Genomic DNA, 56,751 nt, shown 5'->3' on the forward strand with positions numbered 1-56,751 from the left:
ACCGATCATGTCGGCAACCTGGCCTGGCTGGACCGCGTGGTGTCGCCGGAGACGGTGCTTACCCCGGAGATCCGCCGGCTGGTCGATGCCGTCGCGGCCCGCTACGCCGGCACCCGCGCCGACGTGTTACGGCTGGCGGTGCCGCCGCGGCACGCCAAGGTGGAAGGCGAAAAACCAACGCCGCCGAAGCGTTTCGTGGTCGGCGAGGTCGACCGGGCGGGGTGGGAGGTCTACGCCAGCGGCGGGCAGTTCCTGACGGCGCTGGCCGAGACGCGCGCCGCGCGGGCGGTGTGGCAGGCGCTGCCCGGCGAGTCATGGGCCGACCGGTTCGCCGAGGCGGCCGCGCAGACCGTGCAGACCGGGCGCGCGGTGTTGACGATCGTGCCGGACCAGCGCGACGTGGACACGATGTGGCGGGCGGCGACGGCGTTGCTCGACGAGGCCGGGGTGGTCGCGCTGTCGGCGGGCCTGGGTCCGTCCGCGCGCTATCGGCGCTGGCTGGCCGCGCTGCGCGGCAATGCGCGGCTGGTGATCGGCACCCGCAGCGCGGTATTCGCGCCGCTGAGCGATCTGGGGCTGGTCATGGTGTGGGACGACGGCGACGACACGTTGGCTGAGCCGCGGGCGCCGTACCCGCATGCGCGCGAGGTGGCGATGCTGCGGGCACACCAAATGCGTTGCGCCGCGGTGATCGGGGGCTACGCGCGCACCGCCGAGGCGCAGGCGCTGGTGGGTAGCGGCTGGGCGCACGACGTGGGCGCGACGCGGCCGGTGGTACGCGCCCGAACCCCGCGGGTGGTGGCCCTCGACGACGGCGGGTACGCCGACGAGCGCGACCCGGCGGCGCGTACCGCACGGCTACCCTCGGTCGCGTTGCGCGCCGCCCGAACGGCGCTGCAGGCCGAGGCGCCGGTGCTGGTGCAGGTGCCGCGGCGGGGCTACGTTCCGTCGCTGGCGTGCGCGCGGTGCCGGGCGATCGCCCGCTGCCGGCATTGCACCGGCCCGCTGTCGCTGGACGATCGCGGTGGGACAGCGGTGTGCCGCTGGTGTAGCCGCGCCGATGCCGGATTACGATGCGGCGCTTGCGGATCGGATGCGGTGCGGGCCGCCGTGGTGGGTGCCCGGCGCACGGCCGAAGAGCTGGGGCGAGCGTTCCCGGGGGCGACGGTGATCACCTCGGCGGGCGAGGCGGTGGTGTCCGAGGTCGATGCGCGACCGGCGTTGGTGGTGGCCACACCCGGCGCCGAGCCGCGCGCGGTCGGCGGCTACGGGGCGGCGCTACTGCTGGACAGCTGGGCGCTGCTGGGCCGGCAGGACCTGCGCGCGGCCGAGGACACGCTGCGCCGGTGGATGGCCGCCGCGGCGCTGGTCCGGCCGCGCGGCGACGGCGGGGTGGTGGCCGTCGTCGCCGAAGCATCCGTGCCGACGGTGCAGGCGCTGATCCGGTGGGACCCGGTCGGGCACGCGGACGCCGAGTTGGCGGCCCGGACCGAGGTCGCGTTGCCGCCGAGTGTGCACATGGCCGCGCTGGACGGCACCGGCCCGGCGGTGGCGGCGTTGCTCGAGGAGGTCCGGCTGCCGGAAACCGCCGAACTGCTCGGCCCGGTGCCGCTGCCGCCGGGAGTGCGTCGACCGCCCGGTGTGTCGGCCGACGAGCCGGTGCGCCGGATGCTGGTGCGGGTGAACCGTGAGCACGGCCTGGCGTTGGCCGGGGAGTTGCGGCGCGGCGTTGCCGTGGTCAGCGCCCGCCAGACCAGCGAGCCGGTCCGGGTGCAGATCGACCCGCTGCACATCGGCTGAGTCTCGATCCGTGGACTCACGGCAGGAACGACGATTCGGCTCCAAGGGTCTCATCGAGCTGGATTCTCAGAATCAACGCCAGGCCGCGTTCCACCTGATGCATCGTCTCGGGTGCCAGGGCGCCCAGATAGCTCGCCGCGTTGCGGAGCGCGGTCGGTTTCGATTCTGCGGTCAGGGTCACGTCGGTGGTTCCGGCGAACGCATAGCCGCAGCAGGATCGGGGTACGCACCGGTCATGCCACTCAATGTCACTCACAAACTGATCGAGTCCCATCTGGAATCCGGCGAGATGACGCCGGGAGACGAGATTGCCATCCGCATCGATCAGACCCTGACCCAGGACGCGACGGGCACGCTGGTGATGCAGGAATTGGAGGCGCTCGGGCTCGACCGGACCCGCACCGAGGTGAGCGTGCAGTACGTCGACCACAACCTGCTGCAGACCGACGAGAAGAACGCCGAGGACCACGAATACCTGCGTACCGCCGCGCAGCGCTTCGGGCTGTGGTTTTCCAAGCCGGGCAACGGGGTCTCGCATCCGACGCACATGCAGCGGTTCGGGCGTCCCGGCAAGACCATGGTGGGCTCGGATTCACACACCCCGGCCGCCGGCTCGCTGGGCATGCTGGCGATCGGCGTGGGTGGCTTGGAGGTCGCGCTGGCGATCACCGGCCGGCCACTGCATATCCGGATGCCGGAGGTATGGGGCGTCAAGCTCGAAGGCGAACTGCCGCAATGGTGTTCGGCCAAAGATGTGATCCTGGAGATGCTGCGTCGGCACGACGTGAAGGGCGGGGTGAATCGGATCATCGAATACTATGGTCCCGGCTTGGACAACCTGACCGCGATGGATCGCCACGTCATCGCGAACATGGGCGCCGAACTCGGAGCCACCACAACGGTTTTCCCGAGCGACCAGACGGTCCGCGAGTTTCTGCGCGCCGAGGACCGCGAGGATGACTGGGTCGAATTGCTCGCCGACAAAGGCGCGGACTATGACATCGACGAAGAGATCGACCTGGCTCAGATCGAGCCGCTGATCGCCAAGCCGTCGTCGCCGGGCAACGTGGTACCGGTGCGCGAGGTTGCCGGCGAACAGATCGCGCAGGCGGTCATCGGGTCGAGCGCCAACCCCGGCTTGCGCGATTTCGCGATCGTCGCGGCGATGGTGGCCGGGCGGCAGACCTCGCCGGATGTCAGCTTCGATATCAACCCGACGTCGCGAGAGATCCTGACCGATCTGACAAAGATGGGTGCCACAACGGAATTGGTGATCGGCGGGGCCCGCATTCATCAGGCGGGCTGCATGGGCTGTATCGGGATGGGTCAGGCGCCGGCCACCGGACGCAACTCGCTGCGGACGATGCCGCGGAACTTTCCCGGCCGCTCCGGCACCAAAGAGGATGCGGTGTGGCTGTGCTCGCCGGAGACCGCCGCCGCGTCGGCGTTGACGGGCGTGATCACCGATCCGCGCGACTGGGCCCGCGACAACCACGTGGACTACCCCGAGCTGGAATTGCCGCATCAGTCCGCGGTGAACACCGCGATGCTGGTGCCTCCGCTGGACGCCGAGGCGGCGCAGCGCGTCGAGCCGGTCAAGGGGCCCAACATCTCCAGCCTGCCCGAGCTTGCGCCGCTGCCCGACGAGATCGAGGCGCCGGTGCTGCTCAAAGTCGGCGACAACATCTCCACCGACGAGATCTCACCGGCCGGCGCGCGGGCGCTCCCGTACCGATCCAACATTCCCAAGCTCGCCATGTTCAGCTTCACCCAGATCGACGAGTCGTATCCGGAACGGGCCAAGGACGCCGAGGGGACCGGTCACATCATCGTCGGCGGCGACAATTACGGCCAGGGTTCCTCGCGTGAGCACGCCGCGATCGCACCGCGGTATCTGGGTCTGCAGGTCGTGATCGCCAAATCGTTCGCGCGCATCCACTGGCAGAATCTTGCCAACTTCGGCGTTTTGGCGCTTGAGTTCGACGATCCCGACGACTACGACGGCATTGAGCAGGGCGACACACTACGCATCGCCGACGTCCGTGAAACACTCCCAGGCAACGACACCTTGCAGGTCGACAACGTCAGCAAAGACACGTCTTTGACGGTGCGGCATCGACTTTCGCCCCGGCAAGTCAAGGATGTGCTGGCCGGCGGGCTGATCCCGCGCCTGGCCGAGGACCAGAGGTAGCTACTCGTTCGCCCACACCGCCCGCGCGCCGGAGTCACCGATACGGACCACTTGGACGATGGACGCCACGCCGGCCACGATCGCGATGACGGCGACCGCCACGCGCAGGGCCAACCCCGGACCGGCAGCGCGAGCCGCACGCCGGTGGACCACAGCCAGTAGGACGGCGACGACGAGCAGCGCGACCGAGAAGTAGATCATCACGCTGCCGCGGTCGGCGTGGGTGTTCAATATCTCGCGATGATCGTGTTCCCGCTGGTAGAGCCACAAACCGGCATTCGCAGTGAGCGGCGTCACCCCAGCCGTCACCAGGGCGAACACGAGCACCAGCCACACCAGGTGCCGCCGCGCCGTCGGCCAGAGGGCGCAGATGATTTCCAGCACAGCCGTCAATGGCGCCAGCACGACCACGGCGTGCACTAGCAGCACGTGGGCCGGCAGCCCCGAGACGGTCGTCGGTGTCACCACGTACTCCCTGGTTCGGTGAGAGATTGCAGCCTATTCCTACACTGAGCCCCGTGCGTCTTGTCTTCGCCGGAACACCCGAGCCCGCGCTGCCCGCGCTGCGCAGTCTGATCGAATCGCCGCGCCACGAGGTGATCGCTGTGCTCACCCGGCCGGATGCCGCGTCGGGACGGCACGGCGCGCCGAAGCCGTCGCCGGTAGCCGACCTCGCGTTGGAACTGGGGATTCCGGTCTTGCGACCGGAACGGCCCAACGCAACGGAGTTCGTCGCCGAGCTGTCGGCGTTGCAGCCTGATTGCTGTCCGGTGGTGGCCTTCGGTGCGCTGCTGGGCGACGAATTGCTCGCAGTCCCGGCCCGCGGCTGGGTGAACCTGCACTTCTCCGTGCTACCGGCCTGGCGCGGCGCGGCTCCGGTGCAGGCGGCGATCGCCGCGGGCGACACCGTCACTGGCGCCACCACCTTCCAGATCGAGTCCGGCCTGGACTCCGGGCCGGTCTACGGGGTGGTCACCGAGTCGGTACGCCCGATCGACACCGCGGGGGATCTGCTCGAGCGGCTGGCGGTTTCGGGAGCCGCGCTGCTGTCTGCCACCCTGGACGGCATCACCGACGGCGCGCTCACACCTGTTCCGCAGCCCGCCGACGGCATCAGCATCGCGCCGAAGATCACCGTCGAACAGGCGCGGGTGCGCTGGGGCCTGCCGGCCGAAGTCGTCGAACGACGCATCCGTGCCGTCACGCCCAACCCGGGGGCGTGGACCATGGTCGGGGATCTGCGGGTCAAACTGGGGCCGGTGTACTTCGACACCGACGGTCAGGGTCTGCCAAACACATTGGCGCCCGGAGATATTCACGTCGACCGTCGCAGCGTGCGGGTCGGCACCGGGTCAGGGCCGGTGCGGCTCGGCCAGGTCCAGGCGCCGGGAAAGAAGCTGATGAATGCCGTCGACTGGGCCAGGGGAGCCCGTCTCGAACCGTCGGTGCGAGCGTCATGAGCCCGCAGCAGGGAAATCCACGCCGCGACCGGCCCGCCACACGAAGACCTCAACGGCCGAGGCGCAAGCCCTTGGATCCAGCGCGCCAGGCGGCATTCGATGTGCTGCGTGCCGTGCGAGAGCGCGACGCCTACCCAAACCTGTTGCTGCCAGTTCTGTTGCGGGAGAGGGCGATCAGCGGCCGCGATGCCGCCTTCGCCACCGAGCTGACCTATGGCAGCAGCCGCATCCGGGGCCTGCTGGACGCCGTCATCGGGGCCGCGGCCGACCGGTCCCCGGACACCATTGACCCGATCCTGCTCGACCTGCTGCGGCTGGGGACCTACCAACTGCTACGCACCCGCGTCGACGCGCACGCCGCCGTCTCGACCGCCGTCGAGCAGGCAGGCATCGAATTCGACACCGCACGAGCGGGTTTCGTCAACGGGGTACTGAGAACGATCAGCACCCGCGACGAGCAGTCCTGGCTCGACGAACTGGCGCCAGCCGAGTCCGTCGACCCGATTGGGAACGCCGCATTCCGGCACGCCCACCCGCGCTGGATCGCGCAGTCATTCGTCGACGCGTTGGGTGCTGCCGCCGGCGAACTCGGTCCGGCGCTGGCCGCCGACGACGCGCGGCCCCAGGTCCAGCTGGCCGCCCGGCCCGGCGTCCTGGCAGCCGAGGACCTGGCTGCGGCGGTCGAGGGCAGCGTGGGCCGATTCTCGCCGTACGCGGTGTACCTGCCCGCCGGCGATCCCGCCCAGGTGTCGGCGGTACGCGCCGGACAGGCGCTGGTTCAGGACGAAGGTAGCCAATTAGTGGCGCGCGCCATGACTTTGGCGCCGGTGGTCGACGACGCGGGCCGATGGCTGGACCTGTGCGCCGGCCCTGGGGGCAAAACCGCGTTGCTGGCTGCGCTGGCCGCCGAGTCGGGAGCCCGAGTCACCGCGGTAGAGCCGGCCGACCATCGCGCCGACCTGGTGGTGCAGAACACCCGCGGCCTGCCGGTCGAGGTGTTGCGGGTGGATGGACGCAGGAGCGGACTCGAACCGGGGTTCGACCGGGTCCTGGTCGACGTACCATGCACCGGTCTGGGTGCGCTGCGGCGTCGCCCGGACGCGCGCTGGCGACGCCAGCCCGCCGACGTGCCGGCGTTGACCAAGCTGCAACGGGAACTGCTGGCGGCCGCGATCGCGCTGACCCGCCCCGGCGGGGTCATCCTGTACGCGACCTGCTCGCCCCATCTGGCCGAGACGGTCGGTGTGGTTGGCGACGCGCTGCGCCGACACCCAGTGTCCGCGTTGGATACCCGGCCGCTGTTCGAGCCGGTGGCCGACCTGGGCGACGGTCCTTACGTCCAGCTGTGGCCGCACCGCCACGGCACCGACGCGATGTTCGCCGCGGCCCTGATCAAGCTGAATGATGCGGCTCCTGCACGCGCCGATCGGCGCGCATCGTCGCCGAATTAGAGTCCCAGTAAGGTGACCGTCATGTCAGGCAAGACCGACCGGCCGCTGATCGCACCGTCGATACTGGCGGCCGATTTCGCCCGACTGGCCGACGCGGCGGCCGACGTCGAAGGCGCGGACTGGTTGCATGTCGACGTGATGGACGCGCACTTCGTGCCGAACCTCACGCTCGGGCTACCAGTGGTGGAAAGCCTCTTGGCGGCCACCGACATTCCGATGGACTGCCACCTGATGATCGAGGATCCTGACCGGTGGGCACCCCCGTATGCCGAGGCCGGCGCGTATAACGTCACCTTCCATGCCGAGGCCACCGACAACCCGGTGAGGGTGGCCCGAGACATCCGCGCCGCCGGCGCCAGGGCGGGATTGAGCATCAAGCCCGGTACGCCGCTGAACCCCTACCTGGACATCCTCAAGGACTTCGACACCTTTCTGGTGATGTCCGTCGAGCCCGGCTTCGGCGGACAGCAGTTCATTCCGGAAGTGCTGAGCAAAGTGCGCGCGGTGCGCAAGCTCGTCGACTCCGGCGAGTTGACGATCCTGGTCGAGATCGACGGCGGCATCAACGCCGACACGATCGAACAGGCTGCCGAGGCCGGTGTCGACTGCTTCGTCGCCGGATCGGCCGTCTACGGCGCCAGTGACCCGGCTGCAGCCGTCGAGGCATTGCGGCGACAGGCCGGTGCCGTGTCACCGCATCTGCGCCGATGAGCAGACCGGCGGTCAATTACGACGCCGCCATGCAGTTGGCCATCGAGCAAGCCGATCTGGTCAAGGGCAACACATATCCGAACCCGCCGGTCGGCGCGGTCATCCTGGACCGCGACGGCAAGGTCGTCGGAGTCGGTGGCACACAGCGAACGGGTAGCGCCCATGCCGAGGTGATGGCGTTGCGTCGGGCGGGACGGCTGGCGGCCGGCGGAACCGCGGTCGTCACCCTGGAACCCTGTAACCACCACGGCAAAACCCCACCGTGCGTTGATGCGCTGATCGAGGCTGGCATCGCGGCGGTGATCTATGCGGTCGGCGACCCGAATCCGAAAGCCGCGGGCGGCGGGGCGCGGTTGGCCGCCGCCGGGATAGACGTCATCGGCGACGTGCAGGCCGATCTGGTCGCCGGCGGACCGCTGCGCGAATGGTTGCACAAGCAACGCACCGGGCTGCCGCACGTGACATGGAAATACGCCACCAGCATCGACGGCCGCAGCGCCGCCGCGGACGGCTCGAGTCAATGGATCACCAGCGAGGCAGCCCGCGCCGACGTGCATCGCCGCCGGGCAACGGTGGACGCGATCGTGGTGGGTACCGGCACTGTGCTTGCCGACAATCCGACGTTGACGGCCCGTCGGGCCGACGGCGGTCTTGCCGAGCGCCAGCCGATGCGCGTCGTCGTCGGAATGCGCGAGATACCTTCGGAGGCACAGGTTCTCAATGACGATTCGCGCACGATGGTGATTCGCACCCGGGAGCCCGCCGAGGTGCTCAAGGCGCTGTCCGACCGCACCGATGTGCTGCTCGAAGGAGGACCGACACTAGCCGGTGCCTTCCTGCGGGCGGGTGCGATCGACCGGATCCTGGCCTATGTCGCGCCGATTCTGCTCGGCGGACCGATCACCGCGGTCGACGACGTCGGGGTAGCGAGCATCGCCCGGGCCCTGCGCTGGCGCTACGACGGCGTCGAACGGGTGGGCCCGGACTTGGTGCTGAGCCTGGTGCCGCGGTAGGCGGCTACGCCCGGTTCGCGACGGGTTCGGCGTCCAACGCCTCGGGCTCGTCGGCGTGCACGCTGCGGCTGCCGATCAGCAGGCCCAACAGCGCGCCCACTACGCACACGACGACGGTGACTTTGAAGATCTCGCCATACATTCCGGCGAAGGCCTCGCGGTACAGGGTGGCCTGGTGCAGAACCCGCTCGGCGAGGCTGGCGTTCGCCGGAACCTGCGACGCCAGCTTGGCGACGAGTTGCGGCAACCGGTAGAAGCCCCACGCGCTGAGCGCGGCCACTCCGATCAGCATGCCCGTCATGCGGGCCACCACTACCGCCGCCGACGCGATGCCGTGCTGCGCCGACGGCACCACCCGCAGGCTGGCAGAGGTCAGCGGTGCGATTACCAAACCGAGCCCGATGCCCGCGATAGCCAAATCGGTATCCAGGGCCGGCAGCGACAAGCCGAAAAGGTGGTGGTGTGCTTCCAGCAGGTTGATCGACCACTTCGAGATCAGCCAGTAGCCGCCGGCGGCGATCAGTAGCCCGGCGAAGGCCACCGCCCGGTCACCGACCTTGGTTGCGATCGCTCCGCCCGCCAGCGCGCCGATCGGCAACGCCGCCAGGAACCACAGCAGCAGCAGTGCCGCTTCGTTTTGATCCTTGCCGAGCACGCCCTGGGCGAACAGTTCGACGTCGACCAGCGTCACCATCAATGCCGCGCCGGCGCACAGCGATGAGCCGAGCGCGGACAAGAACGGGCGGAAATGCACCCCGGTGGGCTCGATCAGCTTGGTACGGGAGAACCGCTCCCACCCGAAGAAAATCACCGCGAAGATTACTGCCGCGATAATCAGCGGGGGCCCGTAGCTGGGCAGCGCGTGCTTGCCGTCGGGATTGGCGTTGTACAGGCCGACGACCGCCAAACCGAGGGTGATCGCCAGCAGCAGCCCGCCGATCACGTCGACCTTTTCCGGCTCGGCGCTGCGGTCCCGTGACGGCAGGCTGAACTGGATCATCACCATCGCGGCCAGCGCCAGCGGCACGTTGATCCAGAACACGTCCTGCCAGCGACTGGTCAACCAGACGATGAAAATTCCGTAGAGCGGACCGAGTACGCTGCCCAGCTCCTGGGCGGCGCCGATCCCGCCGAGCACTCCGGCGCGGTTGCGCTGCGCCCAGAGGTCGGCGCCGAGTGCGAGTGTCACCGGCAGCAGGGCGCCGCTGGCCACGCCCTGAATGGTCCGGCCGACCACCAGCACATCCAGATCGGTGGACAGCGCGGTGACCACCGAACCGATCAGGAAGGTGGCCAGGCTGACCTGGAGCAGCAGCTTGCGGCCGAATCGGTCGGATGCCCGGCCCAGCAGCGGCATCGCGGCGATGTAGCCCAGCAGATACCAGGTGATGATCGGGGTGATGCGCTGCAGGCGGTTGACCGGGATCCCGATGGTGCCGATGATGTCGCGCATGATGGTGACCACGACATAGGTGTCGAGGGCGCCGAGCAAGACCGCCAGGCTGCCGGCGCTGATCGCGACGACGCGCCCCGCGTGGTGGGGCTGGGGCGCCGTCACTGGCCCGGGGCCACGGGCGGCTTGGTGACCTGGACCGGTACGTTCCAGTTCGACAGCGTCAGCTGAAGAGAGTTGCCGGGGCTCTGCTGCAGCGTGGTCTGCACCAGCTGATGGTCGCCGTTTTCTTCGATCCACACCGTCGTGGGCATCGGCTGCGTCGCCTTCAGTCGGGGCATGATCCCGTTCACGGCGTCCGCCGAGACGGTCCCGGTGATCTTGACGGTGGACTGTCCGCCGACGTTCTCCCGCGATTCGGACTTGGGGTTACTGAGGTTGGTCAGCACGTTGGCCAGGCCGACGTCGGGCTTGAGGATGGTGGACGGGTCGTACAGATCGGACGCCTTGCCGAAGCTGTCCCACTGGCCGGGGGTGAGCGCGCCGTACAGAGTGCCGTCGATCACCACGAACGGCGCGTCGATGTCGGAGCCGCCGAAGACGATGCTCGCGTTGCCCTGCGCCGCGGTCTGCGGCGTGGTGGTCAGGTCGCCGGTCAAAGACTTGACCGGAAGGCCTTTGATCTTTCCGTTGACGCTCAGGGCCAGGTGCACGCTCTTGACGTTTTTGGTGCTCTGAATGGACTCCTTGATCAAGGTGGCCGCATCGGGCAACGGGGCTCCGGATGGCTTGGACGACGAGCAGCTACTGATCAACGCGGCGGCGATCGAGAGAGAGGCGAGAACGGCGAGGATTGGGCCGAACGGCTTACGCGTCTGCATGACTTGCAGCGTAGCGGGTCGTGCAGCCCGCACCGAGACACCCAACGTGGCCGGGATGTCGCGCAGGGCGACAAGACTCATTAGCCTGAGGCGGTGTTCACCGGAATCGTCGAAGAGCTGGGTGCGGTCGTCGGCAAGGATGACCTCGGGGATTCCGCACGCTTCACGATTCAGGGTCCGGTAGTCACGGCCGATGCCGCCCACGGCGATTCGATCGCCGTCAACGGCGTGTGCCTGACCGTCGTCGAGGTGCTGGGCGACGGGCAATTCACCGCCGACGTGATGGGCGAGACGCTGAGCCGATCCAGTCTGGGTGAGTTGGCCGCGGGCAGCCCGGTCAATCTCGAGCGCGCCGCTGCCCTGAACAGCCGCCTGGGCGGTCACATCGTGCAGGGCCACGTCGACGGCACCGGGCAGATCCTGAACCGCTCGCCGGCGGAGAACTGGGAGGTGGTCCGGATCGGGCTGCCGGTCGAATTGGCCCGCTATGTGGTGGAAAAGGGATCGATCACCGTCGACGGTATTTCGCTGACGGTCTCCGCGCTCGGCGACGACTGGTTCGAGGTGTCGCTGATCCCGACCACCCGCGCACTGACCACGTTGGGCCCAGCGGCGGCCGGTACGCGGGTGAACCTCGAAGTGGACGTCATCGCCAAGTATGTTGAGCGGCTGCTAGCGCACGAGTAGTACTGGGGTTTTATCGCCGCAGATTCGGATCGCTGTCGATGTGGCGCCGGCGTGGCGGGGGTGTGGCCCGGGTGGGGGCCGGGTTCGCCGGTGCATCGGTGCTCGGAGCCGGTGGCGGTCCCGGCTCCTCGACTGCGGCGGTGCCATCGGTTGCGCAGACCGAAACCGGGGAGCCTCCCAGCGGTGCAGACCCGACGAGCAATGGGCCGACGAGGAATGCGCCGACGAGCGCCAGACCGGTGATCACGGCGCGCGTCAACCGCATCCAGGGCAACGTCGCCATTCACCCAGATTAACGCCGGCTAGCGGTGGTTTCGCCGAGATTCGCGGGCCGTCGCCGAAGCTGCATCGAGTGGTGGGTGAACCGTCGGTGGCCGCCCCCGGGTTCTTGAGGTGCGCTCGACGTGGTGGTTCATACTGGATATAAGGCCCGAGGGCTTCGGGTGGAATTTCTGACGAGGTGGCTGCGATGACGAGGTTGGACTCGGTCGAGCGCGCGATCGCCGACATCGCGGCCGGCAAGGCCGTCGTCGTCGTGGATGACGAGGACCGGGAAAACGAGGGCGACCTCATCTTCGCGGCCGAGAAGGCCACGCCGGAGTTGGTCGCGTTCATGGTGCGATACACCTCGGGATACCTGTGTGTGCCACTGGACAGCGGCGTCTGTGACCGTCTCGGTCTGTTGCCGATGTACGCGGTCAACCAGGACAAGCACGGTACCGCCTACACCGTCACGGTTGATGCCAAAATAGGTGTGGGAACTGGCATTTCGGCGTCGGACCGCGCTACGACCATGCGGTTGCTTGCCGACCCGGACAGTGTCGCCGAGGATTTCACCCGGCCCGGTCACGTAGTTCCGTTGCGTGCCAAGGACGGTGGCGTGCTGCGCCGCCCGGGGCACACCGAGGCCGCCGTCGACTTGGCCCGCATGGCCGGCCTGTCGCCGGCCGGCGCGATCTGCGAAATCGTCAGTCAGAAAGACGAAGGCGCGATGGCGCAGACCGACGAACTGCGGGTCTTCGCCGACGAGCACGGTCTGGCCTTGATCGCGATCGCCGACCTGATCGAATATCGCCGCAAGCACGAGAAGCACATCGAGCGGATCGCCGAGGCGCGAATCCCGACCCGGCACGGCGAATTTCGTGCAGTCGGATATAGCAGCATCTACGAGGACGTCGAGCACGTGGCATTGGTCCGCGGCGAGATCGCCGGACCCAACTTCGACGGTGACGACGTGTTGGTCCGCGTGCACTCCGAATGCCTGACCGGGGACGTGTTCGGTTCGCGCCGCTGCGATTGCGGCCCACAACTCGACGCGGCGATGGAGATGGTTGCGCGCGAAGACCGGGGCGTGGTGCTCTATATGCGCGGCCACGAGGGGCGAGGCATCGGGCTGATGCACAAGCTACAGGCTTACCAACTTCAGGACGCCGGCGACGACACCGTCGACGCGAACCTCAAGCTCGGGTTGCCAGCTGATGCAAGGGATTACGGCACCGGCGCGCAGATCCTGGTCGACCTCGGCGTCCGCTCGATGCGGTTGCTGACCAACAATCCCGCCAAGCGGGTCGGTCTGGACGGCTACGGACTGCATATCATCGAGCGGGTGCCGTTGCCGGTGCGGGCCAACGCGGAGAACATCCGCTATTTGACGACCAAACGCGACCGGATGGGTCACGACCTGGCAGGCCTGGACGACTATCACGAATCCATCCATCTCTCAGGCGAATTCGGCGGAGCTTTATGAGCGGTGCCGGGGTACCCGACATCGAGTCGCAGGACGCTTCCGCACTCAGCTTGGCAATTGTGGTCAGCACGTGGCACAGCACGATCTGCGACGCGCTGCTCGACGGTGCCCGGCGCATCGCCGATGAATGGGGCGTCAAAACCCCCACGGTCGTGCGGGTTCGCGGTGCGATCGAGATCCCAGTGGTCGCGCAGGCCGTTGCCCGCAACCACGACGCCGTCGTCGCGCTGGGTGTGGTGATCCGCGGCCAGACTCCGCACTTCGACTACGTCTGCGACGCGGTAACCCAAGGGCTGACCCGGGTTTCGCTGGACGAGTCCACCCCGGTGGCCAATGGCGTGTTGACCACCAACAACGAAGCGCAGGCGCTGGACCGCGCGGGACTGCCCGATTCCGCCGAGGACAACGGCGGCCAGGCGACGGCCGCGGCGCTGAGCACCGCGCTGACCCTGCGTGAACTGCGCGACAAGTCGTGACCGCCGAGCCCAGCCCGGACACCTGGGATGCCCAACTGCGGCCCCGCCTGACGCCGTATGTCGCCTACGCCGCCGCGGTTGTCCTCGTCGTCGCCCACGTGGTGATCGGTGTGCTGCTCAAGGCCGGGTCCACCGGCGTGATCTTTCAGACCTCAGACCAGATTGCGATGGTGATGCTGGGTGTCGTTCTGGCCGGTCTGGTGCTGCTGTTCGCCCGGCCGCGGTTGCGGGTCGGCCCCGCCGGGCTGTCGGTGCGAAATGTGCTCGGCGACCGGTTGGTGCCGTGGGATGACGTGGTGGGGGTGTCGTTTCCGGTCGGGGCGCGCTGGGCCCGAATCGATCTGCCCGACGACGAGTACGTCCCGCTGATGGCGATTCAGTCCGTCGACAAGGACCGCGCCGTGGCCGCGATGGACACCGTGCGGAGCCTGGTCGCGCGTTACCGGCCTGACCTGGCGTCCCACTGATGCGGGTAAGCGATGCTGGTGATATACCCTTTTTCCAAGAAAACCACTGGTCAACGTGTTGAGGTGCGGTCGGCGGTGATTTATGCGCGGATTTCGGCGGATGCGGATGGTACCGGGGTCGCGGACTTTGCACCGTCTGAAAAGGACCATTGGGCGCCTTTTCGGGTGCGGGTTGTGAGGCCGGAATTCGCTGGTGGATCGGCGTGTGCCTGCTGCCTCTGCTGGCCGTAGTGCTCGCTCCGACAGCCGCGGCGGCACTTCCACTGGGCGGTGGGGCGGGCATTATCGTTGACGGCACCTACTGCACCCTGACCACCATCGGCCACGACAAGGCCGGTGAGTTGGTTGGGTTCACCGCCGCGAGCTGTGGCGGACCGGACTCCCCAGTCGTTGCTGAGGGCTCCGAAGACCTCGGGCCGGTGGGTACCGTGGTGGCCGCTAACGGCGACCTAAATTAAGCGGTGATCCACTTCGACCCCGCCAGGATCACGCCGATCGCCAACTTCGTCGGATTCGTCATCAACGGCGTCGGCCCCGACCCGGAATGGCACCAACCCGAATGCCGACTCGGCGCCGCCACCGGTTACTTCTGCAGCCGCAACAGCTCCATCCCCGGTCCGGGCCCCCACATGTCCATGGGCGGGGGCGCCTATCAGCCCGGCGATAACGGCGGCCCGGTCACCTCCGATGGCCTGCTTCTCGGCATGGTCACCGGCGGCCTATTCGTCCCTGGCATCGCCCCTGGCGACGTTCCGAGTTCGCCCCCGCATCAATTCACACACATGACGAAATTCAGCGCGATCCTCGACGACGTGAACTCCAGTGACGTGCCCGGCTCCGGGTTCATCCCGATCTGAGCATGAGGTGAGCTGTCTGGGGCTACCTTCCTGCTTCCGGGCTGGGATTTCTCCCAGCACGGACCATGGGGGGTCGCCCGCCGTTGGGCCCTGTTCGGCACCACCACACCCACGCGCACGGCCATACCCGGCGGAACTGTAGCGCTATAACCGCTGGTCACCACGCCATCCTGGCCGGGCTGATCTCGGACCGTAAGGGGTAGTTTCCCGGCTTGTCACGTTGACCCGCGTATTGCCTGGTAGCAGGGTTCCTGGAAGCGGCGGGCAGGTTTGGATTATCTGAGGTGGCTCACTTTGGTTTGCCCTTCTGGGCCTTCGGCCGGCCCTTTTCCCAGGGCGATTGTGCCCAGGTCAGCGCCGAAGAAGGGGGACCGCCGCGCGAGCGACCGTCCGGGCATCCACGTCCACATGCCACCTGGGCCGAGCGGCAGATCCACGCAAGTAGTGACGGCAGATCCACGTGCTACCGTGCGGCAGAACCACGCGCTACCTTGCGGCAGAACCACGCGTAGCATGGCGGCAGATCCACACGTGACGAGTAATTCGACAGCGGGGAGCGCGGAATGCAGACCCTACTGGGCCCGGCCTTGCCGAGGCACGCCGAGGCCGCCGTGAACGCGGCACTAAAGGACACCCGGGTGGTGCTCGTCAACGGTGCGCGCCAAAGCGGCAAGAGCACTCTGGTTCGCCTCGTTGCAAAGGGCCGCGACGCTGAATGGCGTGATCTTGATATCGCCTTGACTCGCCATGCGGCTCTTGAGGATCCGGACGGCTTCGTCGACCTACCCCGGCCGATGGTTATCGACGAGGTCCAACGGGCACCCAATCTGCTGCTGTCGATCAAGGCGCGGGTGGATGCAGACCCGACGCCGGGGCGCTTCCTGCTGACTGGATCGGCGCGCGTGCTCGGCCTGCGATCCCTGCCTGACACTCTCGTGGGTCGAATGGAGACTATTGAACTCTGGCCTTTTTCTCAAGGCGAGATCGACAGGGCACCTGACGGATTCATCGACGCCGTCTTCACCCAGGGCGACCAGCTGCGCCACAGCTGCACGGTTTCACGGGCGGACTACGTCGAGCGGCTTGTCCGTGGCGGCTTTCCGGAGGCAGTCGCACGAACCAACGACCGCCGGCGGCGCAGCTTCTTCGATTCCTATGTCGGCGACCTCATCGCGCGCGACGTGCAGCAATTGTCGGAGATCGAGCGAACAACCGAGATGCGCGCACTGGTCCAGATGCTGGCCGCTCGATCTGGGCAGCTGCTGTCCATCGCCACGTTGGGCAACGAACTCGGACTTGGCGCCACGACGGTAAAGAAATATGTCGCACTGCTCGAAGAGGTCTTTATCGTCAAGCGGGTACCAGCGTGGTCCCGAAACATCAGTAGCCGAGCAACCACAGCTCCCAAGCTTGCGTTCGTCGACTCCGGTATCGCGGCACACCAAATCGGCGCGGACACTCGCAGCATCCTGCGGCCGACCGGTCAGTTCGGGCCGCTCCTTGAGGGATTCGTGTTGATGGAACTGGCACGCCAGCTGACCTGGTGCGAGGAAGAAGTCTCGCTCTTCCACTACCGGACCAGGGATCAAGTGGAGGTCGATGCCGTACTCGAAAACCGACGGGGCGACGTCGTGGGCATCGAGGTCAAAGCGGCATCCACCGTCGGGCCCGACGATTTCCGCGGACTACGACACCTCGCTCAGCGGGTCGGCGACGATTTCCGTGCCGGCATCGTCATGCACACCGGACAGCAAACCCTGTCCTTCGGACCAAAAATGCTCGCCATACCCGTGAGCGCCCTATGGCTGACATCCACGGCCTGACCCCGATGATCTGAACGAGGGGATGGGTACCGACTTGTAGCTAACGTCAGACGCCTTTGCCGGTGGCCACACGCCTATCGGTGATTCAGTAGGTGCGGCAGAGGTTTCGGCGTATCGGCTCTGGCCCGCTGCCGCGGACCGGGCTCAGACGGTCCGCCGCCGTCGATCGGGCGCCTCCGGCATCGAGTGTGCACTCAGGGATTTCAGTGTGCGTACAGGGCGGAGTTCCTCGGCGTGTCGTCGCCCTCGGCTCACACTCGGCGCGGAATGCCGCCATGGATGCACACTCGACGTCCAGGACCCCCAGTCGACCGTCACGCCACCCGTCGGACGTGGTTTTCAGCTGCCGCCAGCAAGGGGGTTGATTACCGGTTGCTTACAAATCTGAAGGCTTTCTGTCGAAAAAGCACTAGCTGAGAACTTTTCGAGGATGGCGAGACGAGTAGCCGCCCGACGGCACCGTCATATGGGTACTTACCGACGGGCGGACCTATGTGCCACGCCGGGCAGCGCAGTGCTGTTTCCAACGCTCTGCGCGCTAGCTGGCGGTCTGCTTCCGGTGTCGCCAGCCCCGGCCCGGCCGGCGTAGCAACCGCGAGATGCGGATGCCGACTCGGACGCGAACGCGCAGGCAAAGCCGCGCGCTGCGCATCGAGGCCGAACGGCGGCGCAATCGTCGGTCCCGCGACGCTGCCGATGCCACGCCCGCAATTGACACCGCGCCGCAACCGTTTTAGCGGCGACTAGCCTTAGACACCGTGGCTGATCCCGCGACCTACCGCCCCGCTACCGGGTCCATCCCGGTCGAGCCTGGCGTGTACCGGTTCAGCGATCAGCACGGACGGGTGATCTACGTCGGCAAGGCCAAGAGCCTGCGCAGCCGGCTGAACTCGTACTTCGCCGACATCGCCGGCCTGCATCCGCGCACCCGGCAGATGGTGACCACCGCCGCCAAAGTCGAGTGGACGGTGGTCAACACCGAGGTCGAGGCGCTGCAGCTGGAATACAACTGGATCAAGGAGTTCGACCCTCGATTCAATGTCCGCTACCGCGACGACAAGTCCTATCCGGTGCTCGCGGTCACCCTCAACGAGGAATTTCCCCGGTTGATGGTCTACCGCGGGCCGCGCCGGAAAGGTGTTCGCTACTTCGGGCCGTACTCGCACGCGTGGGCGATCCGCGAAACCCTGGATCTGCTGACCCGGGTATTCCCGGCGCGCACCTGCTCGGCGGGAGTGTTCAAGCGGCACAACCAAATCGACCGCCCATGTCTGCTCGGCTACATCGACAAGTGCTCGGCCCCGTGTGTCGGGCGGGTCAGCGCCGAACAGCATCGCCGGATTGTCGCGGACTTCTGCGACTTCCTGTCCGGCAAGACCGACAAGTTCGCCCGCGGCCTGGAACTGCAGATGCACGCAGCCGCGGAGGGCCTGGACTTCGAACGGGCGGCGCGTCTGCGCGACGACCTGGGTGCGCTCAAGCGCGCCCTGGAAAAGCAGGCGGTGGTCTTTGGCGACGGCACCGACGCCGACGTCGTGGCGTTCGCCGACGACGACTTGGAAGCCGCCGTTCAGGTGTTCCACGTCCGCGGCGGGCGGGTTCGCGGGCAGCGTGGCTGGATCGTCGAAAAGCCCGGCGATCCACGTGATTCCGGTGAGGCGCAGCTTGTCGAGCAATTCGTCACCCAGTTCTACGGCGACCAGGCCGAACTCGACGGAGCCGCCGACGAGTCCGCCAACCCGGTGCCTCGCGAGGTTCTGGTGCCATGCCTGCCGCCCAACGCCGAGGAGTTGGCGACCTGGCTGACCGGACTGCGTGGTTCGCGGGTCGCGTTGCGTGTTCCCCGTCGCGGAGACAAGCGGGCGCTGGCTGAAACCGTGCAGCGCAATGCCAAAGAAGCGCTGCAGCAACACAAGCTGAAGCGTGCCGGCGATTTCACCGCCAGATCCGCTGCGCTGCAGAACATTCAAGAGGCATTGGGTTTGGCCGACGCGCCACTTCGCATCGAATGCGTCGACATCAGCCACGTCCAGGGCACTGACGTGGTCGGGTCGCTGGTGGTGTTCGAAGACGGGCTACCGCGCAGGTCCGACTACCGCCACTTCGGGATCCGGGAGGCGGCCGGCGATGGCCGTTCCGATGACGTCGCGTCGATCGCCGAGGTCACCCGCCGCCGCTTCCTGCGGCACATTCAAGACTCGAACATTCTTTCGCCGGAGGGGAAATCGCGCCGATTCGCCTATCCGCCCAACCTGTACGTCGTCGATGGCGGCGCTCCGCAGGTCAACGCGGCCAGCGCGGTTCTCGAGGAACTCGGCGTCACCGATGTCGCGGTGATCGGTTTGGCCAAACGGCTCGAAGAGGTGTGGGTGCCCTCCGAACCGGACCCGATCATCCTGCCGCGCAACAGCGAGGGGCTCTACCTGCTGCAGCGGGTACGCGACGAGGCGCACCGGTTCGCGATCAACTATCACCGCAGCAAGCGGTCCAAGCGGATGACGGCGTCGGCGCTGGATTCGGTGCCCGGACTCGGCGAGCATCGTCGCAAAGCACTGGTTGCCCATTTCGGCTCGTTGGCCCGGCTCAGGGAGGCTACGGTCGACGAGATCACCTCCGTTCCGGGCATCGGGGTTGCGACGGCGTCGGCCGTGCTGGACGCGCTGCGCGGCGACCCCAGTGCGGGGCCGGACACAGCGGCTCGGGAACGGGCATCGGGATGACAGGCGAGGGGATGGACGGGCCAAAACTCGAAAACGCCGAAAATCACGCTGCCACAGGCGATTCCGGGATCGACGTGGTTCTGGTGACCGGTCTTTCGGGCGCCGGGCGGGGGACCGCGGCCAAGGTGCTCGAAGATCTCGGCTGGTATGTCGCGGACAATCTGCCGCCCCAGTTGATCACCCGGATGGTCGACCTCGGGTTGGATGCGGGATCGCGGATCACGCAGCTGGCGATCGTGATGGACGTGCGTTCGCGCGGATTCACCGGCGATCTGGACTGGGTCCGCAACGACCTGGCCACCCGTAACATCAACCCGCGGGTGGTGTTCATGGAGGCCTCCGATGACATGTTGGTCCGCCGCTACGAACAGAACCGCCGCAGCCACCCGCTGCAGGGTTCGCAGACGTTGGCCGAAGGCATCGCCGCCGAGCGCGAGATGCTCGCGCCGGTTCGGGCGACCGCCGATCTGGTCATCGACACCTCGACGCTGGCGGTGCGCGAACTGCGGGAAAGCATCGAACGGGCCTTCGGCGGCGAGACGGTCGCCCAAACCAGCGTCACCGTCGAGTCCTTCGGCTTCAAGTACGGCCTGCCGATGGACGCCGACACCGTGATGGACGTCCGGTTCCTGCCCAATCCGCACTGGGTCGACGAGTTGCGTCCGCTCACCGGCCAACATCCCGAGGTCCGTGACTACGTGCTCGGCCAGAACGGCGCGGCGGAGTTTCTGCAGACATACCATCGGTTGCTGTCTCTGATCGTGGACGGATACCGCAGGGAAGGGAAGCGCTATATGACCGTGGCGATCGGTTGCACCGGCGGCAAGCACCGCAGCGTCGCGATCGCCGAGGCGTTGGCGCGGCTGCTCGAGTCCGACAAGCAGTTGACGGTGCGGGTGTTGCACCGGGATCTGGGCCGCGAATGAGCCGGCGGATTGTCGCCCTGGGTGGAGGACACGGCCTGTATGCGACCCTCTCGGCTGCCCGGCGACTGACGCCGCATGTGACCGCCGTCGTCACCGTCGCCGACGACGGCGGATCGTCGGGTCGGTTGCGCAGCGAACTCGACGTGGTGCCGCCGGGCGACCTGCGAATGGCGTTGGCGGCGTTGGCTTCTGACAGTCCGCAGGGCCGCCTGTGGGCCACTATCATGCAACACCGGTTCGGTGGCAGCGGCGCACTGTCGGGACACCCGATCGGCAATCTGCTGCTGGCCGGCCTCAACGAGGTGCTCGCCGATCCGGTTGCTGCCCTCGACGAAGTCGGCCGGATCCTGGGCGTGCGGGGCCGGGTGCTGCCGATGTGCCCGATCGCGCTGCAGATCGAGGCCGACGTGTCCGGTCTGGAAACCGACCCGCGCATGTTCCGGGCGATCCGCGGGCAGGTGGCGATCGCCACCACACCGGGAAAGGTCCGCCGGGTGCGGCTGTCGCCCGGAGACCCGCCGGCCACCCGGCAGGCCGTCGACGCGATCCTGTCCGCGGATCTGGTGGTGTTGGGTCCGGGCTCGTGGTTCACCAGCGTGATTCCGCACGTGCTGGTGCCCGGGCTCGCCGCGGCGTTGCAGGCGACCTCGGCTCGCCGTGCCCTGGTGCTCAACCTGGTCGCCGAGCCGGGGGAGACGGCCGGGTTCTCGGTCGAACGTCATCTTCACGTACTTGCTCAGCACGCTCCGGGTTTCACCGTTCACGACGTGATCATCGATGCCGAGCGGGTGCCGGGCGAGCAGGAGCGCGAGCAGTTGCGCCGGACGGCGACGCTGCTGAATGCGCAGGTTCAATTCGCCGACGTGTCCAGGCCTGGTACACCTTTACATGACCCGGGCAAACTGGCCGCGGCGCTGGAAGGAGTCGGCGTGCGCGACACCGGTCGGCCGGCGCCGGGTCGCAACGGACCGAGGGGTGACGACGCGTGGCGATGACGGCCGAAGTCAAAGACGAGTTGAGCCGCCTGGCGGTAACTGTGGTGAGCGCGAGGCGCGCCGAGGTGACCTCGCTGCTGCGCTTCGCCGGCGGGCTGCACATCGTGGCCGGCCGCGTGGTCGTCGAAGCAGAGGTGGACCTGGGCAGCACAGCGCGACGGCTGCGCAAGGACATCTTCGATCTATACGGCTACACTGCGGTCGTACATGTGTTGTCCGCCAGCGGAATTCGCAAGACGACGCGTTATGTGTTACGCGTCGCCAACGACGGCGAGGCGCTGGCCCGACAGACCGGGTTGCTGGATATGCGTGGCCGGCCGGTGCGGGGATTGCCGGCCCAGGTCGTTGGCGGCAACGTCGGCGATGCCGAGGCGGCCTGGCGCGGTGCCTTCCTGGCGCACGGGTCGCTGACCGAGCCGGGTCGCTCCTCGGCGCTGGAGGTCAGCTGCCCCGGTCCCGAGGCCGCGCTGGCGCTGGTGGGTGCGGCGCGCCGGCTGGGCATCAGCGCCAAAGCACGCGAAGTCCGCGGCGCCGACCGGGTCGTCGTGCGCGACGGTGAAGCCATCGGCGCGTTGCTCACTCGGATGGGAGCCCAGGACACCCGGCTGGTGTGGGAGGAGCGGCGGATGCGCCGCGAAGTCCGCGCGACCGCGAACCGGTTGGCCAACTTCGACGACGCGAATTTGCGGCGGTCCGCGCGCGCCGCGGTCGCCGCCGCCGCCCGCGTCGAACGGGCGCTGCACATTCTCGGTGAGGGCGTACCCGACCATTTGGCCGCCGCGGGCAAGCTCCGCGTCGAACACCGGCAGGCGTCGTTGGAGGAGTTGGGCCGGCTGGCCGACCCGCCGATGACGAAAGATGCGGTGGCCGGCCGCATCCGGCGCCTGCTGTCGATGGCCGATCGCAAGGCGAAGGTCGACGGGATTGCCGACACCGAGTCCGCGGTGACTCCCGATCTGCTGGAAGATGCCTAAAGGCCGAGGCTGGTCAGGTCGGCTAGCAGCGTGAGCGTAGCTGCGGTGCCGTGGAGGTCGTTCACGATCCCCAAACCTTCTGCCAAGAAATTGGTGTTGTCTGCCGTGAGACCTGCTGGGCTGCCGTTCGCTAATTCCTCACCTAAGTTCGTGACAGCATTGCCCAGGGTTAATTCGTTGTTGTACAACGCGCTCAGGTCGGCAATGAGCAACGGATTCGTCTCGTCCGCAGCGGTGATCGTCGGGAGATCAGCGACGGCAGTGTTGATCTGTTCCTGAAAGGCCACGGCGTCGCCGATCACCGGTAATTCCTTGCCATCGGTAGCGGCAAACACGCTCGCGGGCTGGAAGTCTTTGAGGGCATCCAGTTGGGCGGTGATCGTAGTGCCTTCGGCCACTAGGGTGCTCAGGTCCTGCGACGCGGTTGTACCCGAAGAGAATGGTTCGCCGAAGCCGAGCCCGACGGCAGCCAGAAAGTTCTGCGAAAGATCGGCGTCGAAAACCAGGTCCTCGTACGCGCCGAAGGAGTTGCTGAACGCGGCGGCGTCGGTGTAGGGGGTTGCCAGATCGCCGTATGCGGCATCGGCCGCGTCGGCTTGCGCGAGCGGGCTTGCCAGCAGCGCCATCAAAGTGGCTCCGGCACCCGCTGCGAGCAGTCGAGCAGACGGACTGAGATTCATCATTGATGTTCCTTAACAGGTCCTAAAACGTCGTGAGTGGTCTACCGGCCGCGAACCGTCTACGTCAACGGGTGAGCGGCTACTCACAGCAGTCGTCACGACGATCTCAGCGTTCCCGCTAGATTGATCTCGCCAATGGTGGCAGACCTGAAACGAGGCCGTGATGGGATTCATCACCCCGGATCTTCCGGATGTCGACCCGCAGACCTGGCACACCCGCTCGGCGGCCGACCGGATGCAGGTGGTGACCCGACACTGGGTCGAACACGGTTTCGGCACTCCGTCGGCGATCTATCTGCTGTACCTGGTCAAGATGGCCGCCTATGCGGCCGGCGCCGCGGCGGTCATTGCGCTGACTCCGGGCCTGGGTGGACTCGGCCACATCGAGGCGTGGTGGACCCAGCCGATCGTCTACCAGAAGCTCGTCATCTACACGTTGCTGTTCGAAGTGCTGGGCCTGGGCTGCGGGTCGGGTCCGCTCACGGCGCGGTTCATGCCACCGATCGGTGGATTCCTGTACTGGTTGCGGCCCAAGACAATTCGGCTTCCGCCGTGGCCGAACGATGTTCCGTTCACGCGCGGCGACAGCCGCACCCTCGTTGATGTAGCGCTCTACGTGGTGGTCCTGGCGTCCGGTGTCTGGGCGCTGCTGGCGCCCGGTCACGGCGGGTCGGTCACCGCGGGCGGCGATGTCGGGTTGATCGACCCGCTGCTGGTGCTGCCGACGATCGTTGCCCTGGCGCTGCTGGGCCTGCGTGACAAGACGATCTTTCTGGCCGCGCGCGGTGAGCATTACTGGTTGAAGCTGGTGATCTTCTTCTTTCCGTTCACCGATCAGATCGCCGCGTTCAAGATCGTTATGCTCGGATTATGGTGGGGCGCAGCTACTTCCAAGCTCAACCACCACTTCCCTTACGTCGTCGCCGCGATGACGAGCAACAATGCGCTGCTGCGCGGCAAGCCGTTCAACTGGTTGAAGCGCCGGCTCTATCGCGACCCGGTCAACGACATCCGGCCCACCTGGATTCCGAAGGTGATGGCCCACGTCGGCGGCACCACGGCCGAATTGATCGTCCCGGCGGTCCTGGTTTTCGCCGCCGGCGATCATCCGTGGCGGTGGGCGCTGATCGGCTTCATGGTGATCTTCCACCTCAACATCATTTCCAACCTGCCGATGGGTGTTCCGTTGGAATGGAACATCTTCTTCATCTTTTCGCTGTTCTACTTGTTCGGGCACTACGGCAACATCGTGATCTACGACCTGAGCTCACCGCTGCTGCTGGCGATTCTAATGGCGGCTCTGCTCGTCATTCCAATTGTGGGAAACATGTTCCCGCAACAGATTTCCTTCCTACCCGCGCTGCGGTACTACGCCGGAAACTGGGCGTCGAGCCTCTGGTGCTTCCGTGCGGGCGTGGAGGACAAGATCGAAGAGAACGTCGTGAAGAGCTCGGCGTTGACCGTCAAACAGATTGCCCGGCTGTATGACCCGAATACCGCTGAGATCATCAGCGACAAGGCTCGCGCTTTCCGGTCCATGCATGTGCACGGTCGTGCGCTCAACGGGCTAGTCTCTCGGGCCTTGGGAAAAAACGCCAACGAGGCGGACTACGCGCTGCGTGAAGGCGAAACCGTCGCCGGACCGCTGATCGGCTGGAATTTCGGCGAAGGCCACCTGCACAACGAACAACTCGTCGAGGCGGTGCAGCGGCGCTGCCAGCTGGAGGAGGGCGACCTGCGGGTGATCATCCTGGAAGGCCAGCCGATCCAGACCAAAAAGCAGTGGTACCGCATCGTCGACGCCAAGACCGGCTTGATCGAGCAAGGCTACGTCGCGGTCGACGACATGTTGGCGCGTCAGCCCTGGCCCGAGCCCGGCGACGAGTTACCCGTCCACCTCACCAGGACCCGCTAGCATCATGACAGCAACTAGCTTGCTGCTATGATGACATTATGCGTACGACGGTGACCCTCGACGCCGATGTCGTGGCCGCATTACGACGCGCGACGCGCGAGCGAGGGACGTCGTTCAAGGACGTGCTCAATGACGCGGTGCGCCGCGGATTGAGTGGCGAGCCGACTGGGCGCCCCTATCGCACGCCGAGTCGCGACATGGGACTGCGCGCGGGCTTCGACATCGACAAGGCGCTGGCGCTGGCCGCTGCCGATGAAGATGCGGAGATCATGCGCAAACTCGCGCTCCGCAAATGAAGCTGCTCGATCTCAACATCCTCGTGTACGCCATGGACGAGTCGTCACCGCGCCACCAGGCGGCGCGGGATTGGCTTGAGGCGACGCTATCCGGTTCGGACACGGTCGGATTCGCGTGGCATGTGCTGATCGGCTTCGTGCGGTTGTCCACGCGTTCGGCGGTGTTTGCCGCACCGTTGACGGTCGGCGAGTCGTTTGACGTCGTCGACGGGTGGTTGCAGCAGCCGTGCGTGACGGTCGTCCATCCGACCGAGCGTCATGCCGTTGTGCTCCGCGAGTTGCTCACCCCGCTGGGATCAGCAGGCAACCTGACAAGTGATGCGCACCTGGCGGCGCTGGCCATCGAACACGGTGCCGGGCTGTGCTCGACCGACGTCGACTTCAGTCGATTCTCTGGCGTGCGATGGATCGATCCACTCGCGGCTTAGTCGGTATGCATCGGTGGCCGCGAGAGAATTCGACGTCCATGCCGACCACTTGATGACCGGTGGCGATTCAGTCAGCTGCCGGCGAGGTCGCGTAGGCGTTCGTCGTGGCGGCGCGACCTTTTTGGCTCCTCGCTAGATCGCGTGGATTTGGGGTAGCGGGAGTTTGCCGGCGATGAGGTGGATGAAGGTGATCATCTTGGCTTTGTGCCGGTAGCCCGGGGCTCTGCGGCGGAACGCACTGGACGTGGTAGCCGGGATGGTTGCAGTATCCACAGATCGCCATGACGTGGCTCCTGATTCTCGAGGTGTGCGGGAAACGGGCGTGCCCCCGGCACCTTCTTCTGCGAAGCCTCGCGATCGCAGCTGCGCCGACAAGTACTCGTGGATGCCTCCGTTCGACTGGTCGGTGACATACGAGAACGAGCGCTGGTGGGACGATCCGGCACTACGTCGATGACCCGTGGTTCGTGCAGGTGCTCGAGAAGGGGGCAGAGGTGGCCCGCGTCGAGTTCGACGACCCCGGCGACATCAACCCGGACTACATGGACGTGCCGACGATCGGGTCAGCACGCCTGGAGATCCAGCTCATCGAAGTGTCGGCCGAAGCTTGCGGCCGCAGGATCGGCACCAGGTGGTGAAGATGCTTTCGGAGCGCCGTCGCCGACCGCAGGCTCTTCGCTTACATCATGCTGGAGCCGAAGTTTCTGCCCCCTTTCCCGCCGCGGGGAATCGATGTGCCTCGCCGGACATTGGAACTCCGAACACATTCCGAATATCATGACCGTGTGACCACGACAGCCCGCCGCACCACCACGCGCCGCTCCTCAGACCTGAGCAAGCACTCCGCCGAGGTGTTCGCCGAGGCTGAGGACCACCCGGTGACGGTGACTCGGCGCGACGGCGAGGCGCTCGTGCTCATGTCGCAGCGCGAGGCGGAGAGCCGCAGTCGCATGCTCCAATTCGCCGCGCAGCTGATCGGCGTGGCGGTGGACGACGACGGTCCGCTCGCCGAGCGGATGTCCAAGGCCTTTCCGTGGATGCTCGCGCTGTCAACCGAGGACCGGGTCACCTGCGCCCAGGACCTCGTCGACGCCGCGCGGGCGTCGTTCTCCACCGACCAGCCGCATCTGGTGCTCGCGGAGCTGACTTCATGGACGGAGACCGCGACCGCCATCGCCGCCGGTCTCGGCCGGGGCGAGCCGGAGTGGTTGGACGACGACGATGGCGTCGTAAAGCGGCCGTAGCGGTGGCTGCCAAGCGCGGCGAGCTTGTCCCTCGTCCTCCGAAGAAGATCGAGTACGAGATTCGCTACGCCACCGCCGACGCGGCCAAGGGCTGGCGGGACCTCGCTGCTACGATCCGCAATCCCCTCGCTGAGGCCTGGGACTTTCTGACGCGAACCCCTCTGAATATGACCCCGACTAACTACCCGCTGCGCGGCGACCTCGGCACGATCTCCCGCGGGGACAAGATCCACGAGCGCTGGCAGCACAAGCCGACGCTCAAGGGCACCGCCCGCATCTGGTTCAGGGCAAGTTCACTGCCCTGACATATGACCGTCCGATGTCGGTGCTCGGGCAGGCGCCGTGGCCCAGTTACGCCGAACACGGCGCCGGTGCGCTGGATTCGTTCGAAAACGGGATGCGCGCCTCCCATGTGGGTGGGCCATCCATCGGCACGTTCATCGGGCACAGTTACGGCACCACATTGGTCGGCGCCGCGGCCTCCGACGGGCATCACCTAGCCGCGAACAACATCGTCGCGGTCGCCAGCCCGGGCATGTTGGTCGACCATGCCGGTGACTTGAGTATCAATCCCGGCGGCACGGTCTACGCGATGACCGACACCCATGACCCGATCGGACCGGCGAACTTGTTCACCCAGCTCACCCTTGGGCCCAATCCTGCCGGATCTGATTTCGGCGCCCATGACCTTTACGCCGGAACTAATCTCGGCACCGGACCCGAGCATGGCTTTTTCAGCCTCGAGGCGCACAGCGGATACTGGAACGCCAACACGCCGTCGTTGGCGAATCTGGGTGCGGTGATCGCCGGAGTGCCGGCACCCTTCCCGGCGAGAGGATAAAGGCCATGCCCGCTGTTCTCCGACGTACTGCGCGCCACCCTTCTGGGCTGGTCATGCTGGTGGCGGTCGGGCTGCTGACGGCAGGCTGCCACACCAATTCCCCGCTGGGTCCACCCATTCCCACGGGCGCAACCATTTTGGGAGGTCCAGCCATGACGTCAACACCGCCGACTCCGCCCGGCTTCACCGTTCATGTCGCCGTCCCCACCAGTCAGCAACAGGCGCAGGACACCGTGCTCAAGTACCTCAAGCAAACGCTCAGCGCGCTACCGCCCGGGATCGTCTTCGACGCCAGCCGCTACGGAGCGGCAGGAAGTACCGCGCCGTGCGGCGATGCGCCCCTCAACACCAATCCGCCGAAAGATTTCGCCGCCACCGGTGACCTGAAGTTGCTACCGGGGATCGACGGCGCGAAGCTCATCGCCGAGGTCGGCGACGTCTGGAAAAGCTGGGGTTGGTGGGTGTTCGAGCGTGACGGCATGTACAAACCCAACCGCTCGGGGTTCTCACCCGACGGATACGAACTCCACATCGGGATGCCCGGCCTTCCCGGCCCGCCGAACATCACCGGCAGCTCCCCATGCTTCCCGCACGACATCGCGCGCGACGACCTCCCGTTCCCCACCACAATCACCGCGTAACATCAGCTGCCGCGGATCAAAGCCAGCCTGTAGCCAAGGGCTGCGCCGCTGGTCGGTCACTGTCCGCGCGACCGCGGGGTGGCTCGATTAGGCTGACGGCGAGCATTTCGTCGGCATCGAAGGAGACACACGTGACGGTCCGGGTAGGCATCAACGGCTTCGGTCGCATTGGGCGCAACTTCTACCGGGCCCTGCTGGCGCAGCAGGCCGCGGGCGCCGATACCGACATCGAGGTGGTGGCGGCCAACGACCTGACCGACAACGCGAGCCTGGCGCACCTGCTGAAATTCGACTCGATCCTGGGCCGGCTGCCCTACGACGTCAGCCTGGAGGGCGAGGACACCATCGTCGTCGGCGACCACAAGATCAAGGCGCTGGAGGTCAAAGAGGGCCCGGCCGCGTTGCCGTGGGGCGACCTCGAAGTCGACGTCGTCGTCGAGTCCACCGGTATCTTCACCAACGCCGCAAAGGCCAAGGGGCACTTGGACGCCGGGGCCAAGAAGGTGATCATCTCCGCGCCCGCCACCGACGAGGACATCACCATCGTGCTGGGTGTCAACGACGACAAGTACGACGGCAGCCAGAACATCATCTCCAACGCGTCCTGCACCACCAACTGCCTCGGGCCGATCGCCAAGGTGCTCAACGACGAGTTCGGCATCGTCAAGGGCCTGATGACCACGATTCACGCCTACACCCAGGATCAGAACCTGCAGGACGGTCCGCACCAGGATCTGCGCCGGGCTCGGGCGGCGGCGCTCAACATCGTGCCGACCTCGACCGGTGCCGCCAAGGCGATCGGGCTGGTGCTGCCCGAGCTCAAGGGCAAGCTGGACGGCTACGCGCTGCGGGTGCCGATTCCCACCGGCTCGGTCACCGACCTGACCGCGGAGCTGAAGAAGTCCGCCACCGCCGACGAGATCAACGCCGCGATGAAGGCCGCAGCCGAGGGTCCGATGAAGGGCATCCTCAAGTACTACGACGCGCCGATCGTCTCCAGCGACATCGTCACCGACCCGCACAGCTCGATCTTCGACTCCGGCCTGACCAAGGTGATCGACGATCAGGCCAAGGTGGTGTCCTGGTACGACAACGAGTGGGGCTACTCCAACCGCCTCGTCGACCTGGTCGCGCTGGTCGGCAAGTCACTCTAGCCGTGGCCATCCACAACCTGGACGACCTTCTTGCGCAGGGGGTGTCGGGTCGTGGCGTGCTTGTTCGCTCCGACCTGAACGTGCCGCTGCGCGACGGCGCCATCACCGATCCCGGGCGGATCATCGCGTCGGTGCCGACGATCAAGGCGCTGGCCGACGCCGGGGCCAAAGTGGTGGTGACCGCCCATTTGGGACGGCCCAAGGGTGAACCCGACCTGAAACTCTCGCTGGCGCCGGTCGCCTCGAAACTCGGTGAGCTGCTGGGCAAGGACGTGCAGTTGGCCGACGACGTCGTCGGCCGTGATGCGCGGGCCCGGGCCGGCAGTCTGACCGACGGGGATGTGCTGCTGCTGGACAACATCCGATTCGACCCGCGGGAGACCAGCAAGGACGACGCGCAGCGGCTGGCGCTGGCCCGCGAGCTCGCCGAATTGGTCGGCAGCAACGGGGCTTTCGTCTCCGACGGGTTCGGGGTGGTGCACCGCAAGCAGGCTTCCGTCTATGACGTCGCGACGCTGCTGCCGCACTACGCCGGCAAGCTGGTCGCCGAAGAAGTCGCCGTGCTCGAGCGGCTGACCGGTTCGACGAAGCGGCCATATGCGGTGGTATTGGGCGGTTCGAAGGTGTCCGACAAACTCGGTGTGATCGAGCAGCTGGCCTTGCACGCCGACAGCATCGTGATCGGCGGCGGGATGTGCTTCACATTCCTGGCCGCGTTGGGACTTTCAGTCGGCACGTCGCTGCTGCAGACCGAGATGATCGACACCTGCAAGCGACTGCTCCACACCCACGCCGACGTGCTGCACCTGCCGGTCGACATCGTGGTGGCCGACCGCTTCGCCGCCGACGCTACAGCGGAAACCGTTGCTGCTGAGGCGATTCCGAAGGACAAGATGGGCCTGGACATCGGCCCGGGGTCGGTCAAGCGGTTCACCAAGCTGTTGGGCAACGCCGAGACGATCTTCTGGAACGGCCCGATGGGGGTCTTCGAGTTCCCGGCCTTCGCCGCAGGCACCAAGGGCCTTGCCGAAGTGATCGCCGCTGCGACGGCCAAAGGCGCGTTCACTGTGGTGGGTGGCGGTGACTCGGCGGCCGCGGTGCGGGCGCTGGGCCTGCCCGACGACGGCTTCTCGCACATTTCCACCGGTGGCGGGGCGTCGCTGGAATACCTTGAGGGCAAGACGCTGCCCGGCCTCGAAGTTTTGAATACCTGAGCAAAGGACCTCCATGACTGTTCCGCCTCCTCCTCATCGCTCCGCTCTGCATCGTCGGCGGTGGGTATGAGTCGCAAGCCGCTGATTGCGGGCAACTGGAAAATGAACCTCAACCACTTCGAGGCCATCGCGCTGGTACAGAAGATCGCATTTTCGTTGCCGGACAAGTACTTCGACAAGGTCGACGTCGCGGTCATTCCGCCGTTCACCGACCTGCGCAGCGTGCAGACCCTGGTCGACGGTGACAAGTTGCGACTCACCTACGGCGCCCAAGACATCTCCCAGCACGATTCGGGTGCCTACACCGGGGAGATCAGCGGGGCATTTCTGGCCAAACTGGGTTGCCACTACGCCGTGGTCGGTCACTCCGAGCGGCGGACCTATCACGACGAGGACGACGCGTTGGTGGCCGCCAAGGCCGCTGCCGCGCTCAAGCACGAGTTGACGCCGATCGTCTGCATCGGCGAGCACCTGGACGTCCGGGAGGCCGGCGACCATGTCAGCCATTGCCAGAACCAGCTGCGCGGGTCGCTGGCCGGGCTGTCCGCCGAGCAGATCGGCAAGGTCGTCATCGCCTACGAGCCGGTGTGGGCGATCGGCACCGGGCGGGTGGCCAGCGCCGGCGACGCGCAGGAGGTGTGTAAGGCGGTCCGCACCGAGCTGGGCACGCTGGCGTCACCGCAGATCGCCGACAGTGTCCGGGTGCTCTACGGCGGGTCGGTGAATGCCAAGAACATCGCCGAGCTCATTGCGCAGGACGACGTCGACGGCGCCCTGGTCGGTGGCGCGTCGTTGGACGGCGAGCAGTTCGCGACGCTGTCGGCGATCGCCGCCGGGGGACCGCTGCCGTAAGGGGCTGGTCAAGCCGGCTCAGTTCCGATGTCAGCGACGTGCGCATACCGCGGCTTCAATGTAATATTTCGAGCATGTATTAGATATCCGTAACAATGTCGGACGTCTGGCATCTACTCCGTAGATGCAGCGGATACGGATCACCCTGAACGCCCGGAAGCACCGCGTGTCCAAGCACCGCATCATCGCGGCTCTGCGTCACTCCGGTGTTCCAGTCATTCAGGATGATGGCTCTCTGTATTACCAGGGACGCGACACGGCCGGACGCCTGACCGAAGTCGTCGCCGTTGAGGCCGATAACGGCGATCTGATAATTACCCACGCCATGCCGAAGGAGTGGACGCGATGAAGAAGACGCGTAATGCCGCCGACTACGTGGTTGGTGATGGTGTCGAGGTCACCGATGTCGATCTCGAAAGCGAAGCGGTCTATGTCAACGGCGAGCGGCTCAACGATGAGCGCGTAAGTCAGATGGCCGAGCAGTCGGTGAGGCTGGCGCGCGAACGCGAAGCCAACCTTATTCCCGGGGGCAAGTCGCTGTCCGGCGGCACCGCGCACTCGCCGGCTGTGCAGGTGGTGGTTTCCGAGACCACGCACGCCAAGCTCAAGGAGCTGGCGCGCAGCCGGAGGATGAGCGTGTCCAAGCTGCTGCGTCCCGTGCTCGATGAATTCGTACAGCGAGAAACGCGTAACCGCTGACGGGGGATTCCGTCGCGTCACTATGGGCGACGGCTACGTCGTTGGCAGGTCGACGTGGCCTCGCCGCATTGCCACTCTCTCAGCGCGGACCATCAAAGCGGCGGATGGCACCACCTTGCCCGACAGGTAGGTCGATAACCGTGAGGACGAGGTGCCCAGGTGCAACGCGAATTCGGCGGCGGTGAGTCCGGAACCTTCGACGAGTGCCGCGAGTCGGCGGCGCACTTCGTCACGCGCGGATTGTTCGACGTATGCGCGTGCCTGGTCGACAGCGCGGCGAAGGGTTTGCGCAACACCGCAGTCCTCAGCCAGGTCGAGCGCTTGCATCAGCCCCTTGACGAATGGGCTCCAGGGGTCGGCGCGGACCGTGTCGGCGATGTTGCGCCAGTCCGGTAGTGAGCCCCTGTCGATTGCTGCCAGTAGGCCTTCGAGCCCCAGCTTGTCGGGGGGTCGGACGGGTCGACGTTGAGGTTGCGGAATCTCAGTGCGCTCATGCGACGGTCAGCCTGTCAGCATGGCGTCGGCGATTTTCTGGCATTGCTGCACGATTGCGCTCCAACTGGCCCAGCGGGGCGTCAGGTTTCGGTAGTGGCTGAGTTGCGTGGTGGTTTGCGAGTCTTTCGGGCGGGGGTGGCCGAGTTGGCGCAGCAGCTGGGAAGCAACTGCCGTTTTGTCGCCGACGGTCGCGTCGTAGTAGTCATCGAGAGTGCTCAGGACGGCGGCCGACGCGGGGAAGCCGAAGCGATCCGCCAGGGCGGCAACATCGACGTAGTCCCGTGTCTGGTTGCGTTTGACGATGAGGTACCCCTTGATCCGCAGCGTTTCGGCCGCGGTGGGAACGGTCAACGCGGCTCCACCTGGCAGCGTGACGACGTGCACTTGCAATGGCTGGCGGCGCATCAGTTGGCGCACACCGGCTTCGATATCGCCCAGCGAACCGAGAATGATCTTTCCTGGTGTGACCCGATTCAAGACCCAGTCCGGGTCTGACTCCAGCGCTTCGAGCACCGCGTCGAACCTGCTGGCCAGATCCGCCACCACATGGTCGTGGTCAGAGGAGTCACGGTGGCGTGCGTAGAGCAGACTGCAAGACGTCATCGAAGGACATCTCAACCTCCGGCTCTTAGCATATCCGATAAGTACGCTGCCGGCGGTGTAGCCGCGAATCTCTATCGCCTACTCCGAGCGGCGCACCTACCACGACGTCGACGGCGCCCTGGTCGGTGGCGCGTAGCTGGACGGCGAGCAGTTCGCGACGCTGTCGGCGATCGCCGCCGGGGGACCGCTGCCGTAAAGAACGGCGCGTGCTGGTTGCGGACACGTCGGGGTCAGGTTTAACTTGGGAGTCTTAGAAGACACACAGGGCCGCTCAGGTCCGCAGGCTAAGTAGTCGCACTCAACACACGCGGGGGAATGATGGCTGGTCGCGACGGCAAGAAGCACTCACGCAGCGCCTCGGCACGTCGATATGGGGTGGCCGTGGGTGGCGCCGTCGGCGCGTTCGTCGCTGCCGCGGCGATGGCGACCGGCTCGGCGGCGCCCGCGCGGGCCGACTTCGACGCTTTGATCGACCCGATCATCCAGCCCATCCTGACCTCGCTGACCGATTCGATCGCCGGCTTCGACCCCGCTGCCGCCGCTGATTTGACCAGCTGGAGCGACAGCCTGCTCGCCAGCCTGAACTCGCTCGACGTGGCGCTGCCCGCGAGCGCGGACCCCTCGTCGGCCGTCGCGGCGGCTGCCGAGCCCGCGGCGGCGACGGGCACCTACGACATTCCGATCACCGTCGCCGAAAACACCGAGCCGACCGTGGCGGCCACGGTCGACGGGGCTAGCACGACGGATCTCGTCGACACCGGATCCAGCGGTCTGGTGATTCCGGATTCCGACCTCTCGCTGACACAACTGCTCGATCTCGGGTTCCCCACCGGCATCGGTGAGAGCGGCTACAGCGGTGGGGTGGAATACCTGTATCTGACGTACGACAACGCGACTGTCGACTACACCGGAAGCGGCCTTACCACGTCGAACACCCCGATCGAGGTCGAGGTGTACTCGTGGGATCCAAGCAACTTCTCGAGCTATTTCACCAATGACGCCTTCCAGGGCTTTCTCAGCGACAACGACGTAACCGGCATCCTGGGCATCGGGGACAACACCAGCGGTGCTGCCGGCGAAAGCCCGCTGGCGGCCGCGGGCTTCACCGGCGCAACCGTCGACTTGCCCCAAAACGAGCTGATTGTCAGCGACACCAACCCGGGAACGGTCATCGACACGCTGACGGCCAGCGGTTCGACCGTCGGCAGCCTGACCGAAACCGTCACGAACAGTTCCGGTGCGACTGTCGGCACCGACACCGTGTCCGACGACTTCGATTCCGGCGGCGTGTACGGGACCATCCCGTCGTCCATCGACTCCAGCGCCTTGCCGAACGGCGACGCGGTCACCGTCTCGGACGGCACCAAGGAGCTGTACTCCTACACCGTGGGAAGCAGCGCAGCGAACGGTGCGCCTACGCCGACGTCGGGCACCTCGATCGACAGCGGTTTCCAAGCCTTCGAGGAGAACCCGATCTACATCGACTACACCAATGGCACGCTGAGCTTCGACAAGCCGCTGTCGTAGAGCTGGTCTGAGCCGGTCAGCCGCAGGCCGGTAGGCTGTCGCCCATGGAATTGGCTCTGCAGATCACTTTGGTGGTCACCAGCATCCTGGTGGTCCTGCTGGTGCTGTTGCACCACGCGAAGGGCGGCGGGCTGTCCACGCTGTTCGGCGGTGGCGTGCAGTCCAGCCTGTCCGGGTCGACGGTGGTGGAGAAGAACCTCGACCGGCTGACGTTGTTCGTCGTCGGCATCTGGCTGGTGTCCATCGTCGGCATGGCGCTGCGGATCAAATACAACGCCTGACCTTCGGCGGCCGGACCGCCAATGTGCTATATAAGTGCTACCGTCGTGGGATGAGTGAAACCGTCGGGATTCGCGAGCTGCGTCAAAACGCTTCGGAAATCATCAACGCGGCCGAGGGCGGGCAGGCATTTCATGTCACGGTCCGCGGCAAAGACACCGGCGTTGTCATTGCCAAACAGTCATCCACGGGTCCCGCGCAACGGCGACGAGGCGTCACCCTGCAGTACATCGAACAGGCCGGCACGTACGCCCAGCCCACCCCCGCCGGCTACCAGGAGGCGATGCTGGAGATGATCGAGCGCGGTCGAGAAGAATCGGGACGCGTCGGCAATCACGACGAGTGAGAATCCATCTGGATACTAATCTGCTGATCAGTGAGCCGCGGTGGGAACTCCTACCGCCCGGGGACCACGAATTCCTGGTCTCAGCGCTGGTATTCGCTGAATTCAGTGCGGGCACAGCGCATCCCGACCCCGACATCGCCGCTCGGGCCCGCATCGACCTCATCCAGCACCGGTCAACGTATGGCGACGGCGTGCCGTTCAGTCAGCGTGAAGCCGACATTTACCGCGAACTTTGCTTCATCGTCGCCACCGCTGGACGGTCTCCGAGAGGTGAGCGGCGCGTCGATTTGATGATCGCGGCGATCGCCATCGGGGACGGCGCCGTGCTGGCCACCCGCAGTACCTCCGATTTCGACGGGCTGCAACCGCTCCTGCGGCTCATTTCGCTTTGAGATCGACGGGGAGGAAGATCGTGGAACTCCCCACACTGCGTCGAATTCTTCCTACGACGCACCGACGACGACCCCGAAGAAAGCCGGTATGACGTTCGCTACGCCACGGTGGTGAACTGCTTCAGGCTCAGCGGGGGCCGGCCGCTTTCAGGTAGATGACGCGGTCGTCCAACGACCGTTCGCCAGCGTCCTTCACCGCGGCGATCAGTGTTGCGGCGCCGGCTGGCTGGCGGGAGAACCGCGACGACAACGCGATCAGCAGCCCGTGATGGTGACCGCCGGCGGTGTTGTGCTCAGCGGCCAAGCGGGTGAAGTCGCCGACATTCTCGGTCAACACCAGATAGCCACCACCGAGGGCCGCAGCAAACACAGCGGCGTCGGCGCTCCCAGCAAGTCCGAGCTCGGCCACGGTGGTCGCCTCGATCCCGGCCGCGCGCAGACCGGCCGCCAACCTGGCTGGATACATCTCGTCCAACAGCACCTTCACCGCGAACTGGCCGCAGCCGTCTCGTCGCGATGTAGATCGATCCGCGCCTGAATCTCCTCGGGGTAGGTGACACGGTAAGCCAGCGCGGCATCGACCTGCGTGCGAGTGATCGCGCGGTCGGCAATCAGATCGGCGATCGCGTCGTCATCCGAGCCTAGATCGTCGATCCACATCAGGATCTCCCAGACATCCGGCCCACCGACCACGCCGGCTCGCCGCCCGGTCGGCCCGTCACGAAACGTGATCAACGGATGCTCATCGCGGCGCGCGCCTTCCTCGGCATAGCGACGCAACCGGTCAGACATCGTCTCACCGGCCGCACGTGCCCGAAGGCGAAGCCGCTCAGCAAGGCGGTCATCAAGACGAACCGAAACGTTTACCGACATGCACACAGTGTTGCACAATGTCAACACGAGCATAGGTTGAAGCCGAACCTTCGCCGTCACCGAAGCTGACGCCTCCAATGCCTGACGCTCCGCAAGGCGAAGCCGGCCAACCACCCTGATACTGGTAGGTATGGCTGACGCACCCGATTCGCTGGAGCCCTTCGGCGCGGTAAAACGCACCCGAACAGGGCGAGAGGCCACCGAGCCGATGCGCGACGACATCCGGCTGCTCGGCACCATCCTCGGCGACACCGTCCGCGAGCAGAACGGCGACGACGTCTTCGATCTGGTCGAGCGGGCCCGGGTCGCGTCGTTCCAGGTGCGGCGCTCGGAGATCCAGCGCGCCGAGGTGGCGCAGCTGTTCGACGGTATCGACATTCGTCGGGCGATCCCGGTCATCCGGGCGTTCAGCCACTTCGCGCTGCTGGCCAACGTCGCCGAAGACATCCACCGGGAACGCCGCCGCGCCGTCCACGTCGCCGCCGGCAAGCCGCCGCAGGACAGCAGCCTGGCCGCCACCTACCTGAAACTGGACGCTGCGCACCTGGATTCTGCGACCGTCGCCGAGGCGCTGACCGGCGCGCTGGTCTCGCCGGTGATCACCGCCCACCCGACCGAAACCCGCCGACGGACGGTGTTCGACACCCAACACCGCATCACCCAGCTGATGCGGATGCACGCGCGCGGGCAGACCCAGACCGACGACGGCGCCGAGATCGACACCGAACTCCGCCGCCAGGTGCTGACGCTCTGGCAGACCGCGTTGGTGCGACTGTCCCGGCTGCAGATCTCCGACGAGATCGCGGTCGGGTTGCGTTATTACCAGGCAGCGTTTTTCGACGTGGTGCCTAAAGTCAACGCCGAGGTCCGCCAGGCGTTGCGCAGTCGCTGGCCCGACGCCGATTTACTGCCCGAACCGATCCTGCGGCCCGGCTCGTGGATCGGCGGCGACCGTGACGGCAACCCCAACGTCACCGCCGACGTGGTGCGGCTGGCCACCGGCAGCGCCGCCTACACCGCGCTGAACCACTACACCGCCGAGCTGAGCGCATGCGAGCAGGAGCTGTCGATGTCGGCCCGCCTGGTCGCCGTCACCGACGAGCTGAGCACGCTCGCCGAAGCGTGCGACGAGCCGGCCCGCGGCGACGAGCCCTACCGCCGCGCACTGCGCGTCATCCACGGCCGGCTCACCGCCACCGCCGCCGACATTCTCGACCAACAGCCGGACAACCTGCTCGACCTCGGCCTGCCGCCGTACAGCACGCCGGGGGAGATGCTGGCCGACCTCGACACCGTGGATGCCTCGCTGCGGGCCAACGGCAGCCGGCTGCTGGCCGACGACCGGCTGGCTCGGCTGCGGGAAGCTGTGGACGTCTTCGGTTTTCACCTGTCCGGACTGGACATGCGGCAGAACTCCGACGTGCATGAGGAAGTGGTCGCCGAATTACTCGCCTGGGCCGGCGTGCATCCCGACTACTGCTCGCTCAGCGAAGACGAACGGGTCACCATCCTGGCCGAGGAGCTGAGTACCCGCAGGCCGCTGATCGGTGACCGCGGGCGACTGTCGGATCTGGCCCGCAAAGAACTCGCGATCGTCGCCGCGGGTACCCGTGCGGTCGCCATTTATGGTTCGTCGGCGGTGCCCAACTACATCATCTCGATGTGCCGGTCCGTCTCCGACCTTCTCGAAGCGGGCATCCTGCTGAAGGAATCCGGTCTGCTCGACGCTTCCGCCGACGAGCCGTACTGCCCGGTGGGCATCGTCCCGCTGTTCGAGACGATCGACGACCTACGCCGGGGCGCCTCGATCCTCGAAGCGGCGCTTGACCTTCCGGTCTACCGGGGCATCGTGCGGGCCCGCGGCGACAGCCAGGAGGTGATGCTCGGCTACTCCGACTCCAACAAAGACGGCGGCTACCTGACCGCCAACTGGGCGCTCTACCGGGCTGAACTCGACCTCGTCGAGTCGGCTCGCAAAACCGGAATCCGGTTGCGGCTCTTCCACGGTCGCGGCGGCACGGTCGGCCGCGGTGGCGGGCCGAGCTACCAGGCCATCCTGGCCCAGCCGCCCGGTGCGGTGAACGGCTCGCTGCGGCTGACCGAGCAAGGCGAGGTGATCGCCGCCAAATACGCCGAACCGCTGATGGCGCAGCGCAACCTGGAGACCCTGCTGGCGGCCACCCTGGAGTCTACCCTGCTCGACGTCGAAGGGCTCGGCGACGCCGCCGGCCCGGCCTACGAGATTCTCGACGACCTGGCCGACCGAGCGCAACGCGCATACTCCGAATTGGTCCATCAGACAGACGGTTTCGTGGAGTACTTCCTGCAGTCCACCCCGGTCAGCGAGATCGGCGCGCTCAATGTCGGCAGTCGGCCGACGTCGCGCAAGCAGACGTCGTCGATCTCCGACCTGCGCGCTATTCCGTGGGTGATGGCCTGGAGCCAGTCGCGGGTGATGCTGCCGGGCTGGTACGGCACCGGCACGGCGATCGAGGAGTGGCTTGCCGGCGGCGAGGGACGTCTCGAGCAACTCCGTGACCTCTATGAGCATTGGCCGTTCTTCCAAACCGTGCTGTCGAACATGGCGCAGGTGCTGGCGAAAACCGACCTCGGACTGGCTGCCCGCTACGCCGAGCTTGTCGAAGACGAATCGCTGCGGCGGCGGGTATTCGACAAGCTCGCCGCCGAGCATCAGCGCAGCATCAAGGCTCACCAGCTGATCACCGGCCAGGACAACCTGCTCGCCGACAACCCGGCCCTGGCCCGGTCGGTGTTCAACCGCTTCCCGTATCTGGAGCCGCTGAACCACCTGCAGGTCGAACTGTTGCGGCGCTACCGCTCCGGTGACGACGACGAACTGGTGCAGCGCGGCATCCTGCTGACCATGAACGGTCTGGCCAGCGCGTTGCGCAACAGCGGTTAGATCACGCGTCGACGTAGCTGAGCATGCACGGGCCGCCGGCGCGCGCCACGCCGCCGATCTGCGCCGGAACTGGCCGCGGGTGCGCCGTCCATTCCGGCGTCATCTGGTAGCGGCCGAACAGCCGCGTCATGGTCGCGGTCATCGCCGACAGCGAAAACGGTTGCGCCGGACAGGAATGCCGGCCGTGGCCGAACGCCGTCACCAACATCGGCGAAGGCAGCGACTTCTCGTCGGTCAGCCGGTGCCTGGTCCACCGGTCCGGATCCCACTGCCCGAGTCCGGGAGCGACGGACGTGTTGAGCAACGGCAACAGCGTCGCGATGGTCCAGCCGGGCGGCACCTGATAGGTCACGTCGCCGGTGTCGAGCACGACTGGCGACAACACGGCACGCGACATGATCGACCGCTGAGCCAGCCGGGTCGACTCCAGCGCGCACCGCCGCGCCAGATCCGCGTCGCCGGCAGCCACCCGAGCCAGCTGTTCCGGATGCTCGAGCAGATCCACCAGCGCCCACCCCAGCGCCGCCGCCAAATTCGACATCGACGCGATGTGGATCAGCGCGACATCCAAAGCGATACCGCGAATCCGGTTGTCTCCCTGCGCGTTTTCCCATTCGTCGACGATCCTGCCGAACAAGCCCTCATCGCCGTCCCTGTGGTGCACGGCGTCGCCGACAATCTCGGCCACCTCGTCGAGGGCGGCGCGCTCAGCCCGCTTCCCCGATGCGGCGACCGCCGCCATCGCGTCGGGATGCACGAAAGCGTCGGAGCCGTCCAGGGTGTCGAACGCCCGAACCAGACGCTCGAACGCTTCGCCGCGGGCCGAGCCGGTGCCCGCCCAGGAGGCCAGCCCCATCCGGTGGCCGAGGCGGCGGGTCAGCTCGAAGACTTCCACCGATCCCGCGGAACCCAATTCGACGATCGTGTCGTCCAGAGCCCGATCGAGATGGGCCAGATAACCGGCAACGTCGTCGCGGCGAAACAACGTGCTGGGCAGCAGGCGGCGCCCTTGGAAAATCTCGTCGGGAAGTTTGCGGCGCAACATCAGATAGTCGGCGACCCCCTTGCTGGCCTTGTCTTCCGGCAGCCCGTAAAACGACTCGATACCGGCAGCCGAGAAGGTGAACAAGTAGCGATCAGTGCCGCTGCGCACGGCGAATGTGTCGCCGCAGCGGCTGCGTGCTGCCGCGATGGCGGCGACGGCGTCGGTGACCGACACATCCCATGGCAGACCGGTGCGCTCGGCGTAGGGCGGATCGGGAACCGGCTGGGGATGCGGCACGGTCTAGCGGCTACCGCGATTGCGTAAGGCGTTGAAAGCGTTGCGGACTGCGTGTTCGGTGACCGACAGCGGTGACATCACGGTCTCGCCGACGCCGACCATGTAGTCGATGCGTTCGACAATGGCCTCGACCGGCGCGACCAGCGTGACCAGCCGCTTCATCAGGTCGTCGATCCGGCCGAGGGTGGCTTCGAAGTGGTCGAGACCGCTGTCCAGACGGTCCACGGCGCTGTTCAGATTCGTCAGCGACGTATTCAGGTCGCCCAGCGTATCGTCCAGTCCGCCGAGCACGTCCTCGAGTTGGTTGACGGTGACGTCGGCGTTCATCGCCGCCTGGGTGAGCGTCTTGATCCGCTGCCGCGCTGGGCGATCACCGCCGCTTTTGTCTGCCATGCCGATCATTATGGCGGTCGATGGAACCTGCGGGACCGGATATCCATCTGATCGGTATGTATCGGCGAGATCGTGACCACATCTGTGTTGCTGTGTTCAGGCGAGCGGTACGGCCGGAGACCGTCCAACGACGAGCGGATTACCAGCGTGGCTACGCCGACGGGCTGGCCGACCGTCGGTCGGGCTGAGCTGGCAGCTCGCTGGCGGCCCCCTCGTCGAGGAACCACACGGTGTGCTCGCGACCGATGGCGCCGGCGGCTGGAATTGAGACTGGGTCAGCGCCGCCGACGGCTGCGGCGACCGCCTCGGCCTTCTCGGTGCCCGACACCAGCAGCCAGACTTCACGCGAACGCTGAATTGCCGGCAGCGTCAGGCTGATTCGTTGCGGCGGCGGTTTGGGTGAATCCTCCACATCGACCACCAGGCGGGTGGTCTCGCGCACCGCCGGGGTGTCCGGGAACAGCGAGTTGATGTGGCCTTCGGGCCCGACGCCCAGCAGATGGACGTCGAAATTGGGCGCCGGATCGCCGGGTTCGGCATTCGCCGCCAGGATCTGCTCGTAGGCCAGCGCGGCGGCGGCCAGATCGTCGCCGAATTCCCCGTCAGCGGCGGGCATCGGGTGCACGTTGCGCGCCGGGACGTCGACGTGATCCAGCAATGCTTCGCGGGCCTGCTTGTCGTTGCGCTCGTCGTCGTCTTCGGTGACGTACCGGTCGTCGCCCCAGAACAGATGCACAGAGGTCCAGTCGATCCGCCCGGACTGGGCAGCCAGGAAGCGCAGCAGCTTGTTGCCATTGCCGCCGCCGGTCAGCACGATCAGTGCCTTCCCGCGCGCGGCAATCGACGCTTCGACGACACTGATCAACCGTTCGCCCGCAGCGGTCACCAAACCGTCGCTGTCGGCGAACCTTTCGACGCTAGTGCTCATACGTACTCCACCTGATCGATACCCCTTAACGCCTCGAAGTAGATCGTGTCCGCATCCAACCGGCGCAGATCCTCGGCGAGGCACTCGCGGACATCTCTGCGCGGCAAGGGAACAAGCGCTTCAGGTTTGGCGGTGCGACTCAACGTCGCGGTCAACCCGTCCTGCGGTCTGCTCAGCGTCACCGTCTCGGTTTTTCGGACCAGCTCGACCTTGAGCTCGCCGACCGCGCGCCGCACCGGTCCGTCGATGCGGCTGGCCAGCCAGCCCGCGAGAACATCCAGCGCAGGCTCGGCACTTAGGCCGGACACCAGTGCCGATGTGATCGGCTCGTGCGGGGGCAGGTCGATGGCCGAGGTGAGCAGAGCCCGCCAGTAGGTGATGCGACTCCAGGCCAGGTCGGTGTCGCCGGGGGTGTATCCGGGCAGCCGGCTCTTGATCGCCGACAATGGATCAACCCCGTTGGTCGCATCTGTGATTCGCCGAATAGCCAACTGGCCCAGAGGATCTTGGGCCGGGACAGCTGGGGCCACGCATGGCCACCACGCCACCACCGGAATGTCAGGCAGCAGAAACGGCGTGACGACGCTGGCGCGATGTCCGGCAAGCGGGCCGGAAAGCCGCAGCACCACGACCTCCCCGGCGCCACTGTCGCCGCCAACGCGCAACTGTGCGTCCAGGCGTGCGTCCGCGGTATCGGCGTCTGCGGAGGTCACCGCGATCACCCGGCTGGGGTGTTCGCGGCTGGCCGCATTGGCAGCCTCGATGGACTCTTCGAGCAGGGTCTGGTTGTCCGTCGCGATGACCAACGTCAACACCCGACCGAGGTTGACGGCGCCGGCCTCTTCCCGCAGGGCGTCGAGCTTCTTGTTGATCTCGTTGGTGCTGGTCTCTGGCAAGTCGAGGATCATTGGCGCCGTTCCTCCTCAGGACCGCCTGCATCGTCACCGGCGCGAATCATGGTCGCCGCCATTCCCGTCCGGTGCGGCGCAGCATCTCGAATGCCGACGCCGGACCCCATGTGCCCGCCTCATACGGATCGGGCTTCCCGTGCTCGGCCCAGTAGTCGAGAGCGGGATCGAGCGCCTCCCAGGCCAATTCGACTTCTTCGTTGACAGGGAACAGCGACGGCTCGCCGAATAGCACGTCCAGGATCAACCGTTCGTAAGCCTCGGGCGATTCCTCCGTGAACGCAGCCCCGTAGGAGAAGTCCATATTCACGTCGCGTACTTCCATCCCGCTGCCCGGCACCTTGGATCCGAATCGCAGCGTGACTCCTTCGTCTGGCTGCACCCGAATCACGATCGCATTGGCGCTGAGCTCGTCGGTCATGGTCGCGTCGAAGGGCAGATGCGGCGCCCGCTTGAAAACCAGCGCGATCTCAGTCACTCTGCGGCCCAACCGTTTTCCGGTGCGCAGGTAGAACGGCACACCAGCCCAGCGGCGAGTGTCGACCGCCAACGTGATCGCGGCGAACGTCTCGGTGGTGGAATCTTTGGAGAACCCATCTTCGTCGAGTAACCCGACGACGTGTTCACCGCCCTGCCAGCCGGCTGTGTACTGGCCGCGAGACGTGGTGTCCTCCAGCGGCTCAGCGAGTTTCACCGCGGAAAGCACCTTGATCTTCTCGGTCTGCAACTCCGACGGATGAAAGCTCACCGGCTCTTCCATCGCGGTCAGCGCGAGCAACTGCATCAGGTGGTTCTGGATGACGTCGCGGGCAGCCCCGATTCCGTCGTAATAGCCTCCGCGTCCGCCCAGCCCGATGTCTTCGGCCATGGTGATCTGCACGTGGTCGACGTAGTGCGCGTTCCAGATCGGATCGAAAAGCTGATTGGCGAACCGCATCGCCATGATGTTCTGAACGGTCTCCTTGCCCAGGTAGTGGTCGATGCGGAAAACCGACTCCTCCGGGAAGACACTGTTGACGACCTTGTTCAGCTCGCGAGCACTGCCCAGATCGTGGCCGAATGGCTTTTCGATGACGACCCGCCGCCAACTACCCTCAGGCGGCTGGGCCAGTTCGGCCCGTTGTAGCTGTTCGAGTACGGCGGGAAAGCTCTTCGGCGGGATAGCCAGGTAGAAGCCGTGATTGCCGCCGGTGCCGCGTTCGGCGTCGAGCTTCTCCAGCGTCTCGGCCAGCCGGGCGAATGCCTGGTCGTCGTCGAACGTGCCTTGTACGAATCGGCAGCCCTCGGCCAGCCGGTCCCAGATCACCTGCCGAAAAGGCGTGCGGGAGTGATCTTTTACCAGCTTAAGAACTTCGTCACTGAAAGCAGCGTCGTCCCAGTTCCGGCGGCCGAATCCGACCAGGGCGAAGGTCGGCGGCAGCAACCCCCGGTTCGCCAGGTCATAGATGGCCGGTACCACCTTCTTGCGGGCCAAGTCGCCGGTGACACCGAAGATCACCACGGCGCATGGGCCGGCAATCCGTGGCAACCGCTTATCGCGATTGTCTCGCAGTGGGTTTTGCCATGTTTCGGCGCCGGTCCGAGCGTTGGCCGAACTCATTCGTTAGAGGATTTGAGCTGCTTCTGAGTCTCGTCGAGTAGCTCTTTCCAGGAGGCTTCGAACTTTTCGACGCCCTCGTTCTCCAGGACCAGGAACACGTCGGTCAAGTCGATGCCGATCGCGTCGAGCTTGTCGAAGACCCCCTGGGCGGCCGAGGCAGTACCGGTGACCGTGTCGCCGGTGACGACGCCGTGGTCGGCCACCGCGTCAATTGTGGCTTCCGGCATGGTGTTCACCGTGTTGGGCGCCACCAGCTCGGTCACGTAGAGGGTGTCGGAGTAGGCCGGGTTCTTCACGCCGGTCGACGCCCACAGCGGCCGCTGTACCCGCGCACCGGCTGTCTCGAGCGGAGCGAAGCGATCGCCGCCGACGAACACTTCCTGATAAGACGCGTAGACCAGCCGGGCGTTGGCAACACCGGCCTGTCCGCGCAGCGCCAGCGCGTCGGCCGAGGCGATGGTCTCCAGGCGCTTGTCGATCTCGGTGTCGACGCGCGACACGAAAAGCGACGCCACCGAATGGATCTTGGACAGGTCATGTCCGGCCGCCTTGGCCGCTTCCAGCCCGGCGAGGTAGGCGTCCATCACCTCGCGGTGCCGCTGGACGGAGAAGATCAGCGTGACGTTGACCGAAATCCCTTCTGTCAGAACCGCAGTGATGGCGGGCAGACCGGCTTTGGTGGCCGGGATCTTGATCAGCACGTTCGGCCGGTCGACGATCTTCCACAGTTCGATGGCCTGCGCGATGGTCTTGTCAGTGTCGTGCGCGAGCCGCGGGTCGACCTCGATCGACACCCGGCCGTCGACGCCGTCGGAGCCCTCCCACTGCGGCCGCAGCACGTCGGCAGCGTTACGAACGTCGTCGGTGGTCACGGTCCGAATGGTGGCGTCGACGTCGGCGCCACGCGCGGCCAGTTCGGCCACCTGCGCGTCGTAGGCGTCGCCGTCGCTCAGGGCCTTCTGGAAGATCGACGGGTTGGTGGTGACCCCGACGACGCTCTTGGTGTCGATCAGCTCCTGCAAGCTGCCGGTTTGCAAGCGGTGGCGGGACAGGTCATCCAGCCACACCGATACACCCGCGGAGCTCAAAGCAGCGAGGTTGGGGTTCTGAGTCATTGGCTTTCCTTCGGTTAATTGTCGATTGTTCGTTCGGCGGCGTCGGCGACGGCCTCCGGGGTGAATCCGAATTCGCGGAACAGAGTCTTTGCGTCAGCGGATTCCCCGTAGTGCTCGATCGAAACGATCTCGCCGGTGTCACCAACTAGCTTGTGCCAGCTCTGCGCGATGCCGGCCTCGACCGCGACCCGGGCCGACACCGACGGGGGCAGTACGCTGTTGCGGTATTCGTCGGACTGCGACTCGAACCATTCGACGCACGGCATCGACACCACGCGAGCGACAATGTCCTTGTCCGCCAACAATTTCTGCGCCGCGACGGCAAGTTGAACCTCGGACCCGGTGGCGATCAACACCACGTCGGGCTGGTCACCACCGGCGTCACCGAGGATGTATCCACCCTTGGCCACGCCGTCGTAGTTGGTGCCGTCGAGGATCGGCACAACCTGGCGGGTCAGGATCAGCCCGACCGGGCCGCTGCCGTAGCCGCGGGCCAGCACGCAGCGCCACGCATATGCGGTCTCGTTGGCGTCCGCCGGCCGGACCACCGACAACCTGGGGATCGTGCGCAGCGCCGCAAGGTGCTCGATCGGCTGGTGCGTCGGGCCGTCTTCGCCGAGGCCGATCGAGTCGTGCGTCCAGACGTAGATGGTGTCGATGTCCATCAGCGCGGCCAGTCGCACCGCCGGTCGCATGTAATCGGAGAACTGCATGAACGTGCCGCCGTAGGCGCGGGTCGGGCCGTGCAGCACGATGCCGGACAGGATGGAGCCCATCGCATGCTCGCGAATACCGAAGTGCAGGGTGCGGCCGTACCAGTCCGCGGTGTAGTCCTTCGTCGTAATCGACGGCGGGCCAAACGATTTCACGTTTTCCATGGTGGTGTTGTTGCTGCCGGCCAGGTCAGCCGAACCCCCCCACAACTCGGGTAGATGCGGGCCGACGGCGTTGAGCACCTTGCCGGATGCGGCGCGGGTGGCCAGCGCCTTGTCGCCCGGCTCCCAGTGCGGAATGTCGGCGTCCCAGCCGTCGGGCAGCTCCTGGGCGGTCAACCGGTCCAGCAGCTTCTTGCGCTCGGGCTCGCGCTTGGCCCATGCCTCGAAGTCGACATTCCACTTGTCGTGGGCGTCCTTGCCGCGCTGCACCAACTCGCGGGTGTGCTTGATCACCTCGTCGCTGACCGCGAATTTCTTCTCCGGGTCGAAGCCGAGGATCTTCTTGACGGCGGCGACCTCGTCGTCACCGAGGGCCGCGCCGTGCGCCTTGCCGGTGTTCATCAGATCAGGCGCGGGATAGCCGATGATCGTGCGCACCACGATGAACGACGGCTTGTCGGTGACGGCCTGAGCCTTCGCGATCGCCTCTTCGATGGCGGCGACGTTCTCGCCGCCCTCGACGTGTTGCACATGCCAGCCGTACGCCTCATAGCGGGCGGCGGTGTCTTCGCACAGCGCGATGTGGGTGTCGTCCTCGATCGAGATTTCGTTGTGGTCGTAGAACACGATCAGGTTGCCCAGTTGCTGCACGGCGGCCAGCGACGACGCCTCCGACGTCACCCCTTCTTCGATGTCGCCGTCGGAGCAGATCACGTAGATGTGGTGGTCGAACGGGCTGGTCCCGGCGGCGGCGTCCGGATCGAACAGGCCGCGTTCGTAGCGTGCCGCCATCGCGAAGCCGACCGCTGACGCCAGGCCCTGACCCAGCGGGCCGGTGGTGATCTCGACGCCTTTGGTGTGCCGGAACTCCGGATGTCCGGGAGTCTTGGAACCCCAGGTCCGGTACGACTCGATGTCGGAGAGCTCTAGACCGAAGCCGCCGAGGTAGAGCTGAATGTAGAGGGTCAGGCTGCTGTGCCCGCAGGACAGAACGAACCGGTCGCGGCCCAGCCAATGCGGGTCGCTCGGGTCGTGCACCATCGCCCGCTGAAACAGGGTGTAGGCCAAGGGGGCCAGGCTCATCGCCGTCCCGGGGTGGCCGTTACCGACTTTCTGCACCGCGTCGGCGGCCAGCACGCGAACCGTGTCGACCGCTGCCGAATCGATCTCAGACCAGTCGTCGGGGTGGTGCGGTTGGGTCAGGGTCGAGATGTCTTCGAGTGTGGTCACGTACTGAAGTCCTCGGGGTCGGCAGATTTGATTGATCGGTTCCAACATTAGCGTTAGCACCCGCGTCGACAGCGTTAGTACCCGCGTCGACGCATATCAAACCGCACGGGAAATTACCTGGAATTGTTGTCAGTCGACCCCGCGGTGCATGCTGGGCCTGTCATTCCGTCTACCATCGTGCGTAGTAGAAGCTGCGCGCCGCTGTGATCCGAGGAGTCCTTGCGTGAGCATTCGCGAGCGCGTTGCGCCGAACCGAGTCCGTACGGTCGTGCTGGCGTATCTGGCGCTCACCAAGCCGCGGGTCATCGAACTGTTGCTGGTCACCGCGATTCCGGCGATGCTGCTGGCCCACCGTGGCAGCGTGAACCCGTTGCTGATCCTCAACACCTTGATCGGCGGGATGCTGGCCGCCGGCGGCGCCAACACACTGAACTGCGTGGCCGACGCCGACATCGACAAGCTGATGAAGCGGACGGCGCGACGTCCGCTGGCGCGTGCGGCCGTGCCGACCCGCAATGCCCTGATTTTCGGGCTGACCATGAGCGTCGCGTCGTTCGCCTGGCTGTGGTGGACGACCAATCTGCTGTCCGGTCTGCTGGCGGTCGGCACTATCGCGTTCTACGTCTTCATCTACACCTTGCTGCTCAAGCGCCGCACGTCGCAGAACGTGGTGTGGGGCGGCGCGGCCGGGTGTATGCCGGTGATGATCGCCTGGTCGGCGGTCACCGGAACCATCGGGTGGCCGGCGTTGGTCATGTTCGCGATCATCTTCTTCTGGACGCCGCCGCACACCTGGGCGCTGGCGATGCGCTACAAGGAGGACTACCAGGCGGCCGGTGTCCCGATGCTGCCGGCGGTGGCGACGGAACGCCAGGTCACCAAGCAGATTCTGGTGTACACCTGGCTGACGGTGGTTGCGACGCTGGCGCTCGCGCTGGCGGCGGGCTGGCTCTACGCCGCGGTCGCGGTGGTGGCCGGTGTGTGGTTCCTGGCGATGGCCCATCAGTTGTACGCCGGCGTGCGTCGTGGTGAGCCGGTCAAGCCGCTGCGGTTGTTTCTGCAGTCGAACAATTACCTCGCCGTGGTGTTCTGCGCGCTGGCCCTGGATTCGGCTCTGGCGCTGCCGACGCTGTTGCGCGTCTGATCCGGACCAGCCGGTCCCGGACCTGCAAATACCCCATACCCCGTCGGGGTCTTGTGACTACGACGCGGCGTAGTTTTCAATACCCGTCGTGACTTCATCGACGGCTGATCGCAGCGAACGATTCGATGGCGGGCGATGATCGCGCCGATCTGGATGGCGTTGCCGCCCGAAGTGCATTCGACCCTGCTGGGCAGCGGCCCCGGACCCGCTTCGCTGCTGTCAGCGGCGAGCGCCTGGACCGCCTTGAGCACCGAGTACGCCGACGTCGCCCAGGAACTCAGCGACGTTTTGGCGGCGGTGCAGGCCGGGGCGTGGCAGGGTCCCAGCGCCGAGCGCTACGTGGCTGCCCACGTGCCCTACTTGGCGTGGCTGATGCAGGCCAGCGCCACAAGCGCCGCCGAGGCCGCCCAGCACGAGACTGCGGCCGCTGCCTACACCGCGGCGTTGGGGGCGATGCCGACCTTGCCGGAACTGGCCGCCAATCACGTGATTCACGGGGTGCTGATGGCGACCAATTTCTTCGGCATCAACACGATTCCGATCGCACTTAACGAGGCCGACTACGCCCGGATGTGGGTCCAGGCCGCCACCACGATGGACACCTACCAGGCGGTCGCCGCCGCCGCGGTCGCTGCGGCGCCGCAGACCGACCCGGCGCCGCAGATCGTCAACCACGCCCGCCCCGCGGACGGCGTCTACGGCGGCCAAGGCGTGCCCGACAAGGGGATACTGCCGATCATCGACAACGACTCCGGCAATCCGTACCAGTTGAGTTATCTTATCAACCGGATTACCGAGCCTATTGACACTCTGGTGCGGGATCTCCATCTGATCGCGCAGAACCCCGCGCAGGGGCTACTGCAGCTGGAGTACGACGTGGTTGGCGTCGCATCCGACGAGTTCGGCCACGCGCTCCAATACGTCGCGTACTACCCCGAAGTGTTGGCGCTTCCACTTGTCGTGCCGGCCGGAGCCGGGGCGGGCTTCGCGGGTCTGGCCGGCATTCACTTTGACGCGGCCCCCACTCCTGACGTGTCGCCGGCACCGGCAACCCACACGCACAGTTCGCCGGCGGCGACGGGCAGCCCGGTCGCGATAGGTGCGAGCGGCACCGCGCCCGGCACCTCGAGTCCTGCTCCCGCGCCGGCGACCAGCCCCGTCGCCGGTGCGGCGCCGGCACCGCCCGTCGCAGGGGGTGGGCCGGGTTTCGTGCCGCCCTACGCGGTGGGTCCGCCGGGTATCGGGGCCGGACCGGGGATGAGTGCCGGCGCCAAAACTCAGGAACCGACGTCGCGCGGCTCCGCGAAGGCGCCCGAGATTGCCGCTGCCGCAGCGGTTTCGGGGGTCCAGCGGCGACGGCGCCGGCGCGCGGGCAGCCGCGGGCACGGTGACGAACACGTGGATATGAATGTCCAGGTCGACCCGAACTGGGGCGCACCGCCGGGTGCAGCGGGGTCGGATCGGGGCGCCGGCCCCTTGGGGTTTGCCGGCACGGTGGGGAAAAGTGCAGTGGCCGCGGCGGGTTTGGCCACACTTGCGGACGACTACTTTGGCAGCGGCCCTACGATGCCGATGGTGCCGGGTACCTGGAATCCAGACCAGGCTGGTGAGGCGGAAGAAGGCGGCGGGCACGGCTGATGCAGCGGCGCGTATCGAGCGTTGACGCCGAGTTCTCGCTGGCGTGGTTGCTTGCACCCGTCTCGGTGGAGACCTTTCTCGACGAGATATGGGCGAAAACGCGCTACCACGTCGAACGGCACTGCACCGGCTACTTCGACAGCCTGCTGCCGGGGCCGTCGGTGGCCGAGGAACTCGTGGAACTGTTCTGCCAGGAATCCTCCGAGCTGCGCCTGGTGAAGGGAAAGGACAAAAAGGGCGCGGACAGTTACCGATGCGAGGACGCCGGCTTTGACGTTGTCCGCATTCACGACGACTTTGCCGCCGGCTACACGATCGTTTTGGACGGCGTCGAGCGCCACGTGCGCGCCGTCGCCGCGTTGTCCCAGTCCATCGAGGTCGAGCTGAATTTCCCGGTTCAGGTCAACGCCTACATCAGCCCGCCCGGATCGCAGGGACTTGTTGCGCACTACGACGACCATGACGTACTGATTGTTCAGATTCAGGGATCCAAAATCTGGCACGTCTACGAAGGCGCTGACATCCCGCCTCGCGAAATGCAGCGCGACAAAGAAAACGCCGTTGCTACCGAAGGCCTTCCATCACCAATCGAGGTGAACCTCGAAGCCGGTGACGTCTTGTATCTGCCGCGTGGCAAAGTGCATGAGGCCGAGACGATTGCCGAGCCATCCATTCACCTGACCGTGGGTGTGCACGCCCCCACCGCGTTCACGCTTGCCGTCGGGGCGCTTTACCAGCAGAGCTTTCACGATGACCGTCTCAACGCCCAGCTGCCGCCGCGGCATCTCGACGACGCGGACCTGCACGCCGCTGTTGACGCGCTGATGCGTGACACCGTCAAGACCGTCGAGGACCCGAGTGCGATCGCGAGGGGGCTCGACGCACTGGCCGACGTCCTGGTGCGGCGGGGCCGCTGCCCGCCGGTCGGGCCGATCTCGGATGCCGCGGGCATCGACGCAAAAACGGTGGTGCGCAAGTACCAACCCCTCTATTCGCGGGTGAGGGCGGAATCCGGCGGCGTCACACTGCACTTCGCGAGCCTGTCGGTCGGGGCAGCTCCCGACCACCAGGACGCGCTGGAGTTCGTCTCGCGCAGCGCCGAGTCGTTTCGGATCGGTGATCTGCCGGGTCTGAGCGCCAGGCAGCAGATCGAGTTGGCCCGCACTCTGATTGTGAGCGGCTTTTTGGTCCGGTTGCCCGACTGATGGAACTGTCCGACCTGGCGCATTGGACGCCGATCAGATTCGACTTTTCCGGGCGGATTCCGACGATTGACTGGGCCGATCTTTGCGCGGAACGTTTCGTCGACCCGTTTTTCGACCAGACCGTCGCCCGGTGGGCCGGCGGCCCGCAAGCCAGGCCGCTGGTCAGGACCGGACTCGATGCGCTGCTTGCTCTCGATAGTGAGCCGGCACTCGATCCGGCGGGCATGATCTACCACGTCTCGCGCTGCGGATCGACACTGGTGTCGCGGCTGTTGTCGACGGTTCCCGGGGTCGTGGTGGTCGCCGAGCCATCCCCGCTGAACGCACTTCTGGGCCTGGATCCGGCGCGGGTGGACAACGTCACGCTCGTCCGAGTGGTTCGGCTTCTGGTGCGGGCGCTGGGCCGGCGCCGGCACGGCGACGAACAGCAGCTGGTGCTCAAGTGCACCAGCTGGAACATTCGCCGCCAGGAGATCCTCACCGCCGCTTTTCCGGACACCCCGTGGGTCTGGGTTCAGCGCGACCCGGCCGAGGTGGTGGCTTCGTTGCTGGCCAATCCGCCCGGCTGGCTCGGACACCACGTGCCGCCGCTGCAGACCGCGCTGCGCTTCGGCATCGACCCGGTGGACGTGCCGACCATGCCACGCGCCGAATTCGCCGCCCGCGCGCTGGGCGCGATGCTGTCTTCGGCCAGCGCCGGACCTGCTCGGCGGCTGTGCATCGACCACTCTGAGTTGCCCGCCGCGGTCTGGCAGCGGGTCGCACCGCATTTCGGTATCGCGATCGACGCTGCGGCGCTAGAACGCATCCGCGAGCAGGCCCGGTTCTACTCGAAAGAAGCTGAACCGCAATTCTTTTCGGCCGACCAGCGAGAAGCCTGTCCGGTGACCGACGAGATGCGGGAAGCCGCCCGACGCTTCGCCGATTTGAGGTATCGACAGCTGGCGGACTCGCCGTAGGCGTCTTCGGTTCCCATTGCCACCGCAGTGTGCTAAAAACAGTAATGACAATCATATTCATCACGGTGACCGGAAGGCTGTCATGACGCTGCGCGTCGTTCCAGAAGGCCTTGCAGCTGCCAGCGCGCGCATCGAAGCCCTGACGGCGCGGTTGGCGTCTGCCCAGGCGGGCGCGGCGCCGATGATCACGGCCGTGCTCCCGCCTGCCGCCGATCCGGTGTCGCTGCAGACTGCGGGTGGGTTCAGTGTGCGCGGTGGTCAGCATGCGGCTGCCGCCGCCCAGGGCTCCGAGGAGCTTGGGCGCTCGGGGGTCGGGGTCGCCGAATCGGGTGCTGGTTACGCCGCGCGCGATGCCGCCGCCGCGGCGTCGTATCACGGCGTCTGGGGCTGACCGTGACGGCGCCCGTCTACATGGCGGCGCCACCGGAGGTGCACTCGACATTGTTGAGCAGTGGCCCAGGGCCCAGCTCGCTGCTTGAGGCCGCGGGGGCGTGGAGTTCGCTGAGCGCCGAATACACCTCGGTGGCCGAGGAACTCACTTCGGTGCTGGCCGAGGTGCAGGCCGGCGTCTGGCAAGGTCCGAGCGCCGAGTCGTTCGTCTCGGCTTATGTGCCATATTTGGCCTGGCTGACCACGGCCAGCGCAGACAGCGCCGCCGCGGCCGCGCAACACGAGACCGCGGCCGCCGCCTACACCGCCGCCCTGGCCGCCATGCCGACGTTGCCGGAGTTGGCCACTAACCACATCGTGCACGGGGCGCTGCAGGCCACGAATTTCTTTGGTGTCAACACGATTCCGATCGCCGTCAACGAGGCCGACTACGCGCGGATGTGGGTCCAGGCCGCCACCACGATGAGCACCTATCAGGCCGTCGCCGACACCGCCGTCGCGGCGACGCCGACCACCGGCACCGCGCCGCCGATCCTGAAATCCAACGACGCGGCGCAGCCTGCCGCAAGTGGCAATCCGTATAGCAGCCTCAGCGGCGACAACCCGCTGGGGATCCCGCAGTGGCTGCAGAACATCTTGAAGCAGTTCGGGATCGGAAACAGCCTGACCGCCCATGACCCGCATATCGTCAACCCGTTCGAAAACTTCCTGGCGGACGTGCTGAAGAACTTCGGGATAAATTTCAACCCCGCCCAAGGCACCGTCAACGGGATGACCTTCGACTCGTATGCGGACCCCAGTCAACCGATCTACTACGTTGTCCGACTCCTCGAACTCAGCGAAGACCTGTCCCAGTTCAGCACCTACCTGGCGCAGAATCCGGTCGAGGCTATCCAATACTTTTTCAGCTTTGCGCTGTTCGACTTTCCGCTGCACATCGAGCAAGTCCTCATTTTCTTGAGCCAGAGTCCGGCGCTCTACGCGGCGGTAGGCGGCGCAGCGCTCGCGCCCCTCGGCGCGGGCGCCGCTGGACTGGCCGGCCTGGGTGCCTTGGCCCAGCCGGTGGTACCGCTGCCCCCGGTCGAGTCCGTGGTGGCACCGCCGCTGTTCCCGGTCGGCGCTCCGGCGGCGCTGGCGTCCTCGGTCGCACCAGGCGCCCCGGCGGCCTCGCCGACATCGGCGACCGCCGCGAGCGCCCCCGCCGGTTCTGCGCCGCCACCCTCGCTGGGTTCGCCGGGGGCGGGGCCAGGATTTTCCCCGCCGTACATCGTGGGCGGTCCGACGATCGGCGCGGGGCTTGGCGCGCAAGCCAAGACCAAGGAGCCGACATCGCGTGGCGCGTCGAAGGCGCCCGAAGCGGCTGCGGCGGCAACGGCCGCCGCAGCAAAGCGTCCTACCCGGCGGCGGCGCCGTGCGACGCAGGGCGATCACTATGACGAATTCGCCGACATGAACGTCGATGTCGACCCCGAATGGGGTGCCTCGACGGAATCCTCGGATCGGGGCGCGGGGCCGCTGGGATTCTCCGGGACCGGGTCGAAGAGCGGTGAACAGGCGACGGGACTGGCGACCCTCAGCGATGACGGTTTCGGAAGCGGGCCGCGAATGCCGATGCTTCCCAACACGTGGTAGCCGCCGGCCTTCCACAAAGCTCGACAGGTTAGCTTAGGCAATGCTAACATTCTGCGGTCCCGATCTGATCCGCAGGAGGTCTGACCCTGAACGCGCCCATCTGGATGGCGTCTCCGCCGGAGGTGCACTCGGCGTTGCTCAGCAGCGGTCCGGGGCCGGGTTCGTTGCTGGCGGCTGCTGCGTCGTGGAACTCCCTGAGCAGCGAATACGCGATCGCAGCAGAGGAACTCGGCGCAGTGCTGGCGGCGGTGCAGGGCGACGCGTGGCAGGGGCCGAGCGCGGAGTCCTACGTGGTCGCGAACCTGCTGTATCTGGCGTGGCTGACGCAGGCCAGCGCTGACAGCGCCGCAGCGGCCGCCCGGCACGAGACCGCCGCCGCGGCCTACAGCGCCGCGCTCGCGGCGATGCCGACGATGCCGGAGTTGGCCACCAATCACGCGGTTCACGGGGTGTTGCTGGCAACGAATTTCTTTGGCATCAACACGATTCCGATTGCACTCAACGAGGCCGACTATGTCCGGATGTGGGTCCAGGCGGCCACCACGATGACGACCTACCAGGCGGTCGCGAGCGCGGCGGCGGAGTCCGCGCCGCATACCGCCCCCGCGCCGCAGATTCTGAAAGCCGCGGGCTCTTCCTCGGGGCAGACTGCCGCAGCACAGGCCGCCCAGCCGGTGAGCTTCGACACAGTGCTGGCTTACCTGCAGCGGTTAGGAATTTCGAACCAAACCGCTTATGCGTTCGGGATCGACAACATATATGACTTCCTGACCAATCCGGTCGGCTACACACAGACGCACTTGATCAGCAGACTCTTGACGGATCCGTTGTCGTTGTTGGTGAACCCGCTTTATGTGTTCTTCGACGGCGATGAGGTGTTCTTCCCGCTCGGATATGCGTTTCTGCCGTCCGCCGCCGCCGGGCTCGCGACCGCCTCCGCCGGATCGGTGGCCGGCTTGGCGGGCCTGGCCGGACTGCCCGCCCCGGAGCCTCCCGCAACCGCTTTCGCACCGGCGCCGTCACCTGCGCCGGCTGCGCCCGAGGTACTGCCGGCCGCGGCGTCGGCGTCTACCCTCGGCGCGCCCGCTGGGGTCCCCAGCACAACTCCGGCACCGCTTTCCCCGCCGATGGCGAGCACCGTCACCAGTGCCGTGCCGCCGGCGCCGCCGGCCGCGGTTGGGCCGGGTTTCGTGCCGCCCTACGCGGTGGGGCCACCACGCATCGGGTTCGACTCGGGGATCAGGGTGCGCGCCGGCGCCAGTGCCAGTGCCAAACGCAAGGCGCTGGAGCCTGACAGCGCCGCCGCGGCAGCGGTCGCGGCCGCGCGGGAGCAGCGGCAGGCGCGGCGACGTCGGCGCACGATAGCGCGCGACCACGGCGATGAATTTGCCGATACGACCATCGAGCTCGACCCGGACTGGGGCGTGCCGACGGATGACCATCCGTCGGCATCGGGCAACGGCGCCGGACCCTTGGGT

General features: G+C 66.5%; 57 protein-coding genes and 3 pseudogenes (1 of these 60 only partly in view). 43 read left to right on the plus strand and 17 right to left on the minus strand.

Annotated elements, in window-relative coordinates; all coding sequences use genetic code 11:
- Positions 1-1,800, plus strand: a 1,800-nt coding sequence (locus ABDV69_RS06965; RefSeq protein WP_343572820.1) for a primosomal protein N', incomplete at its 5' end; no start/stop codon positions are given.
- A gap of 16 nt (positions 1,801-1,816) precedes the next feature.
- Here ABDV69_RS06965 and ABDV69_RS06970 read toward each other — a convergent pair.
- Positions 1,817-1,981: a hypothetical protein gene (locus tag ABDV69_RS06970; RefSeq protein WP_343572822.1), complete on the minus strand. Its 165-nt coding sequence runs from the start codon at positions 1,979-1,981 to the stop codon at positions 1,817-1,819.
- 54 nt (positions 1,982-2,035) lie between these two features.
- Here ABDV69_RS06970 and ABDV69_RS06975 point away from each other — a divergent pair, with 54 nt between their 5' ends.
- Complete coding sequence (locus ABDV69_RS06975) at positions 2,036-3,991, plus strand: aconitate hydratase (protein ID WP_343572824.1); 1,956 nt, start codon at positions 2,036-2,038, stop codon at positions 3,989-3,991.
- On the opposite strand, the gene ABDV69_RS06980 is transcribed toward ABDV69_RS06975, so the two are convergent.
- Positions 3,992-4,456 (minus strand): DUF2231 domain-containing protein, encoded by a 465-nt coding sequence (locus ABDV69_RS06980; protein ID WP_343572826.1) that lies wholly within the window; start codon positions 4,454-4,456, stop codon positions 3,992-3,994. It abuts the gene before it with no gap.
- Positions 4,457-4,509: 53 nt separating this feature from the next.
- Between ABDV69_RS06980 and fmt the strand changes: the two genes are divergently transcribed.
- The 4 genes from fmt to ribD are packed head-to-tail and all read left to right on the plus strand — an operon-like array spanning position 4,510 to position 8,626.
- The gene (gene fmt, locus ABDV69_RS06985; protein ID WP_343572828.1) at positions 4,510-5,451 is read left to right on the plus strand and encodes a methionyl-tRNA formyltransferase; all 942 of its coding nucleotides are present in this window, start codon (positions 4,510-4,512) and stop codon (positions 5,449-5,451) included.
- On the plus strand, positions 5,448-6,902 hold the full coding sequence (locus ABDV69_RS06990) for an rRNA small subunit methyltransferase B (RefSeq protein ID WP_343572829.1): 1,455 nt from the start codon (positions 5,448-5,450) through the stop codon (positions 6,900-6,902). The genes fmt and ABDV69_RS06990 overlap by 4 nt, the downstream gene beginning before the upstream one ends.
- A gap of 12 nt (positions 6,903-6,914) precedes the next feature.
- On the plus strand, positions 6,915-7,613 hold the full coding sequence (gene rpe / locus ABDV69_RS06995; RefSeq protein WP_343572831.1) for a ribulose-phosphate 3-epimerase: 699 nt from the start codon (positions 6,915-6,917) through the stop codon (positions 7,611-7,613).
- Positions 7,610-8,626, plus strand: a complete 1,017-nt coding sequence (ribD, locus tag ABDV69_RS07000; protein ID WP_343572832.1) for a bifunctional diaminohydroxyphosphoribosylaminopyrimidine deaminase/5-amino-6-(5-phosphoribosylamino)uracil reductase RibD — start codon at positions 7,610-7,612, stop codon at positions 8,624-8,626. The genes rpe and ribD overlap by 4 nt, the downstream gene beginning before the upstream one ends.
- A gap of 4 nt (positions 8,627-8,630) precedes the next feature.
- On the opposite strand, the gene ABDV69_RS07005 is transcribed toward ribD, so the two are convergent.
- A complete protein-coding gene (locus tag ABDV69_RS07005; protein ID WP_343572833.1) occupies positions 8,631-10,184 on the minus strand; it encodes an MFS transporter in 1,554 nt (517 codons plus the stop codon).
- Positions 10,181-10,900, minus strand: coding sequence for an LppX_LprAFG lipoprotein (locus ABDV69_RS07010; RefSeq protein ID WP_343572901.1), 720 nt, complete (start codon positions 10,898-10,900; stop codon positions 10,181-10,183). The genes ABDV69_RS07005 and ABDV69_RS07010 overlap by 4 nt, the downstream gene beginning before the upstream one ends.
- Positions 10,901-10,993: 93 nt before the next feature.
- Here ABDV69_RS07010 and ABDV69_RS07015 point away from each other — a divergent pair, with 93 nt between their 5' ends.
- Positions 10,994-11,587 (plus strand): riboflavin synthase, encoded by a 594-nt coding sequence (locus ABDV69_RS07015; RefSeq protein WP_343572835.1) that lies wholly within the window; start codon positions 10,994-10,996, stop codon positions 11,585-11,587.
- Positions 11,588-11,597: 10 nt separating this feature from the next.
- On the opposite strand, the gene ABDV69_RS07020 is transcribed toward ABDV69_RS07015, so the two are convergent.
- Positions 11,598-11,870: a hypothetical protein gene (locus ABDV69_RS07020; RefSeq protein ID WP_343572837.1), complete on the minus strand. Its 273-nt coding sequence runs from the start codon at positions 11,868-11,870 to the stop codon at positions 11,598-11,600.
- 186 nt (positions 11,871-12,056) lie between these two features.
- Here ABDV69_RS07020 and ABDV69_RS07025 point away from each other — a divergent pair, with 186 nt between their 5' ends.
- The 9 genes and pseudogenes from ABDV69_RS07025 to whiA all read left to right on the plus strand — a co-directional run bounded on the left by ABDV69_RS07025 (position 12,057) and on the right by whiA (position 22,572).
- Positions 12,057-13,334, plus strand: a complete 1,278-nt coding sequence (locus ABDV69_RS07025) for a bifunctional 3,4-dihydroxy-2-butanone-4-phosphate synthase/GTP cyclohydrolase II (protein ID WP_343572839.1) — start codon at positions 12,057-12,059, stop codon at positions 13,332-13,334.
- Positions 13,331-13,810, plus strand: coding sequence for a 6,7-dimethyl-8-ribityllumazine synthase (gene ribH, locus ABDV69_RS07030; RefSeq protein ID WP_343572841.1), 480 nt, complete (start codon positions 13,331-13,333; stop codon positions 13,808-13,810). Before ABDV69_RS07025 ends, ribH begins: the two co-directional genes overlap by 4 nt.
- Entirely contained in the window at positions 13,807-14,277 is a 471-nt protein-coding gene (locus tag ABDV69_RS07035) for a PH domain-containing protein (RefSeq protein ID WP_343572843.1), read from the plus strand. Before ribH ends, ABDV69_RS07035 begins: the two co-directional genes overlap by 4 nt.
- 185 nt (positions 14,278-14,462) lie before the next feature.
- Positions 14,463-15,134: pseudogene (locus tag ABDV69_RS07040) on the plus strand (serine protease).
- Between the two features lie 638 nt (positions 15,135-15,772).
- A complete protein-coding gene (locus tag ABDV69_RS07045) occupies positions 15,773-16,957 on the plus strand; it encodes an ATP-binding protein (protein ID WP_343572845.1) in 1,185 nt (394 codons plus the stop codon).
- Positions 16,958-17,715: 758 nt separating this feature from the next.
- Positions 17,716-19,677, plus strand: coding sequence for an excinuclease ABC subunit UvrC (gene uvrC / locus ABDV69_RS07050; RefSeq protein WP_343572846.1), 1,962 nt, complete (start codon positions 17,716-17,718; stop codon positions 19,675-19,677).
- Between the two features lie 11 nt (positions 19,678-19,688).
- Positions 19,689-20,603 (plus strand): RNase adapter RapZ, encoded by a 915-nt coding sequence (gene rapZ / locus ABDV69_RS07055; protein WP_343572903.1) that lies wholly within the window; start codon positions 19,689-19,691, stop codon positions 20,601-20,603.
- A complete protein-coding gene (gene yvcK / locus ABDV69_RS07060) occupies positions 20,600-21,598 on the plus strand; it encodes a uridine diphosphate-N-acetylglucosamine-binding protein YvcK (protein WP_343572847.1) in 999 nt (332 codons plus the stop codon). The genes rapZ and yvcK overlap by 4 nt, the downstream gene beginning before the upstream one ends.
- Positions 21,595-22,572 (plus strand): DNA-binding protein WhiA, encoded by a 978-nt coding sequence (gene whiA / locus ABDV69_RS07065; protein ID WP_343572904.1) that lies wholly within the window; start codon positions 21,595-21,597, stop codon positions 22,570-22,572. The genes yvcK and whiA overlap by 4 nt, the downstream gene beginning before the upstream one ends.
- Here whiA and ABDV69_RS07070 read toward each other — a convergent pair.
- Positions 22,569-23,255 (minus strand): hypothetical protein, encoded by a 687-nt coding sequence (locus tag ABDV69_RS07070; protein WP_343572848.1) that lies wholly within the window; start codon positions 23,253-23,255, stop codon positions 22,569-22,571. The two genes, whiA and ABDV69_RS07070, sit on opposite strands and share 4 nt — an antisense overlap.
- 160 nt (positions 23,256-23,415) lie before the next feature.
- Here ABDV69_RS07070 and ABDV69_RS07075 point away from each other — a divergent pair, with 160 nt between their 5' ends.
- Genes ABDV69_RS07075 through ABDV69_RS07085 form a run of 3 tightly spaced genes read left to right on the plus strand, consistent with a single transcriptional unit; the run spans position 23,416 to position 25,891 of the window.
- Positions 23,416-25,167 (plus strand): DUF3556 domain-containing protein, encoded by a 1,752-nt coding sequence (locus ABDV69_RS07075; RefSeq protein ID WP_343572849.1) that lies wholly within the window; start codon positions 23,416-23,418, stop codon positions 25,165-25,167.
- 38 nt (positions 25,168-25,205) lie between these two features.
- Positions 25,206-25,463 (plus strand): CopG family transcriptional regulator, encoded by a 258-nt coding sequence (locus ABDV69_RS07080; protein WP_343572850.1) that lies wholly within the window; start codon positions 25,206-25,208, stop codon positions 25,461-25,463.
- Positions 25,460-25,891 carry a type II toxin-antitoxin system VapC family toxin gene (locus ABDV69_RS07085; protein ID WP_343572851.1) on the plus strand — a complete coding sequence of 144 codons (432 nt, stop codon included), beginning with the start codon at positions 25,460-25,462 and terminating at the stop codon, positions 25,889-25,891. The genes ABDV69_RS07080 and ABDV69_RS07085 overlap by 4 nt, the downstream gene beginning before the upstream one ends.
- 132 nt (positions 25,892-26,023) lie before the next feature.
- Here the strand turns inward: ABDV69_RS07085 and ABDV69_RS07090 are convergent, their stop codons facing one another.
- Positions 26,024-26,164, minus strand: a complete 141-nt coding sequence (locus ABDV69_RS07090) for a hypothetical protein (RefSeq protein WP_343572853.1) — start codon at positions 26,162-26,164, stop codon at positions 26,024-26,026.
- 200 nt (positions 26,165-26,364) lie between these two features.
- Here ABDV69_RS07090 and ABDV69_RS07095 point away from each other — a divergent pair, with 200 nt between their 5' ends.
- The 11 genes and pseudogenes from ABDV69_RS07095 (at position 26,365) to ABDV69_RS07145 (ending at position 32,932) form a co-directional block, all read left to right on the plus strand.
- A complete protein-coding gene (locus ABDV69_RS07095) occupies positions 26,365-26,529 on the plus strand; it encodes a hypothetical protein (RefSeq protein ID WP_343572855.1) in 165 nt (54 codons plus the stop codon).
- A gap of 147 nt (positions 26,530-26,676) precedes the next feature.
- Complete coding sequence (locus tag ABDV69_RS07100; protein ID WP_343572857.1) at positions 26,677-27,135, plus strand: prevent-host-death protein; 459 nt, start codon at positions 26,677-26,679, stop codon at positions 27,133-27,135.
- A gap of 2 nt (positions 27,136-27,137) precedes the next feature.
- Positions 27,138-27,440: a hypothetical protein gene (locus ABDV69_RS07105; protein WP_343572858.1), complete on the plus strand. Its 303-nt coding sequence runs from the start codon at positions 27,138-27,140 to the stop codon at positions 27,438-27,440.
- A gap of 14 nt (positions 27,441-27,454) precedes the next feature.
- Positions 27,455-27,976: an alpha/beta hydrolase gene (locus ABDV69_RS07110; protein ID WP_343572860.1), complete on the plus strand. Its 522-nt coding sequence runs from the start codon at positions 27,455-27,457 to the stop codon at positions 27,974-27,976.
- 152 nt (positions 27,977-28,128) lie between these two features.
- Positions 28,129-28,617 (plus strand): hypothetical protein, encoded by a 489-nt coding sequence (locus ABDV69_RS07115; protein WP_343572862.1) that lies wholly within the window; start codon positions 28,129-28,131, stop codon positions 28,615-28,617.
- 131 nt (positions 28,618-28,748) lie between these two features.
- Positions 28,749-29,771 (plus strand): type I glyceraldehyde-3-phosphate dehydrogenase, encoded by a 1,023-nt coding sequence (gene gap, locus ABDV69_RS07120; RefSeq protein WP_343572863.1) that lies wholly within the window; start codon positions 28,749-28,751, stop codon positions 29,769-29,771.
- A gap of 2 nt (positions 29,772-29,773) precedes the next feature.
- Positions 29,774-30,985: a phosphoglycerate kinase gene (locus ABDV69_RS07125; protein ID WP_343572864.1), complete on the plus strand. Its 1,212-nt coding sequence runs from the start codon at positions 29,774-29,776 to the stop codon at positions 30,983-30,985.
- 66 nt (positions 30,986-31,051) lie between these two features.
- Positions 31,052-31,837, plus strand: coding sequence for a triose-phosphate isomerase (gene tpiA / locus ABDV69_RS07130; protein WP_343572865.1), 786 nt, complete (start codon positions 31,052-31,054; stop codon positions 31,835-31,837).
- A gap of 124 nt (positions 31,838-31,961) precedes the next feature.
- Positions 31,962-32,186, plus strand: a pseudogene (locus ABDV69_RS07135) (hypothetical protein); the annotation flags it as partial.
- Positions 32,183-32,536 (plus strand): DNA-binding protein, encoded by a 354-nt coding sequence (locus ABDV69_RS07140; RefSeq protein ID WP_343572906.1) that lies wholly within the window; start codon positions 32,183-32,185, stop codon positions 32,534-32,536. The pseudogene ABDV69_RS07135 and the gene ABDV69_RS07140, both read left to right, overlap by 4 nt.
- 159 nt (positions 32,537-32,695) lie before the next feature.
- Complete coding sequence (locus ABDV69_RS07145; protein WP_343572867.1) at positions 32,696-32,932, plus strand: hypothetical protein; 237 nt, start codon at positions 32,696-32,698, stop codon at positions 32,930-32,932.
- A 105-nt stretch (positions 32,933-33,037) separates the two neighbouring features.
- On the opposite strand, the gene ABDV69_RS07150 is transcribed toward ABDV69_RS07145, so the two are convergent.
- Positions 33,038-33,634, minus strand: coding sequence for a hypothetical protein (locus ABDV69_RS07150; protein ID WP_343572869.1), 597 nt, complete (start codon positions 33,632-33,634; stop codon positions 33,038-33,040).
- Positions 33,635-33,737: 103 nt separating this feature from the next.
- Between ABDV69_RS07150 and ABDV69_RS07155 the strand changes: the two are divergent.
- The 5 genes and pseudogenes from ABDV69_RS07155 to ABDV69_RS07175 form a co-directional block, all read left to right on the plus strand.
- A pseudogene (locus ABDV69_RS07155) lies at positions 33,738-33,830 on the plus strand (triose-phosphate isomerase); the annotation flags it as partial.
- 119 nt (positions 33,831-33,949) lie between these two features.
- Complete coding sequence (locus ABDV69_RS07160) at positions 33,950-35,161, plus strand: hypothetical protein (RefSeq protein ID WP_343572870.1); 1,212 nt, start codon at positions 33,950-33,952, stop codon at positions 35,159-35,161.
- Positions 35,162-35,205: 44 nt separating this feature from the next.
- On the plus strand, positions 35,206-35,442 hold the full coding sequence (secG, locus tag ABDV69_RS07165) for a preprotein translocase subunit SecG (RefSeq protein WP_343572871.1): 237 nt from the start codon (positions 35,206-35,208) through the stop codon (positions 35,440-35,442).
- A 50-nt stretch (positions 35,443-35,492) separates the two neighbouring features.
- Positions 35,493-35,786 (plus strand): type II toxin-antitoxin system prevent-host-death family antitoxin, encoded by a 294-nt coding sequence (locus tag ABDV69_RS07170; RefSeq protein WP_343572872.1) that lies wholly within the window; start codon positions 35,493-35,495, stop codon positions 35,784-35,786.
- Complete coding sequence (locus ABDV69_RS07175) at positions 35,783-36,178, plus strand: hypothetical protein (RefSeq protein ID WP_343572873.1); 396 nt, start codon at positions 35,783-35,785, stop codon at positions 36,176-36,178. Before ABDV69_RS07170 ends, ABDV69_RS07175 begins: the two co-directional genes overlap by 4 nt.
- A gap of 127 nt (positions 36,179-36,305) precedes the next feature.
- Here ABDV69_RS07175 and ABDV69_RS07180 read toward each other — a convergent pair whose 3' ends face one another.
- Positions 36,306-36,665, minus strand: coding sequence for a DUF5615 family PIN-like protein (locus tag ABDV69_RS07180; RefSeq protein ID WP_343572874.1), 360 nt, complete (start codon positions 36,663-36,665; stop codon positions 36,306-36,308).
- Positions 36,662-36,970, minus strand: a complete 309-nt coding sequence (locus ABDV69_RS07185; protein ID WP_343572875.1) for a hypothetical protein — start codon at positions 36,968-36,970, stop codon at positions 36,662-36,664. The genes ABDV69_RS07180 and ABDV69_RS07185 overlap by 4 nt, the downstream gene beginning before the upstream one ends.
- 211 nt (positions 36,971-37,181) lie before the next feature.
- On the opposite strand from ABDV69_RS07185, the gene ppc reads away from it, so the two are divergent.
- Positions 37,182-39,974: a phosphoenolpyruvate carboxylase gene (ppc, locus tag ABDV69_RS07190; protein WP_343572876.1), complete on the plus strand. Its 2,793-nt coding sequence runs from the start codon at positions 37,182-37,184 to the stop codon at positions 39,972-39,974.
- 1 nt (position 39,975) lies between these two features.
- Here the strand turns inward: ppc and ABDV69_RS07195 are convergent, their stop codons facing one another.
- From ABDV69_RS07195 to tkt, 7 genes are all read right to left on the minus strand, one after another.
- Positions 39,976-41,256 (minus strand): cytochrome P450, encoded by a 1,281-nt coding sequence (locus ABDV69_RS07195; RefSeq protein WP_343572877.1) that lies wholly within the window; start codon positions 41,254-41,256, stop codon positions 39,976-39,978.
- Between the two features lie 3 nt (positions 41,257-41,259).
- Complete coding sequence (locus ABDV69_RS07200) at positions 41,260-41,658, minus strand: ATPase (protein WP_343572878.1); 399 nt, start codon at positions 41,656-41,658, stop codon at positions 41,260-41,262.
- Positions 41,659-41,800: 142 nt separating this feature from the next.
- Positions 41,801-42,577, minus strand: coding sequence for a 6-phosphogluconolactonase (gene pgl, locus ABDV69_RS07205; protein ID WP_343572879.1), 777 nt, complete (start codon positions 42,575-42,577; stop codon positions 41,801-41,803).
- On the minus strand, positions 42,574-43,485 hold the full coding sequence (gene opcA / locus ABDV69_RS07210; protein WP_343572880.1) for a glucose-6-phosphate dehydrogenase assembly protein OpcA: 912 nt from the start codon (positions 43,483-43,485) through the stop codon (positions 42,574-42,576). The genes pgl and opcA overlap by 4 nt, the downstream gene beginning before the upstream one ends.
- A gap of 46 nt (positions 43,486-43,531) precedes the next feature.
- Complete coding sequence (zwf, locus tag ABDV69_RS07215; RefSeq protein WP_343572881.1) at positions 43,532-45,085, minus strand: glucose-6-phosphate dehydrogenase; 1,554 nt, start codon at positions 45,083-45,085, stop codon at positions 43,532-43,534.
- Entirely contained in the window at positions 45,082-46,200 is a 1,119-nt protein-coding gene (gene tal / locus ABDV69_RS07220) for a transaldolase (RefSeq protein WP_343572882.1), read from the minus strand. Before tal ends, zwf begins: the two co-directional genes overlap by 4 nt.
- 14 nt (positions 46,201-46,214) lie before the next feature.
- Entirely contained in the window at positions 46,215-48,305 is a 2,091-nt protein-coding gene (gene tkt / locus ABDV69_RS07225; protein ID WP_343572884.1) for a transketolase, read from the minus strand.
- A gap of 223 nt (positions 48,306-48,528) precedes the next feature.
- On the opposite strand from tkt, the gene ABDV69_RS07230 reads away from it, so the two are divergent.
- The 7 genes from ABDV69_RS07230 to ABDV69_RS07260 form a co-directional block, all read left to right on the plus strand.
- A complete protein-coding gene (locus ABDV69_RS07230; protein ID WP_343572885.1) occupies positions 48,529-49,449 on the plus strand; it encodes a heme o synthase in 921 nt (306 codons plus the stop codon).
- 135 nt (positions 49,450-49,584) lie between these two features.
- Entirely contained in the window at positions 49,585-51,087 is a 1,503-nt protein-coding gene (locus ABDV69_RS07235; RefSeq protein WP_343572886.1) for a PPE family protein, read from the plus strand.
- Positions 51,087-52,292 (plus strand): cupin domain-containing protein, encoded by a 1,206-nt coding sequence (locus tag ABDV69_RS07240; protein WP_343572887.1) that lies wholly within the window; start codon positions 51,087-51,089, stop codon positions 52,290-52,292. Before ABDV69_RS07235 ends, ABDV69_RS07240 begins: the two co-directional genes overlap by 1 nt.
- A complete protein-coding gene (locus ABDV69_RS07245; RefSeq protein ID WP_343572888.1) occupies positions 52,292-53,251 on the plus strand; it encodes a hypothetical protein in 960 nt (319 codons plus the stop codon). Before ABDV69_RS07240 ends, ABDV69_RS07245 begins: the two co-directional genes overlap by 1 nt.
- Positions 53,252-53,333: 82 nt before the next feature.
- Positions 53,334-53,642 (plus strand): PE family protein, encoded by a 309-nt coding sequence (locus tag ABDV69_RS07250; RefSeq protein WP_343572890.1) that lies wholly within the window; start codon positions 53,334-53,336, stop codon positions 53,640-53,642.
- A 2-nt stretch (positions 53,643-53,644) separates the two neighbouring features.
- Positions 53,645-55,273 carry a PPE family protein gene (locus ABDV69_RS07255; RefSeq protein WP_343572891.1) on the plus strand — a complete coding sequence of 543 codons (1,629 nt, stop codon included), beginning with the start codon at positions 53,645-53,647 and terminating at the stop codon, positions 55,271-55,273.
- An 86-nt stretch (positions 55,274-55,359) separates the two neighbouring features.
- On the plus strand, positions 55,360-56,751 hold the 5' portion of the coding sequence (locus ABDV69_RS07260; protein ID WP_343572907.1) for a PPE family protein. It continues 132 nt past the right edge of the window; 1,392 of the gene's 1,524 nt are visible here — the first part of the coding sequence; its start codon is at positions 55,360-55,362; the stop codon falls past the right edge of the window.

This window comes from Mycobacterium sp., from assembly GCF_039583785.1.
GTDB lineage: Bacteria > Actinomycetota > Actinomycetes > Mycobacteriales > Mycobacteriaceae > Mycobacterium.

What these genes read in the sequence shown, in the direction of transcription:
- ABDV69_RS06975 (WP_343572824.1), top strand. Translation starts at nt 2,036, where the DNA reads ATGCCACTCAATGTCACTCACAAACTGATCGAGTCCCATCTGGAATCC.
- ABDV69_RS06990 (WP_343572829.1), top strand. Translation starts at nt 5,448, where the DNA reads ATGAGCCCGCAGCAGGGAAATCCACGCCGCGACCGGCCCGCCACACGA.
- ribD (WP_343572832.1), top strand. Translation starts at nt 7,610, where the DNA reads ATGAGCAGACCGGCGGTCAATTACGACGCCGCCATGCAGTTGGCCATC.
- ABDV69_RS07010 (WP_343572901.1), bottom strand. Translation starts at nt 10,900, where the DNA reads ATGCAGACGCGTAAGCCGTTCGGCCCAATCCTCGCCGTTCTCGCCTCT.
- ABDV69_RS07020 (WP_343572837.1), bottom strand. Translation starts at nt 11,870, where the DNA reads ATGGCGACGTTGCCCTGGATGCGGTTGACGCGCGCCGTGATCACCGGT.
- ABDV69_RS07025 (WP_343572839.1), top strand. Translation starts at nt 12,057, where the DNA reads ATGACGAGGTTGGACTCGGTCGAGCGCGCGATCGCCGACATCGCGGCC.
- ribH (WP_343572841.1), top strand. Translation starts at nt 13,331, where the DNA reads ATGAGCGGTGCCGGGGTACCCGACATCGAGTCGCAGGACGCTTCCGCA.
- rapZ (WP_343572903.1), top strand. Translation starts at nt 19,689, where the DNA reads ATGGACGGGCCAAAACTCGAAAACGCCGAAAATCACGCTGCCACAGGC.
- yvcK (WP_343572847.1), top strand. Translation starts at nt 20,600, where the DNA reads ATGAGCCGGCGGATTGTCGCCCTGGGTGGAGGACACGGCCTGTATGCG.
- whiA (WP_343572904.1), top strand. Translation starts at nt 21,595, where the DNA reads ATGACGGCCGAAGTCAAAGACGAGTTGAGCCGCCTGGCGGTAACTGTG.
- ABDV69_RS07070 (WP_343572848.1), bottom strand. Translation starts at nt 23,255, where the DNA reads ATGATGAATCTCAGTCCGTCTGCTCGACTGCTCGCAGCGGGTGCCGGA.
- ABDV69_RS07075 (WP_343572849.1), top strand. Translation starts at nt 23,416, where the DNA reads ATGGGATTCATCACCCCGGATCTTCCGGATGTCGACCCGCAGACCTGG.
- ABDV69_RS07080 (WP_343572850.1), top strand. Translation starts at nt 25,206, where the DNA reads ATGCGTACGACGGTGACCCTCGACGCCGATGTCGTGGCCGCATTACGA.
- ABDV69_RS07085 (WP_343572851.1), top strand. Translation starts at nt 25,460, where the DNA reads ATGAAGCTGCTCGATCTCAACATCCTCGTGTACGCCATGGACGAGTCG.
- ABDV69_RS07110 (WP_343572860.1), top strand. Translation starts at nt 27,455, where the DNA reads ATGTCGGTGCTCGGGCAGGCGCCGTGGCCCAGTTACGCCGAACACGGC.
- ABDV69_RS07115 (WP_343572862.1), top strand. Translation starts at nt 28,129, where the DNA reads ATGACGTCAACACCGCCGACTCCGCCCGGCTTCACCGTTCATGTCGCC.
- tpiA (WP_343572865.1), top strand. Translation starts at nt 31,052, where the DNA reads ATGAGTCGCAAGCCGCTGATTGCGGGCAACTGGAAAATGAACCTCAAC.
- ABDV69_RS07140 (WP_343572906.1), top strand. Translation starts at nt 32,183, where the DNA reads ATGAAGAAGACGCGTAATGCCGCCGACTACGTGGTTGGTGATGGTGTC.
- ABDV69_RS07150 (WP_343572869.1), bottom strand. Translation starts at nt 33,634, where the DNA reads ATGACGTCTTGCAGTCTGCTCTACGCACGCCACCGTGACTCCTCTGAC.
- ABDV69_RS07160 (WP_343572870.1), top strand. Translation starts at nt 33,950, where the DNA reads ATGATGGCTGGTCGCGACGGCAAGAAGCACTCACGCAGCGCCTCGGCA.
- secG (WP_343572871.1), top strand. Translation starts at nt 35,206, where the DNA reads ATGGAATTGGCTCTGCAGATCACTTTGGTGGTCACCAGCATCCTGGTG.
- ABDV69_RS07170 (WP_343572872.1), top strand. Translation starts at nt 35,493, where the DNA reads ATGAGTGAAACCGTCGGGATTCGCGAGCTGCGTCAAAACGCTTCGGAA.
- ABDV69_RS07185 (WP_343572875.1), bottom strand. Translation starts at nt 36,970, where the DNA reads ATGTCTGACCGGTTGCGTCGCTATGCCGAGGAAGGCGCGCGCCGCGAT.
- ppc (WP_343572876.1), top strand. Translation starts at nt 37,182, where the DNA reads ATGGCTGACGCACCCGATTCGCTGGAGCCCTTCGGCGCGGTAAAACGC.
- ABDV69_RS07200 (WP_343572878.1), bottom strand. Translation starts at nt 41,658, where the DNA reads ATGATCGGCATGGCAGACAAAAGCGGCGGTGATCGCCCAGCGCGGCAG.
- pgl (WP_343572879.1), bottom strand. Translation starts at nt 42,577, where the DNA reads ATGAGCACTAGCGTCGAAAGGTTCGCCGACAGCGACGGTTTGGTGACC.
- opcA (WP_343572880.1), bottom strand. Translation starts at nt 43,485, where the DNA reads ATGATCCTCGACTTGCCAGAGACCAGCACCAACGAGATCAACAAGAAG.
- zwf (WP_343572881.1), bottom strand. Translation starts at nt 45,085, where the DNA reads ATGAGTTCGGCCAACGCTCGGACCGGCGCCGAAACATGGCAAAACCCA.
- tal (WP_343572882.1), bottom strand. Translation starts at nt 46,200, where the DNA reads ATGACTCAGAACCCCAACCTCGCTGCTTTGAGCTCCGCGGGTGTATCG.
- ABDV69_RS07235 (WP_343572886.1), top strand. Translation starts at nt 49,585, where the DNA reads ATGATCGCGCCGATCTGGATGGCGTTGCCGCCCGAAGTGCATTCGACC.
- ABDV69_RS07240 (WP_343572887.1), top strand. Translation starts at nt 51,087, where the DNA reads ATGCAGCGGCGCGTATCGAGCGTTGACGCCGAGTTCTCGCTGGCGTGG.
- ABDV69_RS07245 (WP_343572888.1), top strand. Translation starts at nt 52,292, where the DNA reads ATGGAACTGTCCGACCTGGCGCATTGGACGCCGATCAGATTCGACTTT.
- ABDV69_RS07250 (WP_343572890.1), top strand. Translation starts at nt 53,334, where the DNA reads ATGACGCTGCGCGTCGTTCCAGAAGGCCTTGCAGCTGCCAGCGCGCGC.